Source organism: Rhizobium sp. YIM 134829 (assembly GCF_046546455.1).
Genome location: NZ_JBKHKI010000008.1, coordinates 56,901 through 109,834 on the forward strand (window position 1 = coordinate 56,901; position 52,934 = coordinate 109,834).

The 52,934-nt window shown below is 65.1% G+C and carries 31 protein-coding genes and 1 pseudogene; 18 read left to right on the plus strand and 14 right to left on the minus strand.

Annotation, left to right across the window (positions count from 1 at the left end; all coding sequences use genetic code 11):
- Positions 1 to 98 precede the first annotated feature (98 nt).
- Positions 99 to 842 (plus strand): phosphatase PAP2 family protein, encoded by a 744-nt coding sequence (locus ACLE20_RS14660; RefSeq protein WP_410941055.1) that lies wholly within the window; start codon positions 99 to 101, stop codon positions 840 to 842.
- Positions 843 to 1,166: 324 nt separating this feature from the next.
- Here ACLE20_RS14660 and ACLE20_RS14665 read toward each other — a convergent pair whose 3' ends face one another.
- The 4 genes from ACLE20_RS14665 to bcsN all read right to left on the minus strand — a co-directional run bounded on the left by ACLE20_RS14665 (position 1,167) and on the right by bcsN (position 9,361).
- Entirely contained in the window at positions 1,167 to 3,623 is a 2,457-nt protein-coding gene (locus ACLE20_RS14665; RefSeq protein WP_410941056.1) for a tetratricopeptide repeat protein, read from the minus strand.
- Positions 3,624 to 3,720: 97 nt separating this feature from the next.
- Positions 3,721 to 6,018, minus strand: coding sequence for a cellulose biosynthesis cyclic di-GMP-binding regulatory protein BcsB (locus ACLE20_RS14670; RefSeq protein ID WP_410941057.1), 2,298 nt, complete (start codon positions 6,016 to 6,018; stop codon positions 3,721 to 3,723).
- Between the two features lie 5 nt (positions 6,019 to 6,023).
- Positions 6,024 to 8,219 (minus strand): UDP-forming cellulose synthase catalytic subunit, encoded by a 2,196-nt coding sequence (gene bcsA / locus ACLE20_RS14675; protein WP_410941058.1) that lies wholly within the window; start codon positions 8,217 to 8,219, stop codon positions 6,024 to 6,026.
- 176 nt (positions 8,220 to 8,395) lie between these two features.
- Entirely contained in the window at positions 8,396 to 9,361 is a 966-nt protein-coding gene (bcsN, locus tag ACLE20_RS14680) for a cellulose biosynthesis protein BcsN (RefSeq protein ID WP_410941059.1), read from the minus strand.
- A 1,137-nt stretch (positions 9,362 to 10,498) separates the two neighbouring features.
- Between bcsN and ACLE20_RS14685 the strand changes: the two genes are divergently transcribed.
- The 3 genes from ACLE20_RS14685 to ACLE20_RS14695 all read left to right on the plus strand — a co-directional run bounded on the left by ACLE20_RS14685 (position 10,499) and on the right by ACLE20_RS14695 (position 14,169).
- Entirely contained in the window at positions 10,499 to 11,539 is a 1,041-nt protein-coding gene (locus tag ACLE20_RS14685) for a polysaccharide deacetylase family protein (RefSeq protein ID WP_410941060.1), read from the plus strand.
- Positions 11,540 to 11,734: 195 nt separating this feature from the next.
- Complete coding sequence (locus tag ACLE20_RS14690) at positions 11,735 to 13,108, plus strand: oligosaccharide flippase family protein (RefSeq protein ID WP_410941061.1); 1,374 nt, start codon at positions 11,735 to 11,737, stop codon at positions 13,106 to 13,108.
- Between the two features lie 77 nt (positions 13,109 to 13,185).
- Entirely contained in the window at positions 13,186 to 14,169 is a 984-nt protein-coding gene (locus ACLE20_RS14695) for a glycosyltransferase (protein WP_410941062.1), read from the plus strand.
- A 26-nt stretch (positions 14,170 to 14,195) separates the two neighbouring features.
- Here ACLE20_RS14695 and ACLE20_RS14700 read toward each other — a convergent pair whose 3' ends face one another.
- From ACLE20_RS14700 to ACLE20_RS14720, 5 genes are all read right to left on the minus strand, one after another.
- On the minus strand, positions 14,196 to 15,437 hold the full coding sequence (locus ACLE20_RS14700; protein ID WP_410941063.1) for a glycosyltransferase family 4 protein: 1,242 nt from the start codon (positions 15,435 to 15,437) through the stop codon (positions 14,196 to 14,198).
- A gap of 1 nt (position 15,438) precedes the next feature.
- Positions 15,439 to 17,064, minus strand: a complete 1,626-nt coding sequence (locus ACLE20_RS14705; RefSeq protein ID WP_410941064.1) for a Wzz/FepE/Etk N-terminal domain-containing protein — start codon at positions 17,062 to 17,064, stop codon at positions 15,439 to 15,441.
- 79 nt (positions 17,065 to 17,143) lie between these two features.
- A complete protein-coding gene (locus ACLE20_RS14710) occupies positions 17,144 to 18,415 on the minus strand; it encodes a polysaccharide biosynthesis/export family protein (protein ID WP_410941065.1) in 1,272 nt (423 codons plus the stop codon).
- 143 nt (positions 18,416 to 18,558) lie between these two features.
- Complete coding sequence (locus ACLE20_RS14715) at positions 18,559 to 19,917, minus strand: O-antigen ligase family protein (RefSeq protein ID WP_410941066.1); 1,359 nt, start codon at positions 19,915 to 19,917, stop codon at positions 18,559 to 18,561.
- Positions 19,914 to 26,474 carry a type I polyketide synthase gene (locus tag ACLE20_RS14720; protein WP_410941067.1) on the minus strand — a complete coding sequence of 2,187 codons (6,561 nt, stop codon included), beginning with the start codon at positions 26,472 to 26,474 and terminating at the stop codon, positions 19,914 to 19,916. Before ACLE20_RS14720 ends, ACLE20_RS14715 begins: the two co-directional genes overlap by 4 nt.
- A 265-nt stretch (positions 26,475 to 26,739) precedes the next feature.
- On the opposite strand from ACLE20_RS14720, the gene ACLE20_RS14725 reads away from it, so the two are divergent.
- Positions 26,740 to 31,386 carry a MupA/Atu3671 family FMN-dependent luciferase-like monooxygenase gene (locus ACLE20_RS14725; RefSeq protein ID WP_410941068.1) on the plus strand — a complete coding sequence of 1,549 codons (4,647 nt, stop codon included), beginning with the start codon at positions 26,740 to 26,742 and terminating at the stop codon, positions 31,384 to 31,386.
- Complete coding sequence (locus ACLE20_RS14730; protein WP_410941069.1) at positions 31,361 to 32,122, plus strand: 4'-phosphopantetheinyl transferase family protein; 762 nt, start codon at positions 31,361 to 31,363, stop codon at positions 32,120 to 32,122. The genes ACLE20_RS14725 and ACLE20_RS14730 overlap by 26 nt, the downstream gene beginning before the upstream one ends.
- On the opposite strand, the gene ACLE20_RS14735 is transcribed toward ACLE20_RS14730, so the two are convergent.
- A complete protein-coding gene (locus ACLE20_RS14735; protein WP_410941070.1) occupies positions 32,085 to 33,074 on the minus strand; it encodes a hypothetical protein in 990 nt (329 codons plus the stop codon). The genes ACLE20_RS14730 and ACLE20_RS14735 overlap by 38 nt on opposite strands.
- Before the next feature lie 236 nt (positions 33,075 to 33,310).
- On the opposite strand from ACLE20_RS14735, the gene ACLE20_RS14740 reads away from it, so the two are divergent.
- On the plus strand, positions 33,311 to 36,058 hold the full coding sequence (locus tag ACLE20_RS14740) for a glycoside hydrolase family 9 protein (protein ID WP_410941071.1): 2,748 nt from the start codon (positions 33,311 to 33,313) through the stop codon (positions 36,056 to 36,058).
- Between the two features lie 48 nt (positions 36,059 to 36,106).
- On the opposite strand, the gene ACLE20_RS14745 is transcribed toward ACLE20_RS14740, so the two are convergent.
- Both ACLE20_RS14745 and ACLE20_RS14750 read right to left on the minus strand, forming a co-directional pair.
- On the minus strand, positions 36,107 to 37,453 hold the full coding sequence (locus ACLE20_RS14745; protein WP_410941072.1) for a glycosyltransferase family 4 protein: 1,347 nt from the start codon (positions 37,451 to 37,453) through the stop codon (positions 36,107 to 36,109).
- Positions 37,454 to 37,459: 6 nt separating this feature from the next.
- Positions 37,460 to 38,245 (minus strand): WecB/TagA/CpsF family glycosyltransferase, encoded by a 786-nt coding sequence (locus tag ACLE20_RS14750; protein ID WP_410941073.1) that lies wholly within the window; start codon positions 38,243 to 38,245, stop codon positions 37,460 to 37,462.
- A gap of 385 nt (positions 38,246 to 38,630) precedes the next feature.
- On the opposite strand from ACLE20_RS14750, the gene ACLE20_RS14755 reads away from it, so the two are divergent.
- The 11 genes from ACLE20_RS14755 (at position 38,631) to ACLE20_RS14805 (ending at position 50,988) form a co-directional block, all read left to right on the plus strand.
- Positions 38,631 to 39,797: a glycosyltransferase family 2 protein gene (locus tag ACLE20_RS14755; protein WP_410941074.1), complete on the plus strand. Its 1,167-nt coding sequence runs from the start codon at positions 38,631 to 38,633 to the stop codon at positions 39,795 to 39,797.
- Between the two features lie 278 nt (positions 39,798 to 40,075).
- A complete protein-coding gene (locus tag ACLE20_RS14760) occupies positions 40,076 to 40,552 on the plus strand; it encodes a DUF4126 family protein (RefSeq protein ID WP_410941075.1) in 477 nt (158 codons plus the stop codon).
- Positions 40,549 to 41,910, plus strand: coding sequence for an FAD-containing oxidoreductase (locus ACLE20_RS14765; RefSeq protein ID WP_410941076.1), 1,362 nt, complete (start codon positions 40,549 to 40,551; stop codon positions 41,908 to 41,910). The genes ACLE20_RS14760 and ACLE20_RS14765 overlap by 4 nt, the downstream gene beginning before the upstream one ends.
- Before the next feature lie 199 nt (positions 41,911 to 42,109).
- On the plus strand, positions 42,110 to 44,014 hold the full coding sequence (locus ACLE20_RS14770) for a tetratricopeptide repeat protein (RefSeq protein WP_410941077.1): 1,905 nt from the start codon (positions 42,110 to 42,112) through the stop codon (positions 44,012 to 44,014).
- 283 nt (positions 44,015 to 44,297) lie between these two features.
- Entirely contained in the window at positions 44,298 to 45,131 is an 834-nt protein-coding gene (locus ACLE20_RS14775) for an SDR family oxidoreductase (RefSeq protein ID WP_410941078.1), read from the plus strand.
- Entirely contained in the window at positions 45,131 to 45,658 is a 528-nt protein-coding gene (locus tag ACLE20_RS14780) for a lipocalin-like domain-containing protein (RefSeq protein WP_410941079.1), read from the plus strand. The genes ACLE20_RS14775 and ACLE20_RS14780 overlap by 1 nt, the downstream gene beginning before the upstream one ends.
- 200 nt (positions 45,659 to 45,858) lie before the next feature.
- A complete protein-coding gene (msrP, locus tag ACLE20_RS14785) occupies positions 45,859 to 46,803 on the plus strand; it encodes a protein-methionine-sulfoxide reductase catalytic subunit MsrP (RefSeq protein ID WP_410941080.1) in 945 nt (314 codons plus the stop codon).
- Positions 46,803 to 47,471: a protein-methionine-sulfoxide reductase heme-binding subunit MsrQ gene (gene msrQ, locus ACLE20_RS14790; RefSeq protein ID WP_410941081.1), complete on the plus strand. Its 669-nt coding sequence runs from the start codon at positions 46,803 to 46,805 to the stop codon at positions 47,469 to 47,471. The genes msrP and msrQ overlap by 1 nt, the downstream gene beginning before the upstream one ends.
- Before the next feature lie 157 nt (positions 47,472 to 47,628).
- Positions 47,629 to 48,948, plus strand: coding sequence for an LLM class flavin-dependent oxidoreductase (locus ACLE20_RS14795; protein ID WP_410941082.1), 1,320 nt, complete (start codon positions 47,629 to 47,631; stop codon positions 48,946 to 48,948).
- A gap of 4 nt (positions 48,949 to 48,952) precedes the next feature.
- Positions 48,953 to 49,759 carry a phosphate/phosphite/phosphonate ABC transporter substrate-binding protein gene (locus ACLE20_RS14800; RefSeq protein ID WP_410941083.1) on the plus strand — a complete coding sequence of 269 codons (807 nt, stop codon included), beginning with the start codon at positions 48,953 to 48,955 and terminating at the stop codon, positions 49,757 to 49,759.
- Positions 49,760 to 49,935: 176 nt separating this feature from the next.
- Positions 49,936 to 50,988, plus strand: a complete 1,053-nt coding sequence (locus ACLE20_RS14805) for a fatty acid desaturase (protein ID WP_410941084.1) — start codon at positions 49,936 to 49,938, stop codon at positions 50,986 to 50,988.
- Positions 50,989 to 51,049: 61 nt separating this feature from the next.
- Here the strand turns inward: ACLE20_RS14805 and ACLE20_RS14810 are convergent, their stop codons facing one another.
- Positions 51,050 to 51,943, minus strand: a complete 894-nt coding sequence (locus ACLE20_RS14810; protein ID WP_410941085.1) for a helix-turn-helix transcriptional regulator — start codon at positions 51,941 to 51,943, stop codon at positions 51,050 to 51,052.
- A gap of 633 nt (positions 51,944 to 52,576) precedes the next feature.
- Positions 52,577 to 52,934 (minus strand): annotated as a pseudogene (locus ACLE20_RS14815) (methyl-accepting chemotaxis protein); the annotation flags it as partial.

The window sequence follows — 52,934 nt, forward strand, 5'->3', positions numbered from 1 at the left end:
CTTTGGTGCGCCGTCACTTCCGAGTTATCTTGTCCAAACGGAACGTCGGCGTCCTTCGGGCGTTTGATCCGGCTTGGAGCTGCGGGAGGTCGTTGAAAATGCGTCAGGTCTGGCAAAGGGCGAGAACGCGGGTATCGAGCTACGAGCCCGCCGTCGTCATCGCCTTCCTCGTCGCGTCGGCCGCATGTTTTGCCTTCATCCGGCTGATGAGCGAAATGCTGGAAGGGGAGACGATGGCCTTCGACGAGGCGATCCTGCGCGCGCTGCGCCAGCCTCAGGACCTTCACCTGCCGATCGGTCCCGCGTTCCTGACCAAGGCCTTCAACGACATCACCAGCCTCGGCGGCGTCACCGTCCTGTCGCTGATCACGCTGCTGACGATGCTCTATCTCCTGATCATCCGCAAGCGCATGACCGCGGCCTTCGTGGCCTTGTCGGTCCTGGGGGGCTGGCTGGTCAGTCATGGTCTCAAAATCGGTGTCGCCCGGCCGAGGCCCGAGCTCGTGCCCCATCTCGTCGATGTCCATGATCTCAGTTTCCCGAGTGGCCATGCGATGCTCTCGGCGGTCACCTATCTCACCATCGGCCTCCTGCTGGCCTCGGTTCAAACCAGCCGTGCCGCCCGCTATTACTTCGTGATCGTCGCCATCTTGCTGACGACGATCATCGGCCTCAGTCGCGTCTATCTCGGCGTGCACTATCCGACAGACGTGCTCGGCGGCTGGTGCGCCGGCGCCGCCTGGGCCTGCCTCTGCTGGCTCGCGGGCCGAAGGCTCATCCCCGACCAAGAGCTCGCAGGGCCGATGCGCGCACCGGTCACCGGCCCGCGTCAGCTGGCTTGAGGAGACAGCCACCACGCTCAGAGTTTCCAGCCAAGGCGGGCTCGCCTCGGCTGGAAATGGTCCATCTCGCCGAAATGTCGGTGTAGCGGCCTGTACGGCGAACAAGACCTCCATTGTCGGGCCGACGCGGGCGTTCGGGCTTGCAGCGCTGGACGCAGCGGAGGATCTTGTGGGGCCAACCCTGTTTCAGGTCTCCCCGCCGCCGCCTTCGTCACCGGCGTCACCGTGCCAGTCGATAACGGTTACCGCAGCGGCTGATGACGCGTACCCGGCCGTCTGCCTCGCTGCTCGAGGGGATACGGAGCGCCGCCGAAGCGGCGCCCCCTACTTGCCCGGGATCGGATTGTTGGCGGCGCGGGCTTCGGCAAGGCCCTTGATCGCGTCGCGGTTGCCGGTGGAGGCCACGTTTTCGAAGATCCGGATCGCCTGCGGATAGCGCTGCATGCCCATATAGGCATAGCCGCGGATTACCATCAGGTCCGCCCGCTCGGGCGCAAGTTCGGCGCGGCGGTCGAGCAGCAGCAGAGCTTCCGTGTAGCGCTTGGCCTGGTAGGCCGACAGCGCGCGGTTGGTGAGGAGCGCCACCTGGATCTCGCTCGCCTTCTGCTGATCCATCCGCCCCCGGGTGGACGAAATGGACGCCTTATCGGTCAGGCCGAGGCGCAGATAGGCCAAGCTCTGTCCATAGGCCGCATCGCCGCGAACCTTCGCATCATTGCTGGCGAGCGCCGCCTCGAAGGCGCGGGTCGCCTCGGCCGGCCGCTTCAGCTCCATCAGGCACCAGCCGCGCTGCAGATTGGCGGCTGGCGATAGGCTGGAGGTGTCGACGCGGTTCGTGCAGCCACGGGCGCTGCCTGCAGCGCGCTTCGCGCGAACGACGCGGCGCTGCGGTTCGGCCTCTGTCGAGACCTCCGCAACCTCGCGCTGCCTGATCATCGAAGGTGCGGCCTGAGCAACGACCACCGGCGCAGCCGCCTGGCCGCGCCCGCTGGTGCGAAGCGAACGTGTCGTCGGCTCGCTTTCGATCGGTGCCGCCACGTCGAGCAGCCTGCCGCCGTCCTCGACATTGCCGCTTGTGCCCGTTTGCGAAAACAGTCTGTCGAGCGCGGACGGCGCGGAGTCTCCGCCGGTCGGCGTATAGGCGGTCACAGCACGGGAGGCGGGAGCCTGGGCGGCGGTCTTGCCGAGCGTCTGGATGCGCGACGAGCGCCCAGCCCATTCGGCCTGAATGCGGGTTACGACATCGGTCAGCTTCAGGTCATGGGCGGTGAGCACCAGGCCGAAGGCGGCCGGCTCATTGTCGCGCTTCCAGGTGAGCGAGGTGGCGAACCATTGCAGTGCCTGCTGCGGCTGGTCGAAGGCCCGTGCATACCAGCCGAACTGCTCGGCCAGCGCCGCGTCCCGCACTTCCGCTGCGTTTTCGCTCATGCGGGCAAGCACGTCCGGGGCGAGTGCGACCGGCGGGTCGAGCGCCAGGGTTTCGGCGGCCGCCGCGAGGTAGGTTGCATGCACCTCGTCGGACTCGGCCCGCCAGCGGTAGAGAATGTCTTCGGCTTCCTGCGGCATCTTGCGGGCGATCAGCGTCAGGGCAAGACCCTGGGCGGCTTCGGCGGAATCCTCCGCGGCCCGCGCCTTGCGGAACCAGTATTCGGCCTGCACCATCTTCTGGCGCCGTTCGTGATACCAGCCGAGGAGGAGGGCGTCGGAGGCCTTGTGCTCGCTCTCGGCCACGCCTTCCATCCGCGTCACGAAGTCCTGCGGCACCTGAGCTGCCGGGTCCTTGGCGGCGAGCGACAGGAAGCGGCGGGCGAGATCGTTGCGCACGCTTTCGAACTCGCCCTTGCCGGCCGCATCGGTCCGCTCGAGCGTCAGGAGATCGACGATCGAAGCAGGCGGCAGAAGGAGCGTTGCCTTCTGCAGGGTGGCGAGCCGCTCCTTCGGGGCGTCGCAGCTCGAAAGGATGTAGCGATAGGCATCCTGGGCCCGCTGCTCGCGACCGGTCTTGGCAAAGGCTTCGGCCACGCGCCACAGGCTGTCCATATCACCGCAGACGAGGAGCTGCGGATGCGCGGCCCCTTCCTCGACCACCCGGTCATAGGCCTTGTCATTGGAGGCGGTGATCAGGCGCTGGCGCGCTTCGCCGAGTTCGAGCTGCTGCACGAGCTCCGCCGGCGGCTGCCAGCCGGGCTGCTTCTCCTGCCGGCGAGCGATCGCCTTGCGCAAGAGCGCATAGCGTCCGTTGCCCGAGAGCGTCCACATCTGCTCGAGTGCCTCATCCGAGGCCGCACGCGGGGCAAGCGGATCGGCGGGTGGTTGCCAGTCCGGGTAGAGCGCCTTCAGGCGGTTGATTTCGGCCTGGAGGCGCGGCGTGTCGCCCTGGCGGGCGAAGTAACGCAGCGCGCTTTCATCGACCAGCGGCGCCGCCGGCGCATCCATCTTGGCCAGCAGTTCCTTATCGGCGGCGTCGAGCGGCGCCTCGGCCTTCTCCGACGGCGTGGCCGGCGCGGTCTCGGCGGGGAGGGCATCCGAGGTTCCCTCGGCCGGGATCGTCACCGGTGGGGGAAAGGCCTGGGCGATTTCGATCTGCTTGCTCGACTCCCGGCCGGCCAGGCCCTTCAGGCCATTTGAGCTCGGCAGGCCGCCGGTCGCAAGGCTGCTATTGGGGAGAAGGAGATCCTCAAGCCCGGTCGGTGCGCTGTTCTCCGCTGATCTGTGCCCGGCAGTGACGGCAACAACGGCAACGAGGGCGGTGGACAGCAAAAAATTGGCAGACCGGGTCATGAAACTCTCCCAGAGGGAAGACAAGAAAAGGCGAGAGGCTGGACCCGGCTTTCGGGCCGCCCGAATGCGGATGGGACTGGGGGACGTTCGGCCGCCATCAGTGCCGCCGCCCCAGGCCGCGCAGCAACATCGTGGTGATCAGCCCCAGGATTGCGAAGGCGGCCACGAACAGGAGCGAGAAGAGCAGGATGTTGGTCGACAGCCAGTTGGCCGCAATCAACCGCCAGCCGGCGATCGAGAAGGGCTGGGTTGCCGCAAGCACGATGCTCTGCGGCGCCACCGTTTCGATATGCGCGCTGCGTGTATCGAAGGCGGCGACACGGCCGGCGATCTTGCTCCAGGAGTCGGGCTCGAGCAGGGCAGTGATCCCCTGCGACAGCGCGGCCGTTGTGGGGGCTGCTGCCAGGGTCCAGGTGCCGCCGCCGGTTTCGGCCTGAGCAAGCAGAACATTGGCACTGCGGGGCACGGAATAGCTGTCGCCCACGCCGGGAATGAAGGAGAGAGAGCCGAGCGACAGGTCGAAGGTGCGGCGCAACCAGCTGTCGACGCTGTCGATCCCGCTCGTCCAGCTCGGGACGGAAACCTTGTCGCGCCAGCTGTCGACCGTATTGTTCTGATCGGCGGCCAAAAGCGACTTGCCACCTGTCCAGGGGCTTTCGGTCGCAACCGACACGCCGAGCCGCGCGGCGAAATTCGGCGGCAACTTCGGCAAGGCGCCGACGATCAGCGCGTCGCGTCCTTCAAGCGTGTCAGGGGTTCCAACGGTTTCGAGCGGAAAGGCGCGTCCGGAGGTCGCGGTCAACTGGCCGACCAGGGTGGCTGCGGCCGAAAGGGTCTCGGCGCTCGGCTGGTCGAGATAAACTGCGGTTCGGCGGGTCTCGGCTGCGCCATAGGGCGCGCCCATCCGGGCGGTGGCGGCGAGATTGGGATAGCTTGCCGCCCGGGCGAAGTCCGGCATGCGGAATTCGCTCGTGTCGAACAGCGCAAAGCGCGGCGTCGTCTGCGCGGCGCTTCCAAGCGCACAGGCCTCGTCCTGGTCCGTCAGCAGCACGGCCTCGATGGCGATGCGGTTCTCGCCGGGCAGGAAGTGGCGCATGGTGACGCGGATCGGCAGGTGACGCAGGATGCGCCCGCCCTTCGTCGTCAGCGGGGTGGTCGTGGCAATGTTGCCATTCACATAGATGTTGATGCGGCTGCCGGGCAGGACAGTGGCCGCATAGGCCGCGTCGAGCAGCAGTTCTGCCTCGCCATAGGCGCTGGCGTAGAAATCGGCGGGCAGGCCGATCCCGAACTCCGTGCGCAGCCGGCGGCCGGAAAATTCGGTCGTGGAGACACCGAGCTGCGACAGGGAAACCGCGCTCTCGCCGGTCAGGAGGGGAACGTCCTGGCGCTGCCCGACTTCACCCGTCGCGCCATCGGCGGGGGCCTGCGTCGCCAGACGCTCGACAGCGGCCTGCACCGCCTGTTGCGTCGGCCCGCTGACGATGAGAGCGCTTGCCGCATCGTCGGGGAGGGCGGCGAAGCCGAGCGTCGGTGCCGTGGCGGCGCCGGCCGGCAGGGTCGGCAGGAGCGGGGCCAGCTCGCTCTTGGTGCCAAGCAGCACCGTCAAGCCGCCCTTGCGCTCGCCGGTGGGCAGCGTTGCCTGCACGCTGACCGGCTTTCCACCCATGCGCAACGCCAGTCCCTGCGACAGACGCATAACCATATCCGCGCGGCCGACGCTGCCGAGCGCCGGCGCGACGATGGTAATCGCCTGCCGTCCGGTCTGGTCAGGGGCGACGGAGCCGAGATCTTCGAGCCGCAGCAACTGGCCGGCGACCGGGCCTGCGAAGGAGATGAAGCTGTCTGCGCCCTGAATGTCGGTCCACAGGTCGAAGGTGGACTGCACGCTGCAATCGGTACGATGGCGCTGCACGCCCGACAGCGTGACGAGGTTCGCTCCCGGCCGCAGGACACCGGTGGGAAGCGGCAACGTTACATGCGCTTCGTCTTCGGGCGCCGCGATCGGCGTCTCGCCGACCTTGATATTGTTGACCTTCAGCACGAGATGCGAATTTTCGGGCGCCACGACCACCGCGTTGCGATAGGCGAGCGTGATCGACTGGGCAGACGCTGCCTGTTCCGGCGTCAGCGTCACCGTGAAGCTGCGCTGGTCCTGTTCGCCCGAGAGGCGCAGCGTGCCGGCGGACAGAATGAAGCGCCGCGTCAAGCGCGGATCGGCGACAGGCGCGGCCTCTAGAGCGGTGGCAGCCTTGGGCACCGGCGCCATGTCCGGCTTGCGTTCCCCGGACATGTCGAAAGGTGTGACGCCCGGCGGCAGGGGCAGATCCTGGGCGACGAGCGCCGCGGGAAGGGCGGTGGCGGCCAGCAGGCAGGCGAGGAACAGGCGCTTCATGGCAATCACCGGGCCTTGGACGCGAGAACGGGGAGCTTCGGGCGGATGCTGGAGAAGCCGCGCGGCAGATAGTAGAGCCCGCGCCCGGTCTGGAAGAGAGCGATGCCGAGGAACGAGATCGTGCCGCGGATGAGCCCTGGGTTCTTGCGGCGGCCCATCTGGAATTCGCTCCACTGCGCGGAGTTTGCGAACATCAGGTCGGCGATCAGCCGGTGGTCGACGGCCGATTGCGGCGCAAAGGCACAGCCGAGGCTGATCGACTCGCCGTCGCCCTTGGCGCTGCGCACGATGTTGACCTGCATCGTATCCGGCACGCCCTCGCTATAGGGGATCACGCGGATTGCCTCGAAGCTGCCGGGGGTAAGCGGCTTCAGCGTCTTGTCGTAGACATGCACGAGCATGCCGTTGACCGAGACGTTCTCGATGACTGCCGGATACCAGCTTTCGCCAACCTTGAACTCGCAGCGCCGCATGATCTTGACGCGCCGGGCCGCCGACTTGTCGCCCCGCTCAGTGACGACGCCGAGCGCGCAGCCGGCGAAGATCAGGTTCAGGAGGTTCCAGCCGCCGACGACGAGGGTGACGTCGATCTTGGCCGGCTCGGTGTAGAGCCGGTAGACGACCATGCCCATGGCGGCGAGCAGCACGCCGAAGATGACGAAGAAGGGCAGCGCGATCTCCGACAGGCGGCTCTCGGCGATCGACTCGTCCTTGGCCGTGACTTTGAATGTCGGCTTGCTCGGATTGAGGATCACCGAGATGACCGCGGGCAGCAGATGCACCGTCTGGGCATATTCGTAGATCTCGGAGATCCATGGCCAGCGATAGCGGCCATAGAGGTAGTTCTGCATCAAGAGGTTCACGAGCATGTAGGTCATCGTATAGGCGAAGAACTCGCCGCCAGAGCCCACGAAGATCTCGAGGTCGAAGAACAGATAGAAGAGCGGCGCGATGAGGAACATCATGCGCGGGAAGGGGAAGAGCCAGAACAGTGTCGACGACATGTAGCAGAGCCGCTGGGCAAGCGTCAGGCCGCGCTTGAACATGGGCATGCGGAACATCAGGATCTGCATCATGCCCTGCGCCCAGCGCGACCGCTGGCCGATGAAGCTCGCGAAGGTGGCCGGCTGCAACCCGGCAATCAACGGCCGGTCGACATAGACGCTGTTCCAGCCGCGCGAATGCAGCGCCAGCGCGGTTTCGCAGTCTTCGGTGATGCTGATGCCGGAGAAACCGTCGGTTTCCTCCAGCGCCCGGCGGCGCAACACGGCGGCGGAACCGCAGAAGAACGAGGCATTCCACTTGTCGAGGCCACGCTGGATCAGGCCATAGAACATCTCGTTTTCGCTCGGCATATGGCCGAAGGTCTTCAGGTTCCGCTCGATCGGGTCGGGATTGAGGAAGAAGTGCGGCGTCTGAACCAGGAAGAGCCGCGGGTCCTCCTCGAAATAGCCGACTGTCTCATGAAGGAAGTCGCGTGCCGGCGCGTGGTCGGCGTCGAAGACCACGACGAGTTCGCCGTCGGAATGCTTGAGGCCGTTGTTGAGGTTGCCGGCCTTGGCATGCTCGTTGCGCTCGCGGGTGAGATATTTCACATCGAGATCGGCTGCGAGCTTCGTCAGCTCCGCATAGCGCCGCTCGGCCGCCTTGGCGGAGGGCACGTCGTTGACCGAGCGCTTCTGAACGGTGCTGCCGTCGTCGAGCAGCCAGATGGTCAGCTTGTCGGCCGGGTAGTCCATGTTCTTGGCGGCCGCAAGCGTATTGGCGAGAAGCTCCCTGTCTTCATTATAAGTCGGAACGAAGACATCGACCTTCGGCAGGTCGCCGGTCGTCTTCGGCGCCCGCTTCTTCTTCTCCGGAAGCGGCATGGAGACGAGAAACAGGCTGAGCGCCAGCATGGCGACGCTATACATTTCAACGAGATAGAGCAGGAAGCCCGGGATGAAGTTTTCCGGCTGGGAGAGCGGCGGCAGCGTGTTGGTCGTCCGCCAATAGACGTAGCGCAGAACGATCGCCGTCCCGAAACCGAGCCCGATCAGCCGCCATTTTCCGTTCTTGTCGAAAATCTTCAGTGCCGCGAGCAGCACCATGCAGAGAAAGGCCGCCACCAGATGCGTCGAGACGCTGACCGGAAGGGTCACCAGGTTGATGACGAACAGCGATACGAGCATCCAACTGACTATGGTGATCGCCTTGACCATGGAATGGGCTTTCTCTCGGGAACCAGTGGGACATGCAGTGAATGATGCGACCTGTGTCGCGCCCGCGCGCTGTCGGGCTGTCGGCACAGGTCGAAGGCCTGGGGTCTGTAAGTTCGGCTCGCCCGGCCGCTAAGCCGAGAGACGTCATTCTCGAAAGGCACCGTAAGCGACCCTCGTTAAAAACCGGTGCATGCCTCTTTCGCAGTGCACGGTGCGGACGGAATGGATGGTGGCGCCGGAATGACCGGCGCTGACGTCGGCGCCTTGGACGGGGCCGGGCCCGTCCGGTCGGAGGGAATTCCGACCGTGCGGGCTTCGGCCGCGGCGTCGGCCGGGCGCGGCAGGCTGGGTGTGGGGATCAGGACCGTCGGGGTGGCCGCAGGAGAGCGGGGCACCAGCGCTTCAACCGCCGGGCGGCGCGTCACTGCCGGTGCCGGGGCCTCGACCTCGACCCGCGCCGCCGTCGCGCGGACCCGCGGGCGCGGTGCCGCGGTCGGCACGGCACGCGGCGTCACGACGAGCTCTTCGCCGGGCAGGCTGTAGATCGGCTTGCCCGCGGCGCCGATCCGAGCATCGGGCTCCGGCGGCGGACCATAGGGATTCCAGTTTTGAGCGTCGAAGCCGCCGTTCAGGGTGTAATGGTACATGACCGAAAGCAGGGCAGCGAGCGAGCTGTCCGGTTCGCATAGCCGCAGGCGCGTGCGGATCATTCCGAGATCCTTGATGCCGTTGCGGGCATGGTCCGAGGAGCTGATCTCCTGCCAGGCATAGAGGCAGCTTTCGCCACGCTGGGTGTCGACACCGTAAGCATAGCCGAAGGGGCCATAGCCGTTCTGCTGGTAAGTGGCGGTGATCGCCATCGGCATGCTCGGGAACATCGAGCGCAGATCGCGAGCAATCTTTCCGGTGTTGAAGCCGGCGCGCGAAAGGCGATCGGCTCCGGCCAGCCCGGGTTCGCTCGGTCCGTAGAACTGAACCTTCAGGTAGTTCTCACCGGGCGTTACGGTTGCGGTCTCGAGCAGGATCTCCTGCTCGATCGCGTTCGAATATTTGCGTTCCACCACGCTGACGATCCCCGGACCGCCGGGCGGCGGAAAGGCCATTGCCTGCTCGAGGGGCACTTCGGTCGGTGCGCCGCTCATCTTGAGCCCACCCGCCGTTCCGCAGCCGGGCACGACCGCTAGAACGATACCGACAGCCAGCAAACCGAAGAGCGAAGGAGAATGATTGGGACGGCAGGACGAACGGGCCAAAAGCGCACTCTCACGTTAAATTCGTTGCACATGATTGTCCCGGCATATCCTGAATTTTTCACGAGTCCGGGCGGCCTACCGGTAAGCCATTCGTTTGAATGGTTAGCGTAAGCTCAACTTGACAAGCTGTGGCGGCGTCACGGGAGGGCGCGGAAAACACCGATCAACAAACCCTCGTCGTTCTGTTTCGATGCATAGATGATTCGCTTGAAAAGGGAATCCTCAATCCTAGAGGGGCGAGCGAAGCAGTGGGCAGTGTGTCATCCCTGCTCAGACGAGGGATAGTGAGGGCCGGAAGCGGAGGCAGGGACCGACGATCCCGCGTCGCTTGCCTGGCCGTTTTGCTGGCCCTGCGGCAGGAGCAGCTTGCTTAAGGAGCGACGACCGGGTTCGTTCCTCTGGTGGAATCGTTCTGCGGAGCCTCTCGAAGCGCGACGGTCCGATCAAAGACCATGATTGCGTCCCCTTTGCTCCTGTGAAGAAGGCCTTTCCGACAGTGCAGAACGAGGCCGACTCCCGCTTGCTTGATTCGTCGCCCTAGCCTTGCTCGTTCGACTTGCTCGCGCCTCATTAACGAACCATTAGGAATCTTCGCGATAGCCTCCAGGCTTCGATAGGGCGAGTATCCCGTTGATTCGGCTCTCCCCTGTGGAGCGCAGGCTTCGATCAAGGTGACAGCGGCATTGTCCGGATGTCTGTCCGGCGATGTGGAACGGAAATGATGATGATCTCTGTCTTGTGGATAGCTTACGCGCTGATCGCTTTGATCTTTCTCCTCTTTGTGCTTGTTGAGGGTCGACGGAGCCGATCGGGGTGGACTCCCCTGCGAATTGCAGGGGTCTTGGCCTGTACCGTGTGGCCGCTCGCGCTGCTCGTTGTGCTCGCCATTGTGCTGGCCGAAAAGAGCCGGACGCCTGCGACGCGCCAGCGTCGAACTCCCGTCGCCACCGAGCGGCCCCTTGACCGCGTCGAGCGTCACTATCGCCGCGCCGAGCCAGAGCGCAGACTCCGCCAGCACGGCGTGCGGTGAGCCGTCTTCGCCTGATCGAGACGGCGAAGTTTTCCGCCAGGACAGCCATTCTGGAGGCGGCTTCGCTGGCAGCCTCGACAGGTCTTTCCAATAAGCCGCGGGGACGCGGTGTCATTCTCACGCTGCACCATGTGCGCCCCAAAATCTCATCTCCTCTCGATCCCAACGGGCACCTGGAGATCACTCCCGATTTTCTGGAGCTCGTGATCACCGAGCTCGCGGCGCGGGGTTACGACTTCCTGTCGATAGAGGCCGTTCCGGCCCGGCTGGCGGGACCGGAGACCCGGCCCTTCGCCGTCTTCACCTTGGACGATGGCTATCGGGACAATGTCGATCATGCCTTGCCGGTCTTCGAGCGCCACGGCGTGCCGTTCACCGTCTTCGCCTGCACGGGCTTCATCCGCCGGACCCATAGCCTGTGGTGGGAGACGGCGCTGGCGCTGCTGCGCTCCGAGACAAGCCTGACGCTCGACCTCGGCCAAGGGATCGAGACCTTGCCGGCACGCAGCGTTGCCCAGAAGAGGGCGGCCTATGCCGTCATCGGCCAGCGGATCATGCAGGGCGACGAGCGCCGCGCGATCGCGGCACTCAATGAGGCGGCGCGCGCCCGCGGTCTCGATCCGCTCGCCTCGGCCCATGCGCTGGTCTTGGACGAGGCGGAGCTGAAGGCTCTCTCGCGCCATCCGCTCGCCACCATCGGTGCCCACTCGGTCAGTCACCGCGCCATGGCCCGGCTTTCGCCGGAGGAACTGCATCAGGAGATCATATCGTCGCGGGATGCGGTGGCGGCGATCATCGGGCGGACCCCGACGGCATTTGCTTTTCCCTATGGCCATCACGCACAGGCCGGTCCACGCGAGTCTGAGGCCCTGGCGGCCTGCGGTTTCACGCTCGGCGTCACCACCGTGCAGGCGCTGCTGCAGACAGGCGATGGTTCCCGGCTGACGGCCGCGCCACGGGTCAATCTCGATGGGCGCCTGCAGAAACGCCGCTATGTCGCCGGTCTCGCCTCCGGCCTTGCCTTCAGGCGGAGGTAGATTGCGGGCGAAACGTCTGTAAAGCCGGTAAAAGGGCTTTTCTTCCCTATCGAAATCGTTGATGGTCAACCGGCTTCGGGAAGATGAACGGGGCAGAGCAAATTATTTTATTCTTTTTCTTCGAGTGATGCGCGACCGCCTGTTTGAACCGGATGCGCAAAGTCTTGTGTTTCCTTTTGAATTGGACGAAATCGCTTGGCGCTGGACACTGCGGAAAAGATCAACCCCTTCCGTCGGCGTGCCGCCGCGGGTGGACTGCTGACGATCGGTGCCTTCGGGCTCACCGTCATCCTCCGCTTCGGGACCAATGTCATCCTGTCGCGGCTTGTCGCGCCGGAAGTCTTCGGGATCGCGGCGATCATCAACACGCTGAAGACCGGCGTCGAGCTGATTACCGATGTCGGGATCGGCCAGAGCGTCGTTCGCAACGCCAAGGGTGATGATCCGACCTTCTACAACACGGCCTGGACGGTGCAGGCGATGCGCGGCCTTGCGCTGTTCCTCGTCCTGTTCGTGGCCGCCTATCCGCTGTCGCAGGTCTATGGCATCTCGGCTGCGGCCATCCAGCTGGGCGCCTTGACGCTTCTGGTCCTCGGGTTGACCTCGACCTCGCTGTTCCTGATGCAGCGCGACCTCAGGGTCGGACGGCTGAACAGCTTCGATCTCTGTATGGATCTCTCCGGCTCGGCCTTGGTGATCCTCTTTACCTATCTCAGCCCCACCATCTGGGGCCTGGTGACGGCAAGCGTGCTTGCCGCGAGCGTGCGCCTGGTGGCGAGCCATGCGATCGTGCCGCGTGGGCAGAGAAACCGCTTCTTGCTGGACAAGCGGCATCTGCACGAGATCCTCTCCTTCGGCAAATGGATCTTCGTCTCCTCGCTGCTCGCCTTCTTCTGCGCCAATTTCGACAAGCTCTATCTCGCCTATTCGATGCCGCTCGCCATTCTCGGCATCTACGGGATTGCGCGCAATATCGCCGATCTCCCCGTCATGCTGATGGCACGCCTCGGCCATCTCGTCCTCTTTCCGCTCATCGCCGCGCAGTCGCATGACGCCAGCGTCGATGTGCGCGAGCAGCTCCGGCCGATCCGCTTCAAAGTGCTCTCGGTGGCGGCGCTCGCGATCGGCTTCGGCGTTGCCGTGTCCGACCTTGCCGTCGATCTCGTCTATGACCCCCGCTACCAGGAGGCGGGCTGGATGCTGTCGCTCTCGCTGCTCGGCGCCTGGGCGGCGATCCTCTGCACTGTCAATGAATATGCCGTGCTCGGCATGGGCCGCCCGGTCTATGGCGCGACGGCCAATCTCATGAAGCTTGGCTGCATGTTGGTCGGCCTGCCGCTCGCCTTCGCCCTGTCGGGCCTGGAAGCCGTCATCCTCGTCATCGCCGCGGCGGAAGCCATACGCTATCTGCCGATCGCGGTCGGGCAACGCCGGCTGAAACTCTCCTTCCTCCGGCAGGATGCCCTGCTGACGATCCTCATGCTGTCCATGGTCGCCGCGGTCCTGTCGGTTCGCCAGGCGGCCGGCTATCCCTATCCGCTCGAAACGATCTTCGGGGGTCTCTTCTGAGGGTGCCGTGTCGGTGGGGAAGCAGTTCGGGGCGGGAGACGTTTCGGACGTCGTGACATGAGTTTGGGAGGCGTAAAATGAACGGGCAGGGCGCGATCGGCATCGTGGTCATCGGCCGCAATGAAGGGCAGCGTCTGATCGACTGCCTGACCTCGCTCGGTTCGCGGATCACGGCGACCGTCTATGTCGATTCCGGCTCGACCGATGGCAGCGTCGAGGCGGCGCAACGCCTCGGGGCGCGCGTTCTCCAGCTCGATATGACCAGCGGCTTCACCGCCGCCCGCGCGCGCAATGCGGGCTTTGCCCGCCTGGTTGCCTCGCAGCCCGAGATTGGCCTGGTGCAATTCGTCGATGGCGACTGCATGGTGGATGCGGGCTGGCTGGCCCGCGCGGCGGAGGAACTGAGGCTCTATCCGGACTGCGCGGTCGTCTGCGGCCGGCGGCGAGAGCGTCGGCCCGATGCGACTATCTACAATTGGCTCTGCGACCGCGAATGGGATACGCCGATCGGCGAGGCGGATGCCTGCGGCGGGGATGCGCTGATGCGCCGGACGGCCTTCGAAGCCGTTCGGGGCTATCGCGAGGATCTCGTTGCCGGCGAGGAGCCGGAACTTTGCCTGAGGCTCCGACGTCTGAACTGGAAGATCCGCCGCATCGACCACGAGATGACGCTCCATGATGCAGCGATCACGCGGTTCGGGCAGTGGTGGCGCCGCTCGGTCCGGGCGGGCCACGCCTTTGCCGAAGTCTCCTGGATGTATCGGCATGCTCCGGACAGGATCTGGCAGGCAAGCACCCGCCGCGCCGTGCTCTGGAGCGCGCTCCTGCCGGCCTCCCTGCTGCTTGCCCTTCTCGTCGGACCCGCCGCCTTGCTTCTGCTGCTTGCCTATCCGGCCCAGGCGGCACGCCTGGCGCTGAAGGCGGGGTGGCGGGATCTGCGCAACTGGCAGGGGGGGGCCCTGAGCATCCTCGGCAAGTTCGCGGAGGTGGACGGTGTCCTCCGCTTCCATCTCCGCCGCCTGCAACACCGCCGCAGTCAGCTGATCGAATATAAGGGTTAGACGGGTCGCCACAGGCGGGCGATCCTTCAGCCGGCCCTGGCGAGCGATCCTTGGAACAGCTGGCGCAACGCGGTCGCCAATGTCGAGAGATCGTGCATCCGCTCGACGCGTGCCCGCCCGGTGCGTCCCATCTCGCTCAGGGTCTCGGTCGGGCAGGCGAGGCAGTCGCGGATCGCCTGGGCAAGCTCGTCGACATTGCCCGGCTCGATCAGCCAGCCGCAGCTCGGATCGATCAGTTCCGGAATTCCGGCAATGCGCGTGGTGATCGCGGGCCGGCCGAGCGCCAGCGCCTCCATCAGCACCACCGGCAGGCCCTCCGCATAGCTTGGCAGCAGCAAGGCCCGGCTGTCGCGGATCATCCGCCGCACCTCGGGATTCGAAGCCCAGCCGTGGATGGTCACGCTTTCGGCAACCCCATGGTTGCGGATTTCCGCTTCGATCGCCGCGCGGCTTTCGCCATCGCCGACGAGAATGATGCGGAGCCCGGGGAACTCCTCCTTCAGGCGCGCGGCGGCGGCTGGTATATGCACCTGGCCCTTTTGCGGGCAGAGGCGGCCGACGCAGACGATCGTCTGATTGCCCGGATCCTTCGCTTCGGTCGGCACGAAGTCCTGCAGGCGGATGCCGCAGCGGGCAATGGCGATCTTCGCTACATCCTTCGGGCTCTCCGAGAGCGCCTGCAGCCGCGAGCGGCAATAGTCCGAAATGGCCACGACGAAGGCGGCATTGCCGATCTTCTTCGAGAAGCTCAGCCGGCCCGGATCGACGAATTCATCGGGTCCATGGGAGGTAAAACTGTAGGCGGCACCGCCGAGCTTGTGCGCCAGCATCGCCACCGCCGCGGCATTGGTCGCGTAATGGGCATGGACATGGCGGATGCCGTGCAGCGCCGCCTGCTGGCGAAAATAGATCGCCTGCAACAGATAGGCGCAATGCGGCACGACCTGCCACCCGGCATTGCGCATCAGAGTCAGCCAAAGCGGCAGGACCCGCACGAGCCCGAGCGGGTTGCCGATCAGCTCCTTGCCGAGCGCTGCGATCAGCTTCCGCTGATTGCCGGCCAAAATATAGGTGACCTTCTGCTGCTCGCGTAGGTCGCTCTCGTCCACCAGCGTGCCATCGAAAGGCCGGACGGCGAAGCGGCGGATGGCGAAACCGAGCTGTTCAACCGCTTCGATCTCCCGGCGGATGAAGGTCGCGCTCGGGACGGGGTATGTGTTCATCAGATAGGCGACCGACCTATCCGTCTCTGCGATGCGGGCGTCCACGTCATGCCTTCTTTGAAAGCAGCTTCTGTTTCGTCAGGAAGGTAGCCTCCGGCGAGAAGACGCGGCGCATCCTGCGCAAGCGGACGCCGTTGATGAGCGCGCCGCCGAGAGCATCGCGGACCGAGGGGACGAGGGCAAGCGCGGATCGGAGCTCAGCCTCCTTAACCTTGCCCCAGCGCACGACATAGAACAGCCCGTCCAGATGGTTGGAGGCGGCCAACATGTCCCCGCTCGCGATCATCGGCGGCAGATCGAAGACGATGAGGTCGTACTGCTCCATGCCCGTCGAGAACCGGTCGATACCGCCCGACCAGAGGAGATGCGACACCTTCGCCCGGTCGATATCGTCGTCGAGCGGCAGGACGTCGTAGGTCGTGCCGGCGTCGCGGCAGGTGAAGGCGCTCACAGGCTGATTGCGGCTTTCGAGGAAGGCGATGAGCCCGCGGCCGGCAGCCGGCGAGATCTGGTCGCTGACCGAGGAGTGATAGGGTTGGGCGTCGACCAGCAGCACCTTCCGGCCGGCGCTGGCCATCAGCGCGCTGAAATTGGTGGCCATCAGCGTCTTGCCCTCGCCGGGAAGCGTCGAGGTGAAGCCGACCATGCGCAGTCTCGTGCCGAGCCCGGCGCCGTCGGCGATGACGGCTGCTTGGCGGAGCGTCTGCCACAGCGGCGAGAAGCGTTCCTGCAGAACCTTGCCCTTGAGGGTCTCGGGAGAACCGCGCAACGTGGGAACCATGCCGATGCAGGAGATGCCGCAGCCGGTGCGGAGCTGCTCGGGCGAGCGGATCGAGGTGTCGAGCAGTTCCCGCACCAGAGCGACGAAGACGGCGATGGCGAAGCCGATCACGGCGGCGACGATCACCATCAGCAGTCCGGACATGCCGTCCTTGTTGATCGGCGTGGTGGCGGCCGAAAGCAGGCGAGCCTTGGGGCCGACCTCCTGAAGCCGCGTGCGGAGCCAGCTGCTGCCGGACTCGGCGAAATCGGCCCGGTCCGCATCGACCTTGGCGATATATTGCTGCGCCACCTCGTTGGCGATCTTGGCGGCATTGGCGGCCGAGCGGTCGGTAATGCGGATGTCGAGCAGGTCGCTCTGGCCGATGCGCTGGACGGAGAGGCTTTCGCCGAAGGCGCGGAGCAGCGCCGCGCGGCCGGTATCCTCCGCCTGAGCCTCGGTTTCCTTGCCCACGACCGGGCCGAGCAGGCCGACGACCGATTCCTTGATCGTGCCGATCAGGCCAGGCTTCTCCGGCGGCGATTCGATCTTGAGGCTGTCGATCACGCTTTCGGCGACGGCCTTGGAATTAACGATCTGGACCTGCGTGTCGACGAAGCTCGGATCGTAGAGCGATTCCGCGAAATAGGCGTCTTCCCGCCCGCTCATCGACAGGCGCAGATTGCTGACCTGCACGGTGGCCGAGGCGGAATAGGTTGGGGTCCGGACCAGGACGAGAGCGATGGCCACGACGACGGCCACGGCCGTGATCGCGCCGATCAGCATCGGCTGGCCAAGGACCGACTGCAGGACCCATTTCCAATTGTAGCGCGACGGCGCGCTCTCGGCTGCGGTTTCCCAGAGCGAATGCGCGGGTGCCGAAGCAGCGGTGGTCTGATTGGAGTGTCTCACGTCCAGTCCTTTCCGGCCCTCAAAAACCAGCCGTGCGAATAACAGTATCGGCGATCCGGAGGTCGCAGCTGAAAAATGGTCAGTTCACGTCGGGGCGTGGGACGGAGCCCGTGGTCGCTTGCGATTTCGGCAGAACGCGCTCGACCTTGACGATATCGCCGGGCAGAACGCGGGTGACTTCGCTCGCATCGATCTGCACCGTCGCATCGCCCTGGAGCCGCACGATCGTATAGCTGAGGATCGGGGTCGCTTCCTCGCTCTCATCCTGCGCCAGGTCGGCGGAGTAGTTGGACGCTGATTGCAGCAGCGACTTCAGCGAGTTCTCCTGCTTGTCGATATCGAGCAGCTGCGACTTGATCGACTGCAGACCGCCGATGGCGTCGGACTTGCGGGTACCTTCGAGCTCCGCGAGCTGCCCGGTCACCTCGTTGAGGTCCTTTTCCGCCCGCAAGCGCTTGATCTCCAGATCGCCGAGCTCGTTGCGCACTTCGGAGAGCGTCCGCTCCATCGGATAGAGCCGGTTGGAGGCCAGACCGCGCTGGGTCAGGCTGCGGACGTTTTCGAGCTCCTTCTTGGCGGCATCGATATTCTCCTTGCCGACGGCGATCTGGGCCTCGAGCGAGGCGACTTCGCGGGTGTGGACGTCCTTCGAGGCTTCCAGCGCCCGCTTCTGTTCGAGGAAGCGCTGCAGGCGGACGTCGAAGAGCAGCTTCTGGCCGCTCATGGCGCGCACGAACTCGACGGCTGCGGTTGCCGGCGGGCTTGGAAACACCGTGTCGCCGGCCGCTTCCAGCGTCAGTCTCTGACGCTCGGCTTCGAGGTCGAACTTGCGGGATTTCAGCAGCGCCAGCTGACCGACCGAATTGATCGCCGAAGCATCAAGCGCCCATTCCCCGCCGCGCACGCTGCGATAGAGACCGCCTGCAAGGCTGAGTGCGTTGAGAACCACCATGCCCGGCCGGTAGGAATACTCGCCCGGCTGTGCCACCTGGCCCAGAATATAGAAGGGACGGTAGGAGGCGATGTCGACAGCCGTGTCCGGCGGATCCTTCAGGCCACCCTTCTCCTGCAGTCGGCGGGAGATGGTTGCGGCGAGTTCTCCCGTCAGGAGGCCCATGGCCTGGATTTCGCCGACGATCGGCAGCGAAACCTGACCATCGGCGCCGACGGTGAAATCGCCCGTCAGAGCCGGCCATTCGGAGACGTGGATCTTCAGCTTGTCCTGAACGCCCAGCCGATAGGTTTCCGCCTGTGCGCCGGATACGCCCATCAGCGCAACGGCCAGCGCAAGGCCGCCGATCCGCAGGCGGTGGAAGGCAGTTCGAAGGAGAACGGACGCCGGACTGCTCATAAATCGTCTCCAGAGCTGATGCTCTCAGTGGATGGAAGAGGACGCTCCGCCATCGAGGCTAAAATGCTTCGTTCAAGTAATGGGCAATGAAAATTTACTGCGCGTTTACTCTACAGAGAGAGCGCGGCACGAGTCTAGAGAGCTCACCGTGCCCTCGGGACAAAGTGATTAAGAATGGTAAATTTGTGCGGCGGAACGATGTTTTGGCGCCGGAAGCGTTGGGCCGACTGGACGGAGATGAGCGACACCAGGCCGATCGTCAGCCCGACGGCATATTGCACGTCCTTGATGTAGATGATCCATTCGAGCGTCGAATGGAAGGCGGCCATGGTGGTGGCGACCGCAAGGCCGAGCAACAGCGCCCGATAGGTCGAGTTTGGGATAGAGAAGGCGGCCCACAAGGCGACAAGGATGCCGGAGGCGAGCGTCAGCGCGAAGGCGCCGAGGCCCAGGAAACCGGTCTCCGCCGCAGACAGCCAGTAGGCGTTGTGAACGATGTTGCTGCGGTTGCTTTCATTGTCCGCCACGCCGCCCCGCTGCGCATAGCCGCCATTCTTCGCGAAGGAGACATAGTGATTGATCCCGACGCCGAAGGGATGATCGTGGAAGATGAAGAGGGCGGTGCGGTTGAAGGCCGCGCGCTCGTCATAGACATCTTCCGAGAGCGGCGACTTGTCGAACCGGCTGTTGAAGGCGGAGATCGCCAGCGGCGCAAGCAGACCGGCACAGAGCGTTCCTGCCAGTGCGATCGCGATCAGCCGCTGCGTGGCGCCCGAGAGGAAGACGATGACATAGGTCAGTGCGACGCCGACGAGCGCGATGCCGACAGTGGCGCGCGATGCCGTCAGCACGACGACCAGCAGGCAGGCGAAGACGGTGGCGGAAACGTAGAGATTTTCCCGCCGCGTCGCCAGCAGCAGGGCGAGATGCGGAAAGAGCACGAAATGGGTGATCATGCCGAGCGTGTTCTGGTGCAGGAACAGGCCAGGCGACTGGGCGAGCCCCAGTCCGAAATGCTGCCAGATACTGGCAATGGCGTTGAGGATGAGGCCGAGCGCCATGCCCTTCAGGATCAGGAACGGCACGCGGGCATCCTCGGCGGCGCTCGCGACAACGGCGGTGACGAGGAGGACGCGCATCAGCTGCCAGACGCCGAAGAAGGCCGCCATCGGCTGCGGCGCATGCACCATGGACACGGCCGCCATCACGATCCAGAGGCAGAGGGGAATGAGGTGCCAGGCAACCAGCCGCGGTCGCTTGAGCGACAGGAAGCACAGGATCGCGACGAAATCGACGGCCGAAACCTCGACACCATGCACGAAGCCGATCCACTGGTCGCCCCAGGACAGGATCCCGATGTCGAAGAAGGGGATGGCGCTGAGCAGGAAGGGAAAGCAGCCGAGGCAGAACCACAGCACGCGGAAGATCGGATCATGCCGCCGTGCGAGGAGCACGATCGGCAGGATCGTGACCAGAACCATGGTCAGGACGACGAATTTCATGCCACGCCCTCCGGTCTTGTCGCAGTGAGGTTGTCCTGGGCGGCACTTGCGCCGCTGCCCTCGGTGCTGGAGCCGCGTTCGGTCGGGCTCGGTGACTTGAGTCTCGCTTCCGCCGCCGTGAGGACACGCTTGACGAGCGCCGCGAGACCGCGAACCTGCGGCTCCAGCACCATGCTGTCATGGCTGCCGGCAACCTCGTGAATCGTCAGATCGGCGATGAAGGGCGACCAGCCATTGTCCTCGCGCGCCTCCTTTCGGCCGCCCTGGATGCGGCGGCCGTCCCGCAGCGTGTAGAGCACCTCGAGCTTCGGACGCAGCAGAAGGACCGGGCCGTCATAGGGCTTGATCTCATAGCGAGCCAGCGCCCGGTAGAAGGCGGCCTCGATATCGCGATTGTGGAACTGCGTCTCGCTCGTCTCGGCCCGCAGGCCATTGCGGCGCTCCCGCATCTCGCGGATCCAGCGCACATAGCCCATCGCCCAGTTGGAGAAGAACGACAGCCGATAGCGGCGGATATCCTGGGCCTTCATCTCGAGCCGGCTGATGAGCGAGAGCGTGGCATTGCCCGGCACCGGTGTATCGAGCATCACCACCTGCGCCACTCGTTCTCCTGCAGCGGTCAACTGCTGCGCCATTTCATAGGCAACCAGGCCGCCACCGGAGAAGCCGCCGAGATAATAGGGCCCCTCTGGCTGGATCTGCCGGATTTCGGCCAGATAATCCTTGGCCATGTCTTCGAAGGTCTCGTGCGGCGCGAGCCCGCCGAACAGGCCGCGGGCCTGCATGCCGTAGATTGGCCGGTCGCTGCCAAGATGCAAAGCCAGCTGTCGCAGATTCAGGATATTGCCGAACATGCCGGCGCAGATGAAAAGCGGCGTGCCCTGGCGGTCCCTGGGAGACATCAAAACGGCGTGACGGATCGCAGGCGCCGGCGGTCTTGCCGGCCCCGTCTCTCCAGACCCGCCCTCTCCAGCCCCGGTTTCGGCGGCGGCAGGCGTCTCCTCGCCGGGCGCCTGTGCCACGGCCGGCGTGCCGATCTGCTCCTCGATGATCCGTGCGCACTGGGCGATGGTCGGGGCTTCGAAGAGCACCGACATCGGAATGTCGATCGAAAAGGCCGCCTTGATCGAGCGGAACAGCCGCACCGCGATCAGCGAGTGGCCGCCGATCTCGAAGAAATCATCATCGACGCCGACATGGGGAACGCCGAGCAGGTCCTTCCAGAAGGCGGTGAGCCTCTGTTCAACCGGGCTGCGAGGCGCGCCGCCATCGGGCTCCGCCTCAGCGGCGGCAAGGGCCGGCCGGGTCGTGGCGCCGGCGTCAGGCTTCGCGGCCTCCGCCAGGATCCGGAGATCGATCGACGAGACGATCGGTTGACTGCGTCCGGTGGCGATCGCTCGCTCCAGGGCAGTCAGGCCTTCGGCGCGGCGAATGCCCTGGCGAAGTGCGCGGGCAAGCCGGGCCTGTTCGGAAGAGGCCGTCGCGGCCGGTCGGGCGCGCCTGCCGGTCTCGCCGGATTGACGCATGGTCGGCGCGAAGCTGGCGTCCTCATCGAGCCGCTTCATCCCGTAGCGGCCAACGGTCGCGACCAACTGGCCCTCAGTGTCGTAGAGCTTCAGATCGAAGCTCGCAAAGCCGTCCGGCTGCTCCTCGTCGGACAATGCGCCGACGACGATCAGATCGGCCGGCAGGTCGCGATGCACGTCGATCCGGCCGTAGACCACCGGGATCCACAGGCCGGTGCCGAGTTTCTCACCCGGCAGCAATGCCAGGGCGGCGCCGGTGGCGATGTCCATCAAGCCGGGATGCAGCGCATAGCCGGCCTTGATGTCGGTCTGCACTGCGACCGGCAAGGCGAGACGGGCCAGAAGCCGTCCGCCGTCCGCCCGCAGGCGCCGCAGCACCTTCCAGCGCGGCCCGAAGCGGATGCGGTCCTCCTGGATCGAGGGCAGGGCGGGCGCGTCGGCGAGCCCTTGCGCCGTGCCGTCCCAGCCCCGCGGAAAGTCGAGACCGGCCGGCACCTCCGGATCGCGCGCCAGAAGATGCGCATCAACGACCGTTTGGAACGTCTCGTCGAATTCGGCGACGATCAGGACCTGATATCCACCGCCGGAGGGTCTCAGCCGGACGCGAAGTCGGCGGCCCTGCTTTTCCTCGACGAAGACCGGGTTGAGGAAGCGCAGGTTGGAGATCGTCACAGGCAGCGGGATGCCATATTCGCGAACGGCCTGGACGATGAACTCCAGATAGGCCGTTCCAGGCACGACTGCGGCGCCGTTCAGCAGCCGGTGCTCGTCCAGGAACCAGTGCGCTTTGACGTCGAGCCCCACTTCCAGCCAGGACTGGCCCTCGCCATCCTTGACCCAATGCTCGAAGATCGGGCCGCTGGCCGGTTCGACGATGGTCTCGGCATGGTCGGGTAGACCGCGGGCGGCAAAGGCGCGGGCGGCGATGCCGATATCGCTCCAGATGCCCCAATGGATCGCGACTGTCTTGCGGGTCGGGTGGGTCTTGCGGCTCTCGGCATAGGCATTGAGAAAGGCATTGGCCGCGACGTAATCCACTTGGCCGACGGGCGCCAGGTCGGCGCTGGTCGAGGAGAAGAGGACGAAGAGCTCGAGCGGCGCGGTTTCGAAGACGCGGTCCAGAACCATGGTGCCGTGCACCTTGGGCGCGAGCACGGCATCGATGTCCTGAAGCGTCTTCATCGGAATCAGATCGTCCTTCACGACACCCGCGGTGTGAAGAACCCCGTTGATCGGCCCGAAGGCCGCCTCTGCCTTGGCGCGCGCGGCCGTCATCTCCTCGATGCTGGTCACGTCGGCCTTCAGCGTCAGGATGCGGGCACCCTTGGCCTCCAGCGGCTGGATCGCGCGGATGGCGCGGGCCGTCTGGTCGGTTTCCGGCAGAAGCCTCAGATAGAGCGGCCACTGTTCGCGGTCCGGCAGCTGGCTGCGGCCGACAAGGATGATCGCCGCCTCATAGCGCTCGACCAGATCGGCGGCGAGGCTGAGCGCGATGTCGCCGAGCCCGCCGGTCAGCATGTAGACGCCGCCCTTGCGGAAGGAGACGCTGGGCTCGGCCCGTTCGGCCAGCGAGAGCCGACGCGTATCGCGGCGCCATCTTTTGCCCTTGCGATAGGCGATGATCTCGTTGGCCGGCGCCGCCGTCAGATCGTCCCAGAGAAGGTCCGCCTCCGCCGCGCCGGCGCCGATCGAAGGCTGGCGGCCGAGTCGCCAGATCGGCCGCTCGGCCGGCGGTTCGCTTCCGTCGTTGATGTCGATCAGGCGGATGGAGATGCCCGGATATTCCTTGGGAATGACCAGCGCCGGACCGAGCACCAGCGCCTTTTCCGGGTAGGGCAGCGCTTCGCGATCCACCGACTGCATGCCCGTCGTCAGTACGTCGAGATGCAGGCCCTCGACCAGGCCGACGGCATCGAGCGCGCGCACGAGGGAGAAGAGGCTGAGGAACCCCTTGTCCTGATTAGCGAGAAAGCGGTCGGCACCCATACGGATCGTGCTCATCGGCGCGACCAGCAGCGCGTGGATGATCCGGGTCGGCCGATGACCGTCCTCGCGGATCGCCTGCAACAGGCGGCGATAGGCCTCTTCCCCGTCTTCGATGCAGAGGCCGTAATCGGTCGACGAGAAGCGCGCGAAGGCATCGGCCGGCCGAACGGTAATCACCGTATGGCCGAGCGACCGCAAGCGCTCCACCGCCGCCCGCGTGACCACGGCGCCGTCCAGCAGAGCCAGCCAGACGGTAAGCTCGCTTGTGTCGAACGGCTCGGCATAGGTCGGCTTCCAGAAGGGCTCGTATCCCCAGTCGGCCATATCGTCCTGGCGCAGAAGCGCCGGTGCGGAGGGCAGGGCGACCGGTGCCGCCCGTTCGATGAAATAGCGCTTGTGCTGGAAGGCATAGGTGGGCAGCGCCGCATGGCGGGCTGTCGGCCCGAGGTCCTGGATGGGGTCGACATCGAGGCCGATCGCCCAGCAGCGCCCGAGCGCGCTTGAGAAACAGAGATCGTCGGCGATCTCTTCGGCCGGATGCGGCAGACTGTTGATCACCTGGTTGGCGGCGATGCCCGCCTGCAGCTTCGCCATCGAGGACAGGACGCGGCCGGGGCCGACCTCCAGATAGACGCGGTTCGGGGTCTCTGCGAGCAGCGCGAGCCCTGCGGAGAACTGCACGGTGGAGCGCAGATGGCGCACCCAGTAGAGCGGATCGCGCGCCTCGGCGTCCGTCAGCCAGGTGCCGGTGACATTGGAGACGATCGGGATCGTCGGCGCATAGAGCGGGATCGAGCGCAGAAAGGCTTCGAACTCCGCCAGGATGCCGTCGAGCATATGCGAATGGGCGGCGATATCGATCGGCACGCGATTGCAGTCGATCTCGCGGGCCGACAGCACCGCCTGGAAGCGCGACAGCGCCTCGTCGGAACCGGAGACGACGCAGAGTCCGGGTGCGTTGACGGAGGCGAGGCTGAGATCCTCCGGCATCAGCGGCTGCAGATCGCTCACCGCCATGGAAACCGCCAGCATGCCGCCGCGTGGCACGGTCTCGAACAACTGGCCACGCAGATGTACGAGGCGCACCATGTCGCGGAAGCTCATGACGCCGGCAATGCAGGCGGCGGCGTTCTCGCCCATCGAATGGCCGAGCAGGGCGTCGGGCTTCACGCCCTTTGCGATCCAGAGCCGGGCCAGCGCGACTTCCAGGATAGCGATGGCAGGAAGCTGCACGGAGGGTGGCTGAAGCGCGGCATCGGCTTTCGCGCGCGCACCCGCTTCCAAGAGCGCCCCGGCGTCCAAGAGCCAGGCGTTGCGGATCCGCTGCGCGGTTTCTGGCGGGAGATAGCCGAGGCCTTCGTCGACACCGGCCCGGAAGCGCGGCTCGGCGCGATAGAGTGCCGCTCCCATGCCGGCATATTGCGCGCCGCCACCGGGCAGCAGGAAGACCACCGGACCCGGCGTCGCCAGCTTGTCATGCACGAAGAGCCGCCGCGGATCCGCAGCGGTAAGGGCCGCGATCGCATCCGCGCGGTCGCGGACGGCCAGCACGCCGCGGCGGTCGAAGGCCTTGCGTCGCTTGGCGAGCGTATAGGCCGCATCCTCCAGCCGCAGCTCCGGATGCCGCTCCAGGGCCTGGCCCAGTGCCTGCGCATTGTGCAGGAGCGCGTCGCGGTTGCGGCCTGAAAGGGTGAGCACGATCCCGCGACCGTCGTTCCCGCCCTTTGCCGGTGCCGGCTCATAGGCTTCCAGAACGGCGTGCGCGTTCGTTCCGCCGACGCCGAGCGAATTGACCGCGGCGCGGCGGCGGCCGGAGGCACTCGGCCAGGGCAGCAGGCGATCGGCAACCCGGAACGGGCCCTTCTCGAAGGGAATGGCAGGATTGGGCTTCTCGAAGCCGAGGGTTGGCGGGATCTCGCCGTGCTTCAGCGCCAGCACCGTCTTGATCAGGCTGACCACGCCGGCGGCCGTGTCGAGATGGCCGATATTGCTCTTGACCGAGCCGACATAGCAACGGCCGTTCGCCCCGCCGGACTGCCGGAAGGCCTCGGTCAGCGCCTGGATCTCGATCGGGTCGCCGAGATAGGTGCCGGTGCCGTGACATTCGACATAGTGGATCGTATCGGCGGAGATGCCGGCCATGCCCATGGCCTCGATCGCGGCGCTCGCCTGGCCGGTGACGCTCGGCGCCAGATAGCCGGACTTCTGGCCGCCATCATTGTTGACGGCGGTCGATTTGATAACGGCATGGATGACGTCGCCCTCGGCCACCGCATCCGCCAGGCGCTTCAGGACCACGACGCCGGCGCCGCTGCCGAAAATAGTGCCGGCAGCCCGATGATCGAAGGGCCGGCAGTGCCCATCGGGGGAAAGGATCTCGCCTTCCTGGGCCAGATAGCCGCGCCGATGCGGCTGCTCGATGGTGACACCACCAGCGAGCGCTGCATCGCACTCCCCGTTCAGAAGGCTCTGGCAGGCCTGGTGCACGGCCACCAGCGAGGTGGAGCAGGCCGTCTGCACATTGACGCTCGGACCGCGAAGGTCGAAGGCGAAGGAGACGCGGGTGGAGAGAAAATCCTTGTCGTTGCCGGTGTGGCGCAGCAGGAACATGCCGACATCCTCGACGAGCTCCTTCTGGCTGCAAAGATTGAAATAAAAGTAGCTGCCCATGCCGCTGCCGGCGAAGACGCCGATCGGCCCCTGCTGCGTCTCCGGCTGCAGGCCCGCATCCTCCATCGCCGCCCAGGCGCATTCCAGGAAGTGACGGTGCTGGGGATCCATGATCGCTGCATCCTTCGGGCTCATCCCGAAAAACTCGGCGTCGAACATCTCCATATCGGTAAGTTCTGCGGTGCGGGGCACGTAGTTCGGCCGCTCGATCAGCTCCGCCGCTTCGCCGCTCGCCTCGAGCTCCTCGCGGGTCAGCGTTCGGATCGATTCCACGCCGTTCTTGAGGTTCTGCCAAAATTCGTCGACTGTCCCGGCGCCGGGCACACGCAGCGCCATTCCAACGATCGCGATGTCACTGGGCGATGCTTCATCCATCGGACCGGCCATCATTCACCTACGCAACACAGATATGAAAATACAGAATATTAAAGTTTTAGATTATCGCTGAACTTCGTCAGCCCGCACAAAAATATCGCTTTTTTCACGCTGCGCAATCGAAAGGTTGCAGCGTTCACCATTTTTTAGAAGACGTATGCTTCGCGCACCTTCAAATCGCGCAGTCGTATTGACGTGGGGCCAGAACCGTCATTCAATTCGAGCATATTCAATTCATTCTGACTCGGCATACCGAGGGGAAATCATGTTCAGTTGCGTCATCATTGGCGAGCAGTGGCTCGTGGCCGAGTGCGGCGATATCCTCCTCAAGCGGGGTCATCGCATCGACCTCGTGCTGTCCTCCAATCCTCGGCTTCAGGATTGGGCACGGTCCCATGATCTGCCGGTGCGCGACTGGAGGGGACACGGCGCCGAGCCGCTGGAAGGGCTTTCCTTCGACTGGCTGTTCAGCATTTCCAACCTTCGGATCGTCCCGGACGCCATGCTGGCGCGGGCGGCACGTGGCGCGATCAACTTCCACGATGGCCCGCTGCCGCAGCTGGCCGGGCTGAACACGCCGTCCTGGGCGATCCTCGAGGGCCGCGAGGAGCACGGCGTCACCTGGCACCATATGGCTGGTGGCATCGACGAAGGCGGCATCTGCGCAAGCGCCGTCTTCCCGATCCAGCCGGACGAAACGGCGTTCACGCTCAATAGCCGCTGTTTCGAGGCGGGTATCCGCAGCTTTGCCGAGGTGGTCGAGGGCATAGAATTCAACAGCCTCCCGAACAGGCCGCAGGATCTCTCGGTTCGCCAGTATTTCGCGCGCGACCGCCGGCCGAATGCTGCCGGTATCCTTGATCTGCATTCGACGGCGGACGAGTTGGACCGGCTGGTGCGCGCGCTTGATTTCGGCGTCGGTTACCGTAACCCATTGGTGACGCCGAAGCTGCGGACAGCCGGCGGCACCGTCCGCGTCGTGACGCTGAAGGTCGGAGAGCCGACCGCGCTTCCCGCCGGGACCATCGTCTCGGTCGAGGGCACGCAGATGGTCGTCGCCGCCGCCGATCGGCTGGTGACGATCGAGGTCGCGCCGCTGGCGTCGCGCCAACCGGCCGATCTCGCCGCCGCCGAAAAGGCCGGCGATATTCTCCCGCATCTGTCCGACGCGGCCCGGAGCCGGCTCAATGCGCGGCTTGCCGATCTCGTGGCGGACGAGGGACGGTTTCGCCGCAAGCTGCGCGATGCGCGCGATCTGACCTTGTCGGAGTTCCGTGAAGGGGGCGCCGGCCGCTCGATCCGGACGATCCCTCTCAAGCTTCCCGCCGCGCTTCCAGTCGGAGCGCAGGCCTGCGCCGTGGCGGCGCTGCTCGTCCGCCTGTCCGGTGAATATGATTTCAGCCTCGCTTATTCCGACGCGGCGCTCGATCAGGTGGCGGAGGAGGGGGCAGGGGCGCTGGCGGGCGAAGTGCCGCTCCGGGTGGTTTGCACCGATGATACCAATGTCGCCGTCCTGCAGGCCGAGCTTGAAGGCCAGCTTGCCGATCTCGGTCGGGGTCGCAGCTTCCCGATCGACCTGCCGCTGCGATCTCCCGAGCTTGCTGAGAAGGCGGGTTTCGCAACCTCGCTCTCCGTCGGCCTGCGCATCGGCGCGGCGCGGCCGGAGGGGGCTTTTCCGGCCGGTCGTGTCCTGGAGTTCGTCCTTTCCCCGGCCGATGGCGCGGCCGGGCTGCTTGTCTATGACGCAGGCCGGCTGCCGGACGAGGCGGCGCAGGCCTATGTCGATTATCTCGATGCACTCTCGGCAACGCTTTCGGTCAAGGATCAGTCACTCCAGGATCTGCGGCTGATGAGCGAGGCGGAGGAGCGGCGCCTGCTGATCGAGTGGAATGCGTCGGCGCGCGCCTACGATACGGCCGCTTGTGTCCATCAGCTCTTCGAGCGGCAGGCGCGGCTGACGCCGGATGCAATCGCCGTCGCCATGGGCAGCACCAGCCTGACCTATGCGGCGCTCGATGCACGCGCCGAGGAGATCGCCGATGCGCTGGTCGATCTCGGCGCCGGCCCCGATGCGGTGGTCGGCCTCTATCTGCCGCGCTCGGTGGAGATGGTGGCGGCGATGCTCGCCATCCACAAAGCGGGAGCGGCCTATCTGCCGCTCGACCCGAATTTCCCCGTCGACCGCCTGGCCTATATGCTGGAGGACAGTGCCGCGCGCATCGTCGTCACCGATCACGACCATCGCCGTACGCTCGCCGCCAAGGATATCACCGCACTCTGCGTCGATGGGTTGCCGATCCGGAGCGAAGGCCACCGTGCCCCCCGTCCTGCCGTCACGGCGGTCAATCTCGCTTACGTCATCTACACCTCGGGCTCGACCGGTCGGCCGAAGGGCGTGATGGTCGAGCACCGCAACGTCGTCAACTTCTTTGCCGGCATGGACGACCGGATTGCCGTGCCCGTCGATCGACAGCCGGTCTGGCTGGCGGTCACCAGCCTGTCCTTCGACATCTCCGTCCTCGAGCTGCTCTGGACGCTGACGCGCGGCTTCAAGGTCGTGATCTTCGAATCCGAAGCCTCCCGCCTGGTGGCGGCCGGCGATCAGGCGCGCAGCCGCACGGCGGCCAAGAAGATGGACTTCGGCCTCTTCTTCTGGGGCGCCGACGATGCCAAGAGCGACGATAAATACAGCCTTCTTCTGAAGAGCGCCCAGTTCGCCGATACGCATGGCTTCGACTCCGTCTGGGTGCCGGAGCGGCACTTCCACGCCTTTGGCGGCCCCTATCCGAACCCTGCCGTGGCCGCCGCCGCGCTGGCGGTGACGACCCGCACGCTGAAGATCCGGGCGGGAAGCTGTGTGCTGCCGCTCCACCACCCCGCCCGGGTGGCGGAGGAGTGGGCGATGATCGACAATCTGAGCGCCGGCCGCGTCGCAATCGCCTTTGCCTCCGGCTGGATGCCGGAAGATTTTATCCTGCGCCCTGAAAACGGGGTTCCCCGCAACAAGGCTGCCATGCTGCGCGATATCGCGGTTGTCCAGCGGCTCTGGCGCGGCGAGGCGGTGGAGTTCGAACTCTCTGCGGGCAAGATGGTCGCGGTGACCACCCAGCCGCGACCGGTGCAGGCGGAGCTGCCAATCTGGCTGACCACCGCCGGCAATATCGACACCTATCGCGAGGCCGGCCGCCTCGGCGCCAATATCCTCACCCACCTGCTCGGCCAGTCGATCACCGAGCTCTCGGAGAAGATCAAGGCCTACCGCCAGAGCCTGGCCGAACACGGCTTCGACCCCGCCGCGCATACGGTCACGCTGATGCTCCACACCCATCTCGGCGAGGACCGGGAGGTGGTCAAGGCACAGGCGCGCGGGCCGATGACCTCCTATCTGCGGAGCGCCACGGCGCTCATCAAGAACTATGCCTGGGCCTTCCCGGCCTTCAAGAAACCGGAGGGGGTGGCCGAGCCGTCCGGGCTCGAGCTCCAGTCGCTGTCGCAGGCCGATCTCGACGCGATCCTCGAGTTCGCCTTCCTGCGCTATTTCGAGGATAGCGGCCTGTTCGGCACCGTCGAGGATGGATTGGAGCGGATCGCGGACGTGGCCGAGGCCGGCGTCGACGATATTGCCTGCCTGATCGATTTCGGTCTCGCCAATGCCACGGTCGAGACCGGGCTCGTCAAGCTCGCCGATCTCGTCCAGCGCCAGGCAAGCCTTGCCGCTCGCACGCAGGTCCCGGCCGCTCGGCAGGGGTTTGCGGATGTTGTCCGCGCCCATGGTGTTACCCATCTGCAGTGCACGCCCTCCATGGCCCGCATGTTCCTGCTGGATGCCGACAATCGCGCGGCGCTCTCCGTCGTCGAGCATCTCTTCATCGGCGGCGAAGCCTTCCCGGCAGCGCTGGTGGAGGAGTTGAAGGCCGCGACCTCGGCGACGATCCTCAATATGTACGGCCCGACCGAAACCACGATCTGGTCGGCGACGGCGGTTGCCGAACAGACCGGCAGCGTCGTGCCGCTCGGGCGGCCGATCGCCAATACGCAGCTCTATATTCTCGACGCGCAGGAGCGGCCGGTGCCGCCGCTGCAGCCGGGCGAACTCTGTATCGGTGGCGATGGGGTGACGCGCGGCTACCTCAACCGGCCGGAGTTGACGGCCGAGCGGTTCAAGACCAACCCCTTCGCCCCCGGCCGCTACTACAGGACCGGCGACCTCGTGCGCTTCGACCGCGAGGGGACACTGCATTTCCTCGGCCGCATCGACCACCAGGTGAAGATCCGCGGCTATCGGATCGAGCTCGGCGAGATCGAGGCGGCGCTGAGCAGCCAGACAGGCGTCGCCGAGGCGGTGGTCACGCTGCGCGAGGATCGGGCGGGCGATGCCCGTCTCGTCGCCTATCTGCGCGCCTCGGCCGGACGTGTGGACGAAGGCGTCATCGATGCGGCGCTGCGCGAAGCGCTGCCGGATTATATGGTGCCGGCCCACTACGTGTGGCTGGATGCCTTCCCGCTGACGCCGAACGCCAAGGTCGACCGCAAGGCGCTGCCCGCCGTCAAGGCTGCCGCCGCACCCGCGACGGTCGAATACACGCCGCCCGGATCGATCATAGAGCGCGAGATCGCCGAGGTCTTCCGGCGGGTCCTCGGGCTTGAGCAGATCAGCATCTCCGACAATTTCTTCGCGCTCGGCGGCCATTCGCTGCTGGCAGTGAGGGCGCATGGCGAGCTCAAGGCAAGGGTTGCCCCGGATTCGACCATCACCGATCTCTTCCAATATCCCTCGGTCGCGGCATTGGCGGGTCACTGGAGTCAGCGAGACGGCCTGCAGCAGCAACTGAGCAGTGTCTCCGACCGTGCCTCGCGCCGACGTGCCATGCTGGAGGGACGGCGCGGTGTCGGTGCCCGCGTCGACGGCTGATCATCGCTTCGGCGCGGCCCGACTTCACCGCCTGTGGCAACAGGCGGCCGGTGAATGGCAGGCGCCGGCGCGGGGTTGCGTGCTGGCGATCGTCGCCGCGGTCGATCGTGAAGCGGAGGCCTGGACCGGTTTGTCATCCGATGAGCAGCAGGCGCTCGCCCGGCTGCGCCGGGCCGACGATCGCGCCGCCTATGCCATGGCGCATGGGCTGGCACGAGAGGCCTTTGCGCGCCTGACCGGAGAGGCATCGGACAGGATGAGGCTCTCCTATCATTCTGCTGGTCGCCCGGTTCTCGTCAATCATGAGCATCTGACGCTCTCGCTCTCCCATGCCCGCGCGGTCGTCGCCGTCGCGATCGGCTGGGACGTCCGCGTCGGGATCGATGTCGAGCCCTTGACAGGATCGGCACCGGATGCCGGGACGCTGGAGTTGGCCTTGACAACCGAGGAGCAAGCGATGCTTGCGGCCCTGAGCACGCCGGCAGCGTCTGAGCAGAGCTTCCTACAGCTCTGGACCGCCAAGGAAGCGATCCTCAAGGCCCATGGCCTCGGCCTTCCCGCCGGGCTGCAGCGCATCAGCCTGGCCAAGGGGTTCGACCGCCCGTCGATCGACCTGCCGGGCGCCGATCGGCTCGATCTCGACATCGCAGGCTTCGTGCACGGCGGTGCCGTGTGCACGCTGGCGGTCGAGGCCGGCGTCAGGCGGCTGATCGTGGAGAACCGGCCTGTTCCTTGAGCCATTGCTTGTGCACGGCGCCAAGGTCCTTGAGATAGACGATATGGCGGCGGAAGTCGCGAATGATGAAGCGCTGCATCAGCTCGTCATAGATGTTCTTCTTCTGCGAACGATGCTTGTAGGGCGCCAGATAGAGCGAGACCGGACCCTTGCGCCGGGGAAGGCTGTACTTCGAGGTTCCCGTGCGGTGATCGACCAGCGGCGTGCCGTCCTGCCAATAATGGCGGGTGACGACGGCATTGTAGCGCTTGCAGGGCGGGGCGAGCAGGAAGGGCGCATCGAACTTGCGCAGGCCGAGATAGAAGGTGTCCTTGTCGCCCATCACATGGTCGTACCAGAAGGCGCTGTTATCGTTCAGCCACTGCGTCATGTAGAAGCTCGGCCAGTGGCGGACCTTGTCGAGCGCGAAGATCCCCGTCTCGAATTCCGTATCGCCGCGATAGGGAATTCCGGTCAGGCCCCAAATGGTGCCGTCTTCGGTCATCTTGTAATGCTTGTTGTCCGGCCAGAAGAGCGCGCCATAGGTCTTGTACTCCTCGGATTCGAGGATGAAGGACAAGTCGCGGAGCGGGAAGCAGTCGGCATCCAGAAAGAGGACATGCCGAAAGCGGCTGCTGATCAGGGCGGCCGGCTTGATCGGCCAGCCACGCAGCTCCTTGATCGGCCGGTCGGGGAAATAGGTGGTCACGTCCTTCAGCGCCACATTCCAGGGCTCAAAGGCCCGGGCCGCCCAGTCGGGCATTTCCTCCGGCCCGGCATACCAGATCTCGATCGGCAGGGTGACGCCCTGGGCGCGCAGCAGCCGCACGACTGTATAGGCACTCGGCACGAAGGGCCCGCCGGCACAGATGACGATGCCGGATCCCGAATAGTCGGGGACGGGGGGAATGGCGGCCGCCGCCGCCTCGAACTTTTCACGGGCATTTTCGAGCGTGATCGTACGATCGCTCATCAGGGCAACTCCAAACAAGGTCCATCCATGCCCGCGGCTTCCGAGCGCGAAAGCCGTCGCTGGTCATAGGGTCACGCTGGCACAGAGTCGTGATCCTTGACAACCGGATTCGCGCTTGCCGCCGTAAGTGGTTTCGACCTAAGCTGGTCTTCTATTTAAACAGTTTCCATTTGGTCTTTATGATTCCCTGCCGAAACGAGACGCACGGTTCTGCGGCGCTCCTCGCCGCCTGTCACATGGCGCTCGGGATCGGCCTCCTCATCCTGTCGCTGCTTGTCTCCACCCGCGCCGTCCTGGCGGCGGATGCCGTGGAGGTTGCCGAGGTGACGATTGCCGCGCCCGACATCCTAGCCGTCGAGCTGCGGGAGCCCGCCTATCGGCGCGGCAGCATCGTTGCTCTCCCATCGCCCGTCTCGGCGGCAGCCGGAAGCTGGATCGACACACCGCAGGGCTATGGCATGGTCGTCGGCCCGAAGCGCGATCACCTTCGCCTCCCCGATGTTCCGCCAACGGTGCGGCTCGACCGAAAGTCTGCCGACGATGCCGCCGCTTACGGCCCGATCGGCAGCCGCAGGGTGATCGACGTCTTTCGAAAGTCCGTCCCCTATGACTCCGGCTTCTACAGCGCGCAGGGCTCTTCCCGCACCGGCGCGAGCTTCAAGCATTATCTCTACCTGCAGCTGGACGGGCGGCTGGAACCTGGCCGATATTCGATCAGCTGGCCGAAAGCCATGCTGCCTGCAACCGACTTCACCTATGATCCGACCACGACCCGGGCCATTGCGCTGCGGGCCACCCAGGTCGGACACACGGCGGGTGACGTGGCGAAGACCGCCTTCATGAGCCTCTGGCTGCCCGGCGGGCCCGAGGATGGTGCTGTCGATTTTCGCCGCTACGGGCTCGATCGTTTCTCGATCGTGGACGCGGCGGGGGCCTCCGTCTTTACCGGCACGATCCGTCTGAGGAAGGGTCCCAAGGATCTCGAACCCGGCAATGGCGTGGCAGAACCCTTGAACGAATACACCCATGTGCGCAGCCCGCGCATTGCGGTGCGCGGCATCGCGCAGGCCGACCCCATCCGCATCGTGGCGCCAGGCCACGGCTTCCAGCCGGGCGATCGGATCGCGCTCGAAGGGCTCGGCGGCGATCAGGATGCCGGCGCGACCTTCGCCACTGTCGCGGATCCGACGCCGGATGACTTCGCGCTGGCCGATGTCAAAGGACCGATCGCTGGCGCGTTCGACGGGGACGGCACGGCAACGCTTGCCTATTCGACCGGGCGGGCTGGCACCTTCGTCTTCGAGCTGGACTATTCGGCCTTTAAGCCTGCGCAGGCGGGTGTCTATCGGATCGCGGTGCCCGGGCTCGGTGTCTCCGATCCGATCGCGATCAACCCGGACACCTGGTTCGATCTCGGCGCCCTGTCTCTGGCTGGGCTCTACAATCATCGCAGCGGCATCGCGCTGGACGGTCGGTTCGGCTATCAGCGGCCGGCTGCCTTCCGCCCCGGTCCGGATCTCGTCATCCACCGCAGCCGCCTGCCGCTCGCCTGGTCGCAGGAATTCGGCGGCCCGCTCACCTCCGATAACGGCGCCAAGGCCGGCTGGATCACTGAGGAACCAGCGCCGGAAAGCTATTGGGGCGGCTATATGGATGCCGGCGATTGGGATCGGCGAATCCAGCATGTCGAGATCGCCTCGCTGCTGCTCGATGTGTTCGACGGCATGCCGGAGCCGCTGCGGGCGCGGCAGTATCAGGTCCCGCAATCTTCGGCGCTGCTTGACGATCCCGCCTACAAGGCCGCCGGCGAGCTGCCGGATCTCATCAACGAGGCGATCTGGCCGATGGATTTTTTCCGCCGGCTGCAGGCCCCGGACGGCAGCATCCATGGCGGCATCGAGAGCGCGAGCTTCCCGCTGCTCGGCGAGCCGAGCTATCTCGAACATCAGGCCGTCTTCGCCTATGCGCCGGATGTCGTCTCGACCTTCAAATATGCCGCCGTTGCCGCCAGGCTGGCGCGCGTCCTGAAGGAGATCGGCAAGACGGAGCTGGCCGATCTCTACGGCAAGAGCGCGATCGCCGCCTGGCAGGCCGGTGAGGCAGGCTTCGCCGATCCGGATCGCTTCTATGCGGATGCGATTGCGGCGGGCACCGAGCTCGGCCTCTTTGACGAGACGCCCTGGGAGAAGCTGAAAGAGACGCTGCAGAAGAATGCGGGTGAATATCGCGCAACGGCTGCGGCATCGCTCTTTCGTCTCACCGGCGAGGCCGATTACCGCACGATCTTCGAGACGGCGGTCGCCGGTGGACTGTCGATCTATGCCCATACGGCCGATGGCGCCTGGGACTATCTCAACAGTCCCGGTGCCGATGCCGCTCTGCAGGATCGGCTGCGCCAGCAGTTCATCCACGAGGCGAAGATGGTCAGCGCCGCGCAGGACGCGCTCGCCTATCCGAGCATGAAGCATCCCGGCGCGCCGGCCGGCTGGGGGCAGGGCACGGCGCCGGACTATAATATGGTGCAGCTTTTCATGCGCGCCTATCGGCTTCAGCCGGATGACGCCCTGCTGCGGACCATGGAACAGACCTCGGCCACCATTCTCGGTGCCAATCAGGTTGGCCTCAGCTTCACGACGGGGGCCGGGGTGCGCCAGATCCTGCATCCGTTACAGGAAGACCACCGCGCCATGGGCGTCGCCGCGCCGCGCGGCATCACGATCTATGGCTTCGGTCCGCAGAGTCAGGCGGCCTACGGCTGGGTCTTCGGACCGCCCTGGTCGCCGCTGCCGGAAACCGGAACTGCGGAGGCGGCAGAAGCGCGTCGGGTCTATCCGCCCCGCTTCTCCATCCCCTATCTCGATTTCCTCATCGAGCACCCGGGCGTCATCATGCAGCAGGAATATACGGTGCAGCAGCCGATCGCCACGACGGCCGCGCTCTGGCTCTTCCTCGCGACGGTGGAATCGCAGCGCGCAGAGCGCTGATTCGGCGTGACGCCGGCGCGGTCTCGCGGAAAACTCGGGTGAGGGTCGTCAGAAGGCGAAGACTGGCTTTTCAGCGCGCTTGAGCACCCACTCATAGATTTCGAGAAGCTGCCGCGCCTTGGCGTCCCAGCTGAAGGCAGCCGCGACGCGCGCGATGGCGCCCTCGCTCAGCTGTTCCAGGCGTTCGGGCTGAGCAAGCAAGCCGGCGAGTGCTGCGTGGAAACCGTCGACCAGACTCTGCCGGTCTGTGAAGGGAACGGCGATGCCGGACTGGGGATCAATCAGTTCCGCCGGGCCGCCATAGCGGGCGACGACCGGCACCATGCCGAGCGCCATCGCTTCCAGCACCACGCCGCCGCCGAATTCGCGGATACTCGGCAAGGCCAGGCAATGCGTATCGGCGAGACGCTCGGCCAGTTCCTCATGCGCCACCCAGCCCGCGAAGGTCACGTGCGCCTCGAGTCCCCGCTCGCGGACGAGGGCTTCGAGATCGTTGCGCTGAGGACCATCGCCGATGATGAGGATCTCGATCCGTCCGTCCTTGCAGAATGTCTCGGCAGCCTCGATCAGGATGTCCGCGCCCTTATAGGGCACTAAGCGCCCGACGAAGGCGAGGCGAAGCGGCCCCTGCGCGAACCCCCGCACGCTTGGACGAAAGCGCAAGGGGTCGACGCCATTTTCCGGGATCAGGAAGGAACGGTTCGTCGTGCTCGGTGGGAGCTCCGACAGCGTATGGCTGGATCCGGCGATGATTGCCGCAGCATGTTCACGGGTCGCCTTGTAGGCCGGCATCAGCTGATAGGCTTTGCGCAGCGGCGCCAGCCATTCGCGCTCCTTGCGGCGCACGCCGGAAAATTCCTTCGGCCAGGGGAGGCCGCCATTCAGCGGGCCGACAACGAAGGGGATGCGAAGGCGACGCAGTCTGGCGGCGAGCAGGCTCTGGCTCGTCGGGCTCAAGGGCGTGATTCGGTGGACGAGATCGAAGGCGCCGGCTTTCAGCTGACCGCGGAACCGCGCCCAGACGGCCTGTTCGAAACTGTAATAGGCGAGCGCCTCCATCGCGGTGACGATGGTCCAGCCCTTGCCGCTTCCGCCCCGCAGCAGATCGGCCATGCGGTTGGTTCGGCTGGCGACATTCTCATTGTCGATGGCGACGAAGTCGACATTCTCGATCAGGCCGCGCCGCAAAAAGGCCTCGCGGTTGCGCACCTGCGTGACGATCAGGACGTCCGCATGGCTCCGCAGCGCCGTCGACAGGCTCCAGCCGATCAGCGGCACGCTGGTCCATTCGGGATTGGCCGCCTCGGCGATCACGAGCACCCGCGGGCGGGGAGGACGCAGATCACGCGTCTCGGCCTCGCTCGCTCGAACCTCGCCGTCCAGCGTCATCGTCATGACCTGTTAACGCCGGCCGCGGATCGTCTTGATCACTTCGCTGCCCATCAAACCGGCCAGCGGCAGGACGGTGGAGGCATAACGACCGAACAGGCGGCGCGGATTGCTCGCCAGGCGATAGAGCCACTCGAAGCCCGAGCCGCGCAGAATATGCGGCGCGCGTTTCTGGATGCCCACCAGGAACTCGATGGATGCGCCACAGCAGAGCGCCAGGCCACGCGCCTCGGGATGGGCGGCCAGCCCGCAGGCGATGCGTTCCGACTGCGGCGACCCGACCGCGATGAAGATGAACCGCGACGGCTCGGCGGCGATGAAGTCGATGCAGGCCTTCATGGCGTCCGGATTGCCCGAGAGATTCTGAGGCGGCACCATGGAGCGGAAATTTACATGCGGAAACGCGAGCCGGGCCCGTTCGGCCACCTCGTCATGGGCGACGATCAGCGTGACGTTGTCGCCCTCGCGGATGACGCTGCGGAACATGGCCTCGGTCAGATCCGACCCGGTGACGATTGGAAGATCGACCCACAGCAGAAGAGCAAAGGTGGAGATCGGCGCGCTGTCACACAGAGAAAGCCAGGCGGTGCGATAGTATTCGCGCAGCGATTCATCGCGATTGAGACGCACCACGTGGTCAACATTCGGCGTTACGATGTATCGATACGGCGATGTTTCGTCGAACGTCTGGATCTTCTCGACCACCTCTTCGAAGGAGAGAGGGTCGAACGGTGTATTGAAGAAATCCGAACGCTCTCGGCTGGCCGGAACTGTGATGTTGTAGCTGACAAGGGTCATGCGGAATCGCCTCCCGGCAGGTAATGCTTTAAGTGTGAATTAAATAAAATAAGTCGGCGATACTTACATTCTAGAAACGCCAATTAACCAATTTTTACAAGTGAAAAATGAGGGTTGCGCATGAAATAGGAGTGGAAATGTGGTTCTTCCACCTCACACTTGAGTGATCGTTCGCTTGCCCTCGTTCGGTTGTGGCCAAGCATGCGATAAACAGGCATGATGATGGCATGAACCTGGCCTTTTCGTCGGAAAAATCAAAGCGAGCGTGCACTGAAAACAGGGGTTCAACCGAATTTTTTTTATTCTGTGACTATTATGTGTCTTTCATTTTGAGCAGTGCTGCATAGGGGCGTTTATGACTTTCATCTTGGTGTGTCTTTGGTTCTTGGCAATTGTCATTTCCGTTCCGGCGGTCATGTATGGCCTCGAGATCGCGCTCTCCTTCCTGCGCGCCACGCCGCCCGTTCATGCGCGGGAACGCCCGGCCACGGCGATCATCGTCCCTGCTCATGACGAAGAAAGCGGCATTCGCGATACGGTGCTTGGCATCCGCAGCCAGATGCGTCCCGGGGATCGGCTGCTGGTCGTCGCCGACAATTGCCGTGACAGGACGGCTGCCATTGCACGAGAGGCAGGCGCCGAGGTCGTCGAGCGGCATGACGATCTCCTGCGCGGCAAGGGATATGCGCTCGATGCCGGCATCAGGGCCATGGAAACGGCCAATCTGCCCTATGTCGTGTTCATCGATGCCGACTGCTGGCTCGATCCCGACGCTCTCGATGAGCTGCTGCATGCCGCCGATCGGCGCGGTGGCGCGGTGCAGGGCGTCAATCTGATGATTGCGCCCGCCGGTGCCGACATCAAGATGCGGGTGGCCGAGCTCGCCTTCCGTATCAAGAACAAGGTCAGGCCTCTTGGGCTCGCGCGCATGGGTCTCGGTTGCCATCTGACCGGCAGCGCGATGGCAGTGCCCTTTCCGCTCATCCGCCAGGCGACGGTCGCCAATGGCAATCTGGTCGAAGATATGAAGCTCGGGCTTGATCTCGCTGCGATGGGTCGCCTGCCCACCTTCTGCGAATCAGCAAGGGTCTTCAGCTATTTCCCGCACACGAAGAGGGGCACGGCCACGCAGCGCCAGCGCTGGGAAAGCGGGCACCTCGCCCTGATCGCCAAGGCGCTGCGCACGCTCACCACGCCGGGGATCCTCCTTCGTCCGAGATCCGTGCTCTTCATCCTGGATCTCGTCATCCCCCCCCTCAGCCTGTTGCTGATGATCCTGTCGCTGGCGACGATCGGCGTGGGCTTGCTGACTGCTCTGCTCGGCCTGCCGCTCGGCCCTTTGCTCCTGCTTGCCGGTTCGCTCGTCTGGTTCCTGGCAATGACGGTGGTCGCCTGGATCGGCTACGGCCTGTCCGTCCTCCCGCTGCGCTCGGCGCTTCAGGTCTTTCCCTATATCTTCGGCAAACTGCCCCTCTATGTCGCCACTCTGCTCGGTCGCAAGCAGCAGACCTGGATCCGGACCGATCGGTCGAAGGGTCAGGATAAGGCGTGAGGCCTGGCTCGCCGGAGCCGGCCTGCACTGCTCGGCGGAGCCGCGCGCCAAGTGCGATTGCTCTCGCCCTGAACCCCTGAGGCTGCAAACGGGGAAGCGCGCTCTTCTGAAGGTCGGGACGAACGGCCAAGCTGGTATGTGGACGAAACATGCGCCGCCCGGCCACGCGAAGACGCGCTTTGCGGTTGCTCCGTGCTCCCCGCGTCGAATAGTGAAAGCTTGAGATGACGTTCGGCGCGAATGGCTGTATCCTTGGGCTACAGCTTGTGGGGGGCGTCATGGTCTATCTTTTTGCTTGTCTGATCGGTGTCGTTGCAGGGCTCCGGGCGATGACGGCGCCGGCGGCGGTTGCCTGGGCTGCTCATCTCGGTTGGCTGGATCTTTCCAGTTCCTGGCTCGCCTTTCTGGGCTCGATCTGGGCGGTCGGCATCCTGACCGTTCTCGCGCTTGTCGAATTCGTGACCGACCAGCTGCCATCGACGCCGAGCCGCAAGGTGCCGCCGCAGTTCGGCGCGCGCCTGTTCACCGGTGCGGTCTCGGGCGCTGCCATAGGCCTGCATTCCGGGTCCTGGCTCGCCGGGCTCGTTGCCGGCCTCGTCGGTGCCGTGATCGGCACTTTGGGCGGCGCTGCGGCGCGGGGCTGGCTCGCGGCCCGTTTCGGCAGGGACCTGCCGGCCGCCCTGATCGAAGATGCCGTGGCCGTTCTCCTCGCTTATCTGATCGTCTCGTCGCTGGCCGCGCCGGTGGCTGTATGACGGCCTTCGATGCGATCATCATAGGGGCCGGACAAGCCGGGCCGTCGCTTGCCGGCCGCTTGAGCGAGGCGGGCCGCAAGGTCGCGATCATCGAGCGCAAGCATGTCGGCGGAACCTGCGTCAACACTGGCTGCAAGCCGACGAAGACGCTGGTCGCCAGCGCCTATGCCGCCCGGCTCGCGCGTCGCGGCGCGGAGTATGGCGTTGTTCTCGACAGCCCCGTGCGGATCGACATGCCGGCGGTGATACGCCGCGCCCATCAGGTGACGCTTGACAGTCGGCAGGGAACCGAAACCTGGCTGGAGGGCATGGTCAATACGACGCTGATCCGCGGCCATGCGCGCTTCGAGGATCCGAGAACCGTGCGGGTCGGTGACGATCTCCTGACCGCACCGCAGATCTTCCTCAATGTCGGCGGTCGCGCGACGATCCCGGATCTGCCCGGCATCGCCGATATTCCGGTGCTGACCAACAGCGACATGGTCATGCTGGACCGCGTGCCGGAGCATCTGATCGTTATCGGCGGCAGCTATATCGGGCTTGAATTCGCGCAGATGTTCCGCCGCTTCGGCGCGCGCGTCACGGTCATCGAGAAGGGGCCGCATCTCGTCGGTCGCGAGGATGAGGAGATCTCTGAAGCGATCCGCGGGATACTCGAGGCGGAGGGTATAACCGTCGTGACCGGCGCGGACGATATCCGCTTCGCAAAGCGGGGACGCGACATCCGCGTCCAGGCGAGCGCCGCGCGGCCGGAGGTCATCGGCACGGATGTCCTGCTCGCCGTCGGTCGTCGGCCCAACACGGATGATCTCGGCCTCGAGGAGGCCGGCGTCGCGCGGGACAGCCACGGCTATATCACGGTCGACGATCATCTGAAGACGACCGCCGAGGGCATTTGGGCGCTCGGCGATTGCAACGGCCGCGGCGCCTTCACCCACACAGCCTATAATGACTTCGAAATCGTCGCCGCCAATCTGCTCGATGGCGAGGATCGCAAACTGTCCGACCGGCTGCTTGGCTATGCGCTCTATATCGATCCGCCGCTCGGTCGAGTCGGAATGAGCGAAAGGCAGGCACGCGCCTCCGGCAGACCCGTGCAAGTCAGTCACGTGCCGATGACCAAGGTCGGCCGCGCCGTGGAAAAGGGCGAGACGCAAGGGCTGATGAAGCTTGTGGCCGATGCCGAGACCCGGCAGATCCTCGGCGCCGCGATCCTTGGGACGGGCGGCGATGAGGCCATTCACGGCGTCCTCGACCTGATGAATGCCGGCGCGACGACGGATCAGCTGCGCTGGGCGGTGCCGATCCATCCGACCGTGTCGGAATTCTGGCCGAGCGTCGTGCTGGGTCTCTCCTGAGCGTCCATGACGGCCGAGCGCGCCCAGCCTGAGGCGCCGCATCGCGCCGACCACTCTAGATCGTGATTTTACGCCGACCCGCTGCGTCCGCTACAACATTGCGGGGCGTTATGGTCGACGAGTCGTCTGTGGATCATGCTCTCTCTGCGGATGGGGATCGACCCCGTTTCGGAACGCCACGAAGGCAGGATTGGCCGATATGGACCGGAAGCTGGCAGTGATCATGGCAGGCGACATCGTCGGCTACAGCCGTCTGATGGCGGAGGACGAGGCCAGGACCTATGCGGAGCTGCGCACCGCCTTCGATGCGGTGATCGCTCCGGCGATGGCGAATGCCGGCGGGCAGATCGTCAAGCAGAATGGCGATGGCTTCCTGGCGATCTTCACCAGCGTCAATGATGCACTTGATGCGGCGGAAGAGATCCAGGCGGGGTTCGACCAACAGCGCCTGAGGCTGCGCATCGGCATCAATGTCGGCGACGTCATCGAAGACCAAGGCGATGTCTATGGCGACGGCGTCAATGTTGCCGCGCGGCTGGAGGCGATGGCCGATCCGGGCGGCATCTTCGTCAGCCGTGCCGTGGTCGACAGCGCCGAGCGCACGCGGGCGAAAAGCTTCGTCCATCTCGGCCGCCGCGCCGCAAAGAACATTCCCGAGCGTCTCGACGTCTTCGCGCTCAAACGCCCCGGCGGGCCGCGCCCGGCGCGATCCTGGTACCCGGGCAGCCTCGTGCGCCCGCAGGCGCTGCTCGCCTCCGCGGCGGCTGTTGGCCTGGTGCTGATCGGTCTGTCGATCCAGCCGCTGCCGCTTTCGGCGATGATGGCGCAGCTTCCCGCCAGCCTGCCCTTCCTGGGCCAGGCCGAGCGCGCGGATCCGCGCCCCTCGGTCGCCGTCATGCCATTTCAGAATATGAGTGGCGATCCGGCGCAGGCCTATTTTGCCACGGGCCTCACCGAGGACATCACCACCGCGCTTGCCCGCAGCGCCGGGTTGCAGGTCATCGATCCAAGCTCCACCTCCGCCGTCTCCGGCGAGCGCGGCGATGTGCGGGCGATCGGCAAGCGTCTCAATGTCGCCTATGTGGTGGAAGGCAGCGCCAGGCGCGCCGGCGATCAGCTTCGGGTGGCCGCCCAGCTGATCGATGCGCGCACCGGCGTGCATGTGTGGACCGAGAGCTATGACCGCCATGTCGAGGACGTCTTCGCCGTCGAAAGCGAACTGACGGCGCAGATCGTCGCGAGCCTCGTTTCCTATGTCGATGAGAGCGAGCGCGCCGATGCTGTGCGCCGCCCGACCGGAAATCTGCAGGCCTATGACCTGGTGCTCCAGGCCCGCAGCCGCTTCAAGCACGATGCTCGCGGCGCAGACGACCTGCTCGCGGCCCGTGCGCTCTATCAAAAGGCGCTGGAACTCGATCCGTCCTATGCCGTGGCCCGGGCCGGGCTTGGGGCGACCTATATTGTCGATCACGCCCAGCGCATCACCGGGCGGGCAACGGAGCGGGATGCGGAGATCGGCCTCAGCGAAGCCCGCCAGGCGATCCGCCTCGATCCGAACCTCGCTTTGGGGTACCAGGTCGTCAGCTTCGGCCTGTCGATGACCGGCGACCATGCCGGCGCGCTGCAGGCGGCGGAGCGCTCGGTGGCGCTCAATCCAAACGAGCCGGACAGTCTGATGGCGCTCGCCAAGGCGCAGGTCCGGTTTGGCCGCTACGACGAGGCGCTGACCAATGCCGAACGGGCCCGGCGCCTGCATCCGATGGCGCCGGAATATTATGCCTATGTGCACGGCCAGGCGCTCTATGCCGTGCGCCGTCTCGACGAAGCCGCCACTGTCATCCGAGAATGCCTGATCCGCGCGCCTCAGGATGCCAACTGCCTCCTGATCCAGACCGCCATCTTCGCCGCACGCAGCGAGATGGCCGATGCGCAGGCGGCGATGAAGCGGCTGGTCTCGGCAGATCCGCAATTCTCGCTCGCCGCCGAGCGCAGCTATCGCCGCTTCGGCGATTCCCCGCTGATGGAGCGCTTCCTGACCGACCTCACCCGCGCCAGCGCCCCGGAGACGGCCCGCACCCTGCAGGCGAAGGTCCGGGAAGGCTAGGCTCTTTCGGTTATCTTTGCACCGATGAAGCGGAACGGGGCTGTGCGAGCGACGCGCACCGACCCCGCGCTGTCGCGCTCTCTGTTTGGTCGGCGCAGGCGATGGCGGAGCGGTCGACCGAGGCCACCTTGTGAGTCTCTCCATCTCGCACGGCCTCGGCCGATCGGCCAAAACCTCTCCTCGCCATTGGTGAATCCTCTGCACCGTCTCATGCCGGATTGGCAATCTTATTGCACGGGCTCGGCTTCGCTAGATTGCGATCATCGAACGAGAGGATCGCAGAATGACGAAAACATGGTTCATCACCGGGGTCTCTTCCGGACTGGGGCGCCATATGGCCGAGCAGCTTCTGGCGCGGGGCGACAGGGTCATCGGCACGGTTCGCCGCGAGGCTGCGGTTGCCGATCTCGGCGAGCGGTATCCCGAACGGTTCAGCGTCGCGCCGCTCGAGCTCGGTGATGCCTCCAGCATTCGCCAAGCGGTCGAGACCGTGTGGGAGAGGGCAGGGCGCATCGATTGCGTGGTCGGCAATGCCGGCTATGGCCTGTTCGGCGCGGCGGGGGAGCTGACGGATTCGCAGATCGACGACCAGATCGCCATCAATCTGCTCGGGTCGATCCAGCTGATCCGGGCGGTCCTTCCAAAGCTGCGCGACCAGGGCGGCGGGCGGATCGTCCAGCTCTCGTCCGAAGGCGGGCAGATCGCCTATCCAAGTTTCAGCCTCTACCACGCGACCAAATGGGGCATCGAGGGCTTCATCGAAGCCGTGGCGCAGGAGGTCGCGCCCTTCGGCATCGACTTCCTCATCGTCGAGCCGGGGCCGACCGGCACGAATTTCGGCGCCAGCCTGGTGATGGCCGACCCGCTGCCATCCTACGCCGCCACGCCCGCCCATGCCGTTCGCCAGGCACTCACCGATGGCAGCTTCGTCCTCAAAGGTGATGCCGCGCGCACCGCGTCCGCCATGATCGAGGCCGCAGACAGCCCAAACCCGCCGCTCCGCCTCGCACTCGGGAGCACGGCCTATGAGTCCATTTCCAAGGCTCTTGGAGCCCGGCTTGCCGCGCTCGAAAGCCAGAAGGCGATCGCCTATTCGGCGGACAAGGAGATGGGCTGATGCACAGATCCGTTACCAGTAAGACGTTGCGTTGGCCTCGGATCCTGCTTCTCGCTCTGATCCTCACGGCCTTGCCAGCACTCGGCCGGGCGCAGACGGCGCTGCCCAATCAGGTGGCGGGTACCTGGCGCATGGTCTCGGCCACCATTGATCCACAGGGCGAAAAGCGGCCCGCCTATGGCGCAAGACCGAGCGGCCTGCTCGTCTTCACCCCGGATCTGCATTATGTCGAAGTGCTCACCGAGGGCGACGCGCCGTCCTTCGCCTCGAATGCGCGCGGCCAGGGCACCGACGCGGAGAACCGGCGGGCCATGGCCGGCAGCATCGGCCATTTCGGCACCTATACGGTGGACGAGACAGGCGCCTTCAGCGGCAACCGTGTCGAGGGCTCGACCTTCCCGAACTGGGTCGGCCATCGGCGCACGACGAAAGAGCTGACGCTGACCGTCATCGGCGACCGCATGTATGAAGAGTTCACCCGCCCCGAGGGCACCAAGATCGTCATTGAATTCGAACGGGTGAGATAGGCGGCATGCTGCCGCTTGCTTTTCAACGATCGGTCCACTGGGCCGATCTGCTTGAGCGGCCGATGCACGCATTCGTGTTTCCAGACCGGCTGTCAGAACCCTAATTTCGCCTTAGATCCTGAGAAAAACTTCATCCTGAAAGCCGCGGCTTCCTGTAAGAAGGCCCAGTGCGTCTCAGGAAGCCTCTCAAGGATCTCGCTATGCCGGTCTATCGCCCGCCTCTTATTCCTTCCTCGGAAATTACGCCGCGCTCGGTCTATCTCCGGCGGCGGGAGTTTCTCGGCGCCGCGGCGGGAAGCGCGCTGGCTTTGCAGGCATCGGGCGCGCGAGCCGAGAAGCTGACGACGGTCGAAAGCACCTATCGCGTCGACGAGCCGACCACCTCGCGCGAGGACATCACCAGCTACAATAATTTCTACGAGTTCGGGCTCGACAAGAGCGATCCGGCCCGACTCTCGGGCGATTTCAAGCCACGGCCCTGGACGGTGACGGTCGATGGCATGGTGGCCAAGCCCGGACGGTTCGACCTCGATGCCTTGACCAAGGAGTTCCCGATCGAAAGCCGAACCTACCGCATGCGCTGCGTCGAGGCCTGGTCGATGGTGATCCCCTGGGACGGCTTCCCCTTGGCCGCTCTGCTCGACAAGGTCGAGCCGCTCGGTAGCGCCAAATATGTCGCCTTCGAAACCATCGTCCGTCCGGAGGAAATGCCGGGGCAGAAAGGCCTCTTCCAGTCGCTCGAATGGCCCTATGTCGAGGGCCTTCGCCTGGACGAAGCCCGCCATCCGCTGACCTTGCTTGCCGTCGGCCTTTACGGCGAGACGCTGCCGAACCAGAACGGCGCACCGTTGCGTCTGGTCGTGCCGTGGAAATATGGCTTCAAGGGCATCAAGTCGATCGTGCGCATCAGCCTCACCGATACGCAGCCGAAGACGACCTGGCAGTCGGCGAACGCACAGGAATATGGCTTCTATGCCAATGTGAACCCGGAGGTCGATCATCCACGCTGGAGCCAGGCGAGCGAGCGCCGGATCGGCGAAAGCGGCTTCTTCGGCTCCGGCCGCCGCAAGACGCTGCCCTTCAACGGTTATGCCGACGAGGTCGCCGGCCTCTATTCCGGCCTGGACTTGAGGGCCAACTACTGATGGCTACGGCGTCGCTGCGCATGGGCAAGCGGGCGCAGTCGGCCTCGGTCTGGGCGCTCTATGTCGTTGGCTTGGCGCCGGCTGCCTGGGCCTTCTATCTCGGCGCCACCGGCGGGCTCGGCGCCGACCCGGTCAAGACCTTCGAGCTGTTCCTCGGCCTCTGGGCCGTCCGCTTTCTGATCCTCACGCTCGCCGTCTCGCCGCTTCGCGATCTGTTCGGGTGGTCACTGCTGCGCTATCGCCGCGCGCTCGGACTTTTGACATTCTACTACGCACTGATGCACTTCGCCGTCTATCTGACGCTCGACCAGGGCCTCGATATGGGCGCGGTTCTGGAGGATGTGGTCAAGCGGCCCTTCATCATGTTCGGCATGGCGGGTCTCATCGTGCTCCTGCCTTTGGCGCTGACCTCCAACATGGCGTCGATTCGGGCTCTCGGGAAGAAATGGACCTGGCTGCACAGGGCGGTCCACATCGCCGCCGCGCTCGCCATCCTGCATTTCGCGCTCGCCACCAAGGTCTTCGGCGTCGAGCAGTCGATCTATCTGGCACTTCTTCTCCTGATGATCCTCTACCGGTCCTGGCGCCCGATCGCCAAGTCGCGCAAGCGTCCGGTCGCCGCAGGCCGCGCCCGCGGGGCCGGCTCGACCTTGACCGGGCAGCCTTAAGCCGAGGCGAGCGGCAGGCCTCAACGCGTCGCCACCTGGTCGCTCTTCCAACCGCGAATGAAATCCCTCGGTCACAGCTCTTCCGGAGAACGGTCTTTCTTTCATCGGCCGGGTTCGGAGACTATCTATGTCTTTTCCATGCTCCCGAGGAAATTCCATGGCGACTTCGCTGCATCTCACGGCCTTCATGCGTCCCGTCAGCCTTCACAGCGGCGCCTGGCGCTATCCCGGGGCGGCGCCGGATGCGAATTTCAATTTCGGGCTTTTGAAATCCTTCATCCAGAAGCTCGAGGCGGCGAAGTTCGATGCCTTTTTCATGGCCGATCATCTGGCGGTTTTGAACATGCCGATCGAGGCCCTGTCGCGCAGCCACACGGTCACATCCTTCGAACCCTTCACGCTGCTTTCCGCACTGGCGGCGGTGACGGAGCGCATCGGCCTCGCGGCGACCGCGACGACGACCTTCGACGAGCCCTATCATGTCGCCCGACGCTTCGCCTCGCTGGATCACATCAGCAATGGCCGGGCGGCGTGGAACATCGTCACGACCTCCAATCCCGATGCCGCGCGCAATTTCGGCCTGGAGGATCATGTCGAGCACGGCGAACGCTATGGCCGCGCCCGAGAATTCTTCGATGTCGTCACCGGTCTCTGGGACAGTTTTGCCGATGACGCCTTCATCCGCGACCGGGAGAGCGGCATCTTCTTCGATCCCGCCAAGATGCATGTCCTCGACCATCATGGCGAGGCCTTCAAGGTTCGTGGTCCCCTGAATATCGCCCGGCCCGTCCAGGGCTGGCCGGTCATCGTCCAGGCGGGGCAGTCCGAACCCGGCCGTCAGCTCGCCGCCGAAACCGCGGAGCTCGTCTTCTGCTCGCCGCGCGACCGTGCGTCCGGCAAGCAGCTCTACGCGGACATCAAGGGGCGCATGCCGGCCGCTGGTCGCAGCCCGGATGCGCTCAAGATCCTGCCCGCCGCCTTGATCGTCATCGGTGACAGCGTCGAGGAGGCGAAGGCGAAGCGCCTGACGCTCGACAGTCTCGTCCATGAGGCGACGGCCTTCGCGTCGCTCTCCATCGCCATCGGCCATGATGTCTCCCGCTTCGATCCCGATGGCCCGCTGCCGGAGCTGCCCGAGACCAATGCGAGCAAGACCGGCCAGGCGCAAGCCGTCCGCCTGGCACGCGAGGAGAACCTGACCGTGCGCCAACTGGCGCAGCGCTATGGCGGCTATGCCGGCCTTGCCTTTGTCGGAACGCCGCAGTCGATCGCCGACGAGATGCAGACCTGGCTCGAGGAGGCGGCCTCAGATGGGTTCACCATCGTCTTCCCCTATCTTCCGGAGGGGCTAGACGACGTGACACAGCGCCTGGTGCCCGAGCTCCAGCGACGCGGCCTCTTCCGTCGTGATTATGAAGGCACGACGTTGCGCGACCATCTGAAGCTCGCGCGGCCAAAGAACCGGTTCTTCGCGTAACGCCATGTCTGTTGCGGCTCTTGCCATGTATGCGAGCCCGGCGCCGCTGGCCGAAGCCTCGCGGCAGTTCTGGGCGGCACTCGGCGCCCGGCTCCGCGTGATGGGGCTCGACGCGCCCCTCTCGCTTGATGAGAGCCTCGGCTACCGCGATGCCTGGCTGCGGGAGGATCTCGTCTTCGCCCAGACCTGCGGCTATCCCTATGTCCGTGAACTGCGGAGCCGGGTGCGGCTCGTGGCCACCCCCGCCTATGATCTGCCCGGCTGCGATGGTGCCTTCATGCGCAGTTTCATCGTCGTCGCCGCCCATTCCCCAGCGGATGGCCTGCCGGACCTGCGCGGCAGCCGCGCGGCGATCAACGATGTCGGCAGCAATTCCGGCTACAATCTCTTCCGCCACGCCATTGCACCCCATGCGGTCGATGGCCGATTCTTCCGGTCGGTCACGGCGACGGGCGGTCACCGCGCCAGCATCGCGGCGATCGCAGCGGGCGAGGCCGATTGCGCCGCGATCGACTGCGTGACCTTCGGCAATCTGCGCCGCTTCGAGCCGGCCTGCCTGGAAGGAGTGCGTGTTCTCGCCGAGACCGCGCCCGGGCCCGGGCTGCCCTTCATCACCGCCGGCTCGACTTCGGATGCCGACCTTGCCTCCTTGCGCAGCGCTCTGGATGCCGTGCTGGCGGATCCAGCGCTGGCCGACAGTCGCGGCGTCCTGGCACTGCGCAGTGTCGAGCACCTCGAGGATGCTGCCTATGAGCGGCTGACGGAGCTCGAGCGAGAAGCGGCGACGCAAGGCTATCCACAGCTCGCCTAGGCCGTCTCCGCCTGGAACCCTAGTAGAATAATAGACAAATTTTGCGTCCGTTCAGCCGCGATGCGATCGCCTTTCCCATCCTGCCTGTCTTGCGGAAAATCTATGTGGCGCTGGCGCGGCAAGCTTCGGGCAAACTCCTCGGCGTTCAATCATCTCCTTCTAAAACGGAGTTCCCGATGCGGCCTCTAGCGGCCAACCAACCCCTTCCTCCGCGCGCTGCGCTCTCCATCGCCGCCGTCGAATGGCAGACCGTCCTGCTTGCCCTGGTCATCTATGGCGGTTTCGCAGCTCTCACATGGTTCTGGCAGGCGCTGCCGCTTGCCCTCGTGGTGATCCTCGGAAGCATCCTCGTCGCCTGGCACAGTTCATTGCAGCATGAGGTGATCCATGGGCATCCGACCCGCTCGCGCAGGATCAACGATGCGATCGGCTGGCCGCCTCTGTCGCTCTGGCTTCCCTATGCGCTCTATCGCGAAGCCCATCTCCTTCATCATCGCGACGAGCATCTGACCGATCCGATCGAGGATCCGGAGTCCTCCTATCTGACGCAGGAAGCCTGGGATCGCCTGGGTCTGGTCGGCCGCCTTCTGGCGCGATGGAACACGACGCTCTTCGGCCGGCTGACGCTGGGACCGCTGGTGATGATCGCCAATGTCCTGGCAGAGGAATCGCTGCGGCTCTGGCGTGGCGAACCGGGCCGGCGGCGGCTCTGGGCCGTCCATGCCATCGGCGTCGTCCTGGTGCTTTCCTGGGTCTCGGTCGTCTGCCAGATGCCGCTCTGGCTCTACCTGATCGGCTTCGTCTATGGCGGCGCGGCGCTGAGCCGGCTCCGCTCCTATGCAGAGCATCGCTTTGCGGACCGGCATGAGGAGCGCACGGCGATCGTCGAGAACAGCTCGATCTTCGGCTTGTTGTTTCTCTACAACAATCTGCATGTCCTGCATCACCAGCGGCCCGCGATCCCGTGGTATGCGATCCCGCGGCTCTACCGTCGGCATCGCGATCATCTCGTTTCGCTGAATGGCGGTCTCGTCTATGACGGCTATCTGGATGTTGCCCGTCGTTTCCTCTTCACCCCCCATGACGACCCTCGCCACCCTCGTTACGCCAATGCTCCGCAGGGGCTTTCGGCAAGGGCAAGCGAATTGCGTGCAGCGGAGGGGGCGTCGCTCGCAGCGCGGTGGCCTTCAGAGACCCGGGCAGACGAGCAGACTCAATCTGCCGCCTGAAACCGCTGCATAGGGAGGCGGCCGCGTTCAGGCGCTGCCGGGACCTGCCTGCGGGTGCCGGTCAGTCGCGGTTTTTGCGGGTCTGCAGCGCGGTCTCGCCATAGAGGGTGCGATAGCGCCGGGTGAAATCGCCGAGATGCGGAAAGCCCCATCGGTTGGCGATGGTCGCAATCGAGGCGTCGTCGCGGTCGGCCGAGAGAAGATCGGCGCGCACCCGGGCGAGGCGTCGCTCCAGAATATACTGAACCGGCGTCTTGCCAAGTTCGCGGCGAAAGCTCAGCTGGAGGGAGCGCACGCCGGTATGGGCGACGGCGGCAATTTCGGCGACGCTGATGCGGTTCTGCAAATTGGCTTCGATATAGTCGATGGCCCGACGGACATGCCAGGATGGACGCAGGATCGTTCCGGGATCAGCATCGCCGGTCATGCGCGGCCAGGAGCCCAGGAACTGATAGAGGATCATCTCCTCCAGGAGCCCGGCCGTCATGTCACCGGAATGAAGACCGTTCTTCCGGCGCAGGTAAAGCATACGGAAGTTCTGCCGGAAGGCGCGCATGGCGGAACTATCGACATCCGCGACCGGCTGGAACTGCGGAAAACCAACGTCGTCTCGTCCCTCCAGCGCCAGATGCGCTGCGATCAACGCATCCCGGTTGACGGTGCCGGTGAAGGCGGCAAAGGAAGGCGTGGCTTCCTCGGTCTCCATCTCGTCGAAGGCGACGAACATGGCCTTGTCGGACCCACCGGAATATTCCTTCGTAAAATTGCGCCGCATCATCGCGCCCTGGGTGACAAAGCGGATGGTGATCTTGTCCACCCTGACCTTCGGCGTCGATTCGAAGCCATAGGGAGCCCTGGTGTCCCACTGCGTGATCGCGCCGCTATGGACGCCCTGGATCTCAAGCGAGAAGGGCTCCTTCTTGATCGACCGGAAGGAGACGCTCAGATAGTCCATGGAATTGAGCCGATCCAGGTCCGTTCTGGCCGGCGAAAGTACGGAAAATGTCGAGGGGGGAGGAGCCCAGCCAGAGGCAGCAATAGAAAGATCCGCCATCAAATCGTCCACTTGAATTCTGTGGTCTTGTCCGCAATTCCCTTGCCCGAGAGCGGACGTTAGAGACGTGAAGGTCGATGGTCCAGCGACTATCGGCAAATGAAATTAGGAATGCATTGTTTTCACTGTAACGTTGCAGATTTTTCACTGTAACGTTGCAGATCCTTGTAGATTTCCATGATGCTTGGTTGCAAATTGTATGATGGTAATAAAAGACTTATCTAAAAGGCGATCAAGGCAAAGTTTTGACGTTCCGCGTTCGGCCCTTTTCGGTGCGCTCTAACTTACTAAAGCTTCGGCTCGACCGCGCCTGTACTTCTTGCGCCAAGGCTGCGGGGGCGCTTGCTTGGCGCATCGGCCCCTCAAAGCGCCGACCGATCGCGCGTCACTGAGACAACGACCGCGGCTAGGCGGCGGCATTAATATCGACCTCGGCAAGGCCAGGGCGCATTGATGTCCATCGGTCGACCGCGGCGGTGAGAGGACTGGAGTCCAGGTACAGCGGCCCCCCTTCCGAGGGGCCGCTGCCAGGGGTCAGAAGTCTTGCCAGCTTTCCGTCCCAACGACGGAAAGGGCTGCTCCGCCGCCTGCGGCCTTGATCGGGCGTCGGCTCGCCGGTCTCGGTGGAGCGGACGCCGTGAGGATCTCCCTGGCTGAGCTTTGGGAAAGCTGGCTCTGCATGCGGAAGCCGGAAACGATGCTGCGGAGCCGCTCGACCTCGGCCGCGAGCGTGGCGCTGGCGGCATTCGCCTCTTCCACCATCGCCGCATTCTGTTGCGTGACCTGGTCCATCTGGTTGACGGCGGTGTTGACCTCGGAGAGCCCGACCGACTGTTCGCGCGCGGAGGTGGCGATCGCGTCCATATGTTGGTTGATCGTGACGATATAGCTC

Bases quoted from the DNA above. Each gene is read 5' to 3' on its own strand.
- ACLE20_RS14660 (WP_410941055.1), top strand. From the start codon at position 99: ATGCGTCAGGTCTGGCAAAGGGCGAGAACGCGGGTATCGAGCTACGAG.
- ACLE20_RS14665 (WP_410941056.1), bottom strand. From the start codon at position 3,623: ATGACCCGGTCTGCCAATTTTTTGCTGTCCACCGCCCTCGTTGCCGTT.
- ACLE20_RS14670 (WP_410941057.1), bottom strand. From the start codon at position 6,018: ATGAAGCGCCTGTTCCTCGCCTGCCTGCTGGCCGCCACCGCCCTTCCC.
- bcsA (WP_410941058.1), bottom strand. From the start codon at position 8,219: ATGGTCAAGGCGATCACCATAGTCAGTTGGATGCTCGTATCGCTGTTC.
- bcsN (WP_410941059.1), bottom strand. From the start codon at position 9,361: ATGAGCGGCGCACCGACCGAAGTGCCCCTCGAGCAGGCAATGGCCTTT.
- ACLE20_RS14695 (WP_410941062.1), top strand. From the start codon at position 13,186: ATGAACGGGCAGGGCGCGATCGGCATCGTGGTCATCGGCCGCAATGAA.
- ACLE20_RS14710 (WP_410941065.1), bottom strand. From the start codon at position 18,415: ATGAGCAGTCCGGCGTCCGTTCTCCTTCGAACTGCCTTCCACCGCCTG.
- ACLE20_RS14715 (WP_410941066.1), bottom strand. From the start codon at position 19,917: ATGAAATTCGTCGTCCTGACCATGGTTCTGGTCACGATCCTGCCGATC.
- ACLE20_RS14720 (WP_410941067.1), bottom strand. From the start codon at position 26,474: ATGGATGAAGCATCGCCCAGTGACATCGCGATCGTTGGAATGGCGCTG.
- ACLE20_RS14725 (WP_410941068.1), top strand. From the start codon at position 26,740: ATGTTCAGTTGCGTCATCATTGGCGAGCAGTGGCTCGTGGCCGAGTGC.
- ACLE20_RS14735 (WP_410941070.1), bottom strand. From the start codon at position 33,074: ATGAGCGATCGTACGATCACGCTCGAAAATGCCCGTGAAAAGTTCGAG.
- ACLE20_RS14740 (WP_410941071.1), top strand. From the start codon at position 33,311: ATGGCGCTCGGGATCGGCCTCCTCATCCTGTCGCTGCTTGTCTCCACC.
- ACLE20_RS14745 (WP_410941072.1), bottom strand. From the start codon at position 37,453: ATGACGATGACGCTGGACGGCGAGGTTCGAGCGAGCGAGGCCGAGACG.
- ACLE20_RS14750 (WP_410941073.1), bottom strand. From the start codon at position 38,245: ATGACCCTTGTCAGCTACAACATCACAGTTCCGGCCAGCCGAGAGCGT.
- ACLE20_RS14760 (WP_410941075.1), top strand. From the start codon at position 40,076: ATGGTCTATCTTTTTGCTTGTCTGATCGGTGTCGTTGCAGGGCTCCGG.
- ACLE20_RS14765 (WP_410941076.1), top strand. From the start codon at position 40,549: ATGACGGCCTTCGATGCGATCATCATAGGGGCCGGACAAGCCGGGCCG.
- ACLE20_RS14770 (WP_410941077.1), top strand. From the start codon at position 42,110: ATGGACCGGAAGCTGGCAGTGATCATGGCAGGCGACATCGTCGGCTAC.
- ACLE20_RS14775 (WP_410941078.1), top strand. From the start codon at position 44,298: ATGACGAAAACATGGTTCATCACCGGGGTCTCTTCCGGACTGGGGCGC.
- ACLE20_RS14780 (WP_410941079.1), top strand. From the start codon at position 45,131: ATGCACAGATCCGTTACCAGTAAGACGTTGCGTTGGCCTCGGATCCTG.
- msrP (WP_410941080.1), top strand. From the start codon at position 45,859: ATGCCGGTCTATCGCCCGCCTCTTATTCCTTCCTCGGAAATTACGCCG.
- msrQ (WP_410941081.1), top strand. From the start codon at position 46,803: ATGGCTACGGCGTCGCTGCGCATGGGCAAGCGGGCGCAGTCGGCCTCG.
- ACLE20_RS14795 (WP_410941082.1), top strand. From the start codon at position 47,629: ATGGCGACTTCGCTGCATCTCACGGCCTTCATGCGTCCCGTCAGCCTT.
- ACLE20_RS14800 (WP_410941083.1), top strand. From the start codon at position 48,953: ATGTCTGTTGCGGCTCTTGCCATGTATGCGAGCCCGGCGCCGCTGGCC.
- ACLE20_RS14805 (WP_410941084.1), top strand. From the start codon at position 49,936: ATGCGGCCTCTAGCGGCCAACCAACCCCTTCCTCCGCGCGCTGCGCTC.
- ACLE20_RS14810 (WP_410941085.1), bottom strand. From the start codon at position 51,943: ATGGACTATCTGAGCGTCTCCTTCCGGTCGATCAAGAAGGAGCCCTTC.